Below are 57671 nucleotides of genomic sequence, written 5' to 3'. Positions count from 1 at the left end.
GCGCGGTTTCAAAACGATCCCGAAGGCACATTGCTTTATGAAGCAAACCGCAACGATGAACCGATGCTGTGTCTGGGACCGGAAATCGGGGTCTGACGGTCAGTATCCTGCAAGGAAAACCCCGGGTGCACCCGATTGGGCACACCGGAGTTGGGCGCGCCGGAGTTGGGCGCACTGGGCTGTCCCCTGCTCTGGGCCTTCCCCTGTCAGTCCAGCCTATTTGTCGGTCAGAGACCGCTCACCTCGTCAATCGCGCGGGCGATCAGCGGCAGACAATCGGGCGCGGAAAAGCTGTGATCGGCCCCTTTCAGGAACGTCAGCGAGATGTCGGGGCAATCGGCATGATCCAACAACCGCAGTGCAGTGTCGCGGGTGACGGCGGTGTCGTTTGTGCCCTGCATACAGCGCACCGGAAACGGCAAGGCAAGCGGGCTGCGCAACACCAGACGGGTGCGGCCATCTTCGATCAGGCGGCGGGTGATGCGATAGGGATCACCGTATTCTGACGGCACATCGCGATAGCCCTGTTGCATGACTTCGTCGCGTTCGGTTTCGCCAAAGCTGGCCCAGAACCCGTCTTCGGTGAAATCCGGCGCGGCAGCAATGGTGACCATCCCGGCAATATTGCCGAGCCGCTGTGCCATTAAAAGCGAAATCCAACCGCCCATGGACGAGCCAACCAGCACCAGCGGCCCGTCACAGGTGGCGCGGATCACCGCCTCGGCATCCTCGGCCCAATCGCCGATACAGCCGTCTTCAAATGCACCGGAACTGACGCCGTGGCCGGAATAATCGAACCGAAGGAACGCACGTCCTTTTGCCCGGCACCAGTCTTCCAGCCAGACTGCCTTGGTCCCGGCCATGTCGGATTTGAAACCGCCCAGAAACACCACGGTCGGGCCCTGCCCGGCGGCCTTGTGATAGGCGATGTGACGCCCCTGTTCGGTGTCAAGAATGCGGTGCTCGGCCATGAAAACCCCCAAGTTTTCCCGAATATGCAAATGCAACGCGCCGGGCGCAATGGGCGAATGGGGGAATGGGGGAATGTGAAAATTAGGTGACCCTATTGTCACGTGACTGTTTAATCACCTATAATCGATTCCATGGATGCACTTTTCAAAGCCCTCAATGATCCCGCCCGCCGCGCGCTTTTGGATTTCCTGCGTGCCAAGGACGGCCAGTCGCTGTCCGAGCTGGAAGACCAGCTGGAAATGACCCGGTTCGGGGTGATGAAACACCTGAAGGTGCTGGAACAGGCGCATCTGATCATCACCCGCCGCGAAGGTCGGTTCAAATATCACTACCTCAACCCTCTGCCCTTGCAGGACATGGTCGACCGCTGGGTTTCGCCATTTCTGCGGCAACAGACCCGTTCAATTCTTGATCTGAAAACACTGCTCGAACTGGAGACCCGAATGGGGAAACCCGATTTCATGATGCAAACCTTTATCCGCTGCACTCAGGATGCACTCTGGGAGGCACTGACCAAGGCCGATCAAATGGCGGCCTATCATTTTCTGTGCAACGAGGTGCGCGGCGATGTGGCGCCGGGCAACGTGGTGGAATTCATCCGCCCCGATGGCAGCGTGATGCTGCAACAGGTGGCCCAGGCGCTGGACCCCAAAAGCCGGATCGAAATGACGTTCGAGCCGAAATTCATGGGACCGGATGCGCCATCGTCCAGCATGGTTTACCTGATCGAGCCGCAAGGCGGGGAACAGGCCGACATCTGCAAGCTGACCATACAACATTACAATATTGCGCCGGGTCAAGAAGGCTTTGGCGAAGGCTGGGCACGGCTGGCGGCCTCGCTCAAATCCTATCTGGAAACCGGTGTCGCCCTGAAAGGAGTCGCATGATGGAACATTTTCCAACCGAACTGGGCGTTTTAACCTGTTTGATGATCCTCGCGGCGTCGCTTTGGATTCCCTATATCGTTGGGGTGAGCAAATCAGAGATCGCAGGCGATCCGTTTGACCGGCCTTCGGATTTGCGGGCATTTCCGGCCTGGGTCCACCGTGCGCATCGGGCGCATCTGAACCTGCTGGAACAGGCGCTGCCGTTTGCGGTGCTGGTGCTGGTCCTGAATGCGGTCAGCGGGTTCAGCGCGCTGACCTATTGGACCGCCATTGCGTTTTTCTGGCTGCGGGTGGCGCATGCCATCGGCATGATCAGCGGTCTGGCGCGTTCGCCGCTGCGGCCCATAATCTTTGTGTCCGGGTGGCTGTGCATCTTGCTGCTGGCCTATGCGGTGTTTGCCGCGATCTGATTAAAATGCGCTGGTCCGATTTGCCGTCAGATCGGGCTTCGCGCTTGACATAGGGTGGGTTGCGGTTCAAATCGCCCCACCACATACCCGCAACCGGGCGTTCAGTAGGCGCCAAACCGACGAGGAGGCCCAAACATGGCTCAAATCTCCCTTACTTTTCCCGACGGCAATGCACGCAGCTATGAGGCTGGCGTGACCCCTGCGGATGTGGCTGCTGACATTTCAAAATCCCTCGCCAAAAAGGCGATTTCGGCCACCATTGATGGCCAGCACTGGGATATGCAGTGGCCCATCCAGAGCGATGCGCAGATCGCGATCAACACCATGAAGGACGACGCCCCGGCGCTGGAACTGATCCGGCACGATCTGGCGCATATCATGGCGCGCGCGGTGCAGGCGCTTTGGCCGGATGTAAAGGTCACCATCGGGCCGGTGATCGACAATGGCTGGTACTATGACTTTGACCGGGCAGAGCCGTTCACCCCCGAAGATCTGGGCGAGATCGAAAAGAAGATGCGCGAGATCATCAACAAACGTGATCCCGTCCGCACCGAGGTTTGGGACCGCCCCCGCGCGATCAAACATTACGAAGACAACGGCGAACCTTATAAGGTCGAACTGATCGACGCCATTCCGGGCGACGAGCCGCTGCGGATGTATTGGCATGGCGAGTGGCAGGATCTCTGCCGGGGTCCGCATTTGCAGCACACCGGGCAGGTTCCGGCAGATGGCTTCAAGCTGATGAGCGTGGCCGGTGCCTATTGGCGCGGCGACAGCAAACGGCAGATGTTGCAGCGGATCTACGGCGTCGGCTTCCAGAACAAGGAAGACCTGCGCAAATACCTCAACTTCCTCGAAGAGGCCGAAAAGCGCGATCACCGCAAACTGGGCCGCGAGATGGACCTGTTTCACATGCAGGAAGAAGCGCCGGGTCAGGTGTTCTGGCATCCCAACGGCTGGACCATCTATACCCAGCTTCAGGATTACATGCGCCGCAAACAGCGCGCGGGTGGATACAAAGAGATCAACACCCCGCAGGTCGTCGACCGCAAATTGTGGGAGGCTTCGGGCCACTGGGACAAATACCAGCACCACATGTTTGTGGTTGAAGTCGACGAAAGCCGCGATGGCGAAAACGATGATGCCGCGGTCAAGGACAAGGGCCAGACACGTATCAATGCGTTGAAACCGATGAACTGCCCCTGCCACGTGCAGGTGTTCAATCAGGGTCTCAAATCCTATCGCGATCTGCCGCTGCGGTTGGCGGAATTCGGTTCTTGCGCGCGGTTTGAACCGTCGGGCGCGCTGCATGGCATCATGCGGGTGCGCGGCTTTACCCAGGACGATGCGCATATCTTCTGTACCGAAGAGCAGATTCAGGAAGAATGCGCCCGCTTCATCGACTTCCTTGCCAATGTGTATGAAGAGCTGGGCTTTGCCGAGTTCGAGATCAAATTCGCCACCCGCCCGGAAAAACGGGTCGGCACCGAAGAGAGCTGGGACTATGTCGAGAACGCGTTGGAAAACGCGATCAAGGCCGTGGGGCGTGACTATACGCTGGAGCCGGGCGATGGCGCGTTTTACGGACCGAAGCTCGACTTCTATCTGACCGATGCAATTGGCCGGGTCTGGCAATGCGGCACCTTTCAGGTTGACCCGAATCTGCCCGAACGGCTGGGTGCCAGCTATATTGCCGCCGATGGCGACAAACACCGCCCCTATATGCTGCACCGCGCCACATTGGGCAGCTTTGAGCGGTTCATCGGCATTCTGATCGAAAACTGGGAAGGCAAGTTGCCGTTCTGGCTCGCGCCGCGTCAGGTTGTTGTCGCCTCGATCATTTCGGACGCAGACGATTATGTGCACGAGGTCGTGGCGGCCCTGCGGGCCAAAGGCGTGCGCGCCGAAGCCGACATTCGCAATGAAAAGATCAACTACAAGGTCCGCGAGCATTCGCTGGGCAAGGTGCCGGTGATCCTGGCGGTTGGTGCACGCGAAGTAGAAGAGCGGACATTGACCGTGCGGCGGCTGGGACAGAAGCAAACCACTGTAACATCTCTGGCCGATGTCGTGAACGAATTGGGCCTGGCGGCCACCCCGCCGGACCAATTGTAACATTCCAGCGCTGGAACCATGCGGGGCGTCACAATTGCCGGGGCGCCCCGTTTTGATTCTAAACACTTTTTTCATGTTTCTCGCAGGTGCAGCATCACGCAGCCCTGACAGGTGATTACGCATCCGTGACCCACGGCGCTGTGAAGTGCTTATTGACGTTTCCACGGCATAATCTTGGACAGCCACCGCAGGGATGGCTTGGACCAAACACTTGAGACACATGACAAAAAGGGATGTACCTATGTCGAATATCATGAAAACCGTTGCCGTTGCCGGTGCCGTTGCTGCCGCTCTTGCCGCTCAGGCCTCCACAGCCACCGCACAAGCGCAGGAAAAATGCTTCGGTGTTTCCATGGCAGGCGCCAATGATTGCGCCGCCGGCCCCGGCACAACCTGCGCCGGCACATCCACCGTTGATTACCAAGGCAACGCATGGACGCTGGTAGATGCCGGCACCTGTGCCGAAATCGAACTGCCTGCAATGGCAGACGGTTCCGAACGCATGGGCTCGCTCGAAGCTCTGGACCGCGACCTGCCGCAAGGCTGATGCAACATAAGGCTGGGCAGGTTGCTCAGCCTTACGCTAGGCTTGGGGTGGGCAGATCTGCCCACCCTTTTTTTTGAATTGGGGACGCGCCATGCCTGATGCCAGCCATCACTTTCCTGATCTGCCAGCCGCACCCGGAGTTGGCTATAAACCACAGCATTATTCGGACATTCTGACAAACGCCGCGCCAGTGGAATGGCTGGAGGTGCATGCAGAAAACTACATGGGGGATGGTGGCAGACCCCTGGCGCAATTGCGCGCCCTGTCAGAGAGATTTGCCATGTCGGTACATGGCGTCGGCCTGTCAATTGGTGGCGAGGGGCCGTTGGATGCCGACCATCTCGCCCGGCTGAAACACCTGTGCGACTGGCTGCAACCAGCGCGGTTTTCCGAACATCTGGCCTGGTCGACGCATGAGAGCCATTTTCTGAACGACCTGCTGCCCCTGCCCTATACCGATGCCACGCTGACGCGGATTTGCGATCATATTGATCAGGTCCAGACCGTGGTCGGACGGCAAATGCTGCTGGAAAACCCGTCGTCATATCTGGCCTTTGCCGAAAGTACCTGGGAAGAACCGGCGTTTCTGAACGAAGTGGCCCATCGCACCGGCTGTGGTCTGCTTCTGGATGTGAACAATGTGTTTGTCTCGGCGACCAACCTGGGTTTTTCCCCCCAGAGCTATATTGATGCCTATCCGCTGGACCGGGTCGGGGAAATTCATCTGGGCGGACATGACGAGGATGAGGACGACCACGGCGCGCCGCTGTTGATCGACAGCCACGGACGCGAAGTGGTGGATCCGGTCTGGGCCTTGCTGGATTACACGCTGGAGCGCGCCGGACCGCGCCCCCTGTTGGTGGAATGGGACAATGACGTGCCGGAGTGGGATGTGCTGCGGGCAGAAGCCTGCCGCGCCGCAACCGCGCTGGCCCGCCTGTCGGCACAGGTGCCGGCATGACAACCCAGGCCGACTTTCGCGCCGCTTTGCTGGATGGCAGCGCCGAGATCCCGACCGGATTGCAAGACGGCGCAGGCCGCCCCGCCGGGCGACGCTATGACGTCTATCGCAACAATATCGCAACCTCTCTGGGTGATGCTTTGCTGACCGGGTTCCCGGCCGTGGCGAAACTTTTGGGAGAGGTGAATTTCAAGAATCTGGCCGCAATGTACCTGCGCGCCGCGCCGCCCGACAGCGCGCGGATGATGTATTTCGGCCATGGCTTCGGGGATTTTCTGCAAGGTTTCGCACCCTTGGCAAAATATCCCTATCTGGGCGATGTGGCGCGACTGGAATTTGGCCTCCGCGAAAGCTATCACGCGGCAGATCATGTGCCGCTGGCGGCAGAGGCGCTGGCAATTGCCCCAGAGGAATTGATGGCCGCGCGGCTGGGGCTGGCCCCGTCGCTGCGCCTGTTGCGCTCGTCCTATCCGGTGGTGTCGCTTTGGGCCTATAACATGCGGCCCGGCGCGCCAAAACCGCAAGGCGTGGCCGAGGATGCGCTGATCCTGCGGGCAGAGTTTGACCCGGAACCACATGTTCTGGCGCCGGGTGGCGCAGATTTCATCACGGCGTTGCAGGCGAACGCCACGCTTGGCACCGCATATGAGGCCGCCCTGGCCCAAGATCCGGGCTTTGACCTATCGCCGCTATTGGGCCTTCTTCTGGGGGCCAATGCATTGACATACTTGAAGAAAGACACGAAATGACCGCACTTGTGAATCTGCATGACATGATTTTTGACGCAATTGAACGCGGCCTTTCCGGGCTGTTGCCTTTGCTGGCGCGGTTTGTGTTTGCCGCTGTATTGCTGCTGTATTTCTGGAATTCCGGGGTGACGAAACTGGGCGACGGGTTGTTCGGCTTTTTGGTGCCGTCAACCGGGGCCTATGCCCAGATTTTCCCCAAGGCGTTTGAAGCTGTCGGTTACGATTCCAGTCAACTGGGCGTGTTTCACTGGCTGGTTGTTGTCGCGGGCACCTGGGCCGAATTCATCCTGCCGTTGATGATTGTGCTGGGTCTGGCGACACGGTTGGCGGCGCTGGGAATGATCGGATTTATCGCCGTGCAAAGCTTGACCGATCTCTATGGCCACGGCGGCATCGAACATGCCGCAACACTTGGTGCGTGGTTTGACCGGATGCCGGATGGCGTGATCCTGGATCAGCGGGCGTTTTGGGTGTTCTTGCTTGTGGTGCTGGTGGTCAAAGGGGCCGGCGCGCTGTCGCTTGACCGGGTGCTGAGCCGGACGGTCCTGGGGCGGGTCGAGGATTAATCGCGCCCCAGCACACGTTTGACGACCGTATCCACATCGGTGCTGAGCGGGATCTTCTGGCTCAGCACATCTGTAATCAAATGCCATTCGGCGGCCGCCGCATCATCACAGGCCATCAAGACCCCCTGTACCCCGGTGCAGCGCACGGCAATCAACAGATAATGAAACAGCAGCGCGCCAGCAGCGTCATGCCGGATCAGATCAAGACACATCAGGGTTTCGACCGCCTGCGCAGAGAGGCAGGTTTCCTCTGACAATTCCCGCAGGGCGGCTGCATGCACGGTTTCACCGGCCTCGACATGGCCGCCGGGAAACCCCCAGAGACCCGCATCGGGCTTGTCCGCGCCCCGACGGACCAGAAGGACACGATCCCCCTCGATCACCACCGCCAAGGCGCCGACGCGCGGGTAGATTGTGGTGGAATTGTCAGAAATGCGCCTTTTCCTCATCCGGTTTGCCCGCAGCCAGCGCCAGAACGCCACCAAGGCCGGTAAAGGCGATCGGGAACATCGTGCCAACGTTGAAGCCATAAGCAACATACATCAGCCCACAGGCCAGCAACATGGCGATGCCGCCCCAAAGCGCCCGCGCCTTGGCCATCGCGCCACCGGCAATCGCCAACAGCGGCGACAGCACCGCAGCCGCGCGAATCAATTCGATATTGCCGACCTGTTCGGCCAATCCGTCGATCTCGCCAAACCGGTTCACCGCCTCGGTATAGCCATAACTGAAAAACCCGACGATCATCGCGATCACGCCGCCAATCACCCCAAGGGTCAGTGCTGCATTGCGCATTGTGGCTCCTTTATTGATTGCCTGACAGTCAGGTAAGGGTTGCGGGGCAGAGTTCCAAGGCGGGAATTATTCCCGCCTTTCCCCGCCTATTTCACCAACGCGGCCTGCACATCTGCGCCCCAGCCAAGATAGAGCGTCGCACCATCCTCGATCAGCGGGCGTTTCATCAGGGTTGGATGCGCAATCAAAAGCTCACGCGGGGGTGTTTCGCGGGCCTTTGCCGACAGATTGCGCCAGGTGGTGGAACGCGTGTTGATCATTTTTTCGCCAAAGATTTCCAACGCCCGGTCCAGAACATCCCCCGGCACACCCTCGGCGCGAACATCGACAAACGTGGCATTTTCCAAAGTTTTCAGCGCCTTGCGGCAGGTGTCACAGGTCTTGAGACCGAAGAGTCGCATGTTTTTCCCTCAAAATCAGCACTGCATAAAATATCACCCATCCGCCCGAGGACCAGCGCCTTGTCCTTGATTTTTTACAAAGCCGTGCAATCCTTTTTGTCGTGACCCCGATGATCAGCCGAAATGACGCGCTGAGAGGCGGATAAACAACCAATATCCGGGGGGCTGGCAGCACCCCCAAAGCGAATTTGAAGGAGACGCGGACATGCCAACAGGCACCGTGAAGTGGTTCAACACCACAAAAGGATACGGGTTTATTGAACCCAATGGCGGCGGCAAAGATGTCTTTGTGCATATTTCGGCGGTCCAGCAATCTGGCCTGACCGGATTGGCCGACAATCAAAAGGTGGAGTTTGAGCTGGAAGAAGGCCGTGATGGCCGCCAGATGGCATCGAATCTGACACCGCTCTGACCTCCTGTTTCAATGGCGGGCGTATTGAACAAGGTCCGGGGAGCAGCTCCTCGGCCCTTGCGGGCGTCCTCGCCTTTTCCTGCGGGTGTTATTGTGCCTGAAGCCTGTTTGCCTCGCTTCGGGCCAGTGCAATCAGGTCAGTCATATAGGGTTTTTCGGCGTCATCCTTGCGGATGGCGGCATATAACCTGCGCGTCAGACCCTGCTGTGTCAGCGGGCGGGTGACATAGTCGGAATTGTATTTGACCTCGCGCACCACCCAATCCGGCAGCACCGCAACGCCGCGATTTGATGCCACCAAAAGCAGAATGACGGCGGTCAGCTCGGCCTGACGCACCGCTGCCGGTTCCACGCGGGCGGGGATCAGAAGCTGGCTGAACACATCCAGTCGACTGCGTTCCACCGGATAGGTAATCAGGGTCTGACCGCGAAAATCCTCGGCGTCGACATAGGGTTTCTGCGCCAGGGGGTGATCCTTGGACGCGACAAAAACCGGTGCATAGTCAAAGAGTTCGGCGAATTCGACATGCGCCAGGCTTTCCGGGTCGGACGAGACCACGAGATCGACCTCTTCTTTTTGCAGCGCGGGCAGCGCGTCAAAGGCGAGCCCCGGGCGAATGTCGACATCGACATCTGGCCAGGACTTTCGAAAGGCCTCGAGCACCGGAAAAAGCCATTCAAAACAGGCATGGCATTCAATCGCGATATGCAGGCGCCCGGATTTGCCATCACGCAAGCCGCTGAATTCCGCTTGCAGGGTCTCGATCTCTGGCAGAATCTTCTCCGCAGCCCGCAAGAGGCGCATGCCGGCGGCAGATAATTTCATCGGCTTTGAACGGCGGACAAACAGCTCGACCCCGGCCTGATCCTCCAAGCCCTTGATCTGGTGAGACAAAGCGGATTGCGTGATATTCAGCTGGTCGGCTGCCTTGGCCAGACCGCCCGCTTCGTGTATCGCCCTGATCGTGCGCAGGTGTCGAAATTCGATATGCATATCCGCCAATCCTGTTGCCCAACTCATAACCTTGATGAGATTTATGAGTTTGTCTCACATGGGCACATCTGCGACAAGGTGGAAACTTTGACAGGAATCGCCATCATGACCGTCCCCGCCGTCTCTTTTGAATTTTTCCCGCCACGCGATCTGGCAGGGTCATTCCGGCTGTGGGACACAGTACAGGTGTTGGCGCCGCTTGATCCGCGCTTTGTTTCGGTGACCTATGGTGCCGGTGGCACAACCCGAGAATTGACCCGTGATGCGGTCGCAACCTTGCATAAATCCAGCGGGTTGAAAGTGGCGGCGCATTTGACATGTGTGAACGCCAGCCGGGAAGAAACGCTGGGCATTGCGGGTGAATTCGCCAAGGCCGGGGTCAATGACATCGTGGCGCTGCGTGGCGATCCGCCCAAAGGCGCAGATGGGTTTACCGCCCATGAAGCGGGTTTTCGCGATTCATGTGAGTTGATTTCAGCGCTGGCCGACAGCGGTGATTTCACCATTCGCGTCGGCGCCTACCCCGACAAACACCCCGAAGCCGCGGATGAAGCGGCGGATGTGGAATGGTTGAAGCGCAAGATCGATGCCGGTGCCGATGAGGCGCTCACGCAGTTCTTTTTTGAGGCCGAAACATTTCTGCGCTTCCGTGACCGTTGCGCCAAGGCGGGGATCACCGCGCCGATCACACCGGGCATTCTGCCGATCGAGAACTGGAAGGGCACACGGAATTTCGCCCGCCGCTGCGGCACGCCGATCCCCGCCTGGGTGGAAGAAGCCTTTGCCACGGCGGAGCGCGACAATCGTCAGGATTTGCTGGCAACCACGCTTTGCACAGAGATGTGCGATACGCTGATTGGGGAAGGTGTGGACGCCCTGCATTTCTACACCTTGAACAAGCCAGAATTGACCCGCGATGTGTGTTTTGCACTGGGTGTGACGCCAAAGGGAACGTTGGAAAACGTCGCCTGATCTGGCGCGATTGAGAGGCAAAATTGACGGCAGAAAGGAGGGGGCCAGCCCCCTCGGCCTGTGGCCTCACCCCCGGGATATTTTGACCAGGAGAAAGGTCGAAGTGGGGTGCTTTGAGATTTTTCGGATCGAATAGCAAAGGACCGGGCGCGATGCCCGGTCCTTTTTCTTTATATGTTTAGTGCTTTTTCTTTTTCGGCGGCATCAGGTCGGTGATTGTGCCTTCGAACATTTCCGCCGCAAAGTTCACTGTTTCGCTCAGCGTTGGGTGCGGGTGGATGGTATGGCCAAGGTCGACCGCATCCGCGCCCATTTCGATGGCCAAGGCCACTTCGGCGATCAGATCACCGGCATTGGTGCCGACGATCAGCCCGCCGATGATCCGGTCGTCTTCGGGATCAAACAGCAGTTTGGTCATGCCTTCGGAGCGGCCATTTGACAGCGCCTTGCCGGAGGCTGCCCAGGGGAAAACGCCCTTTTCGAACTTGATGCCCTTGGCTTTGGCTTCGGTTTCGGTGATGCCGGCCCAGGCAACTTCGGGGTCGGTATAAGCCACCGAGGGGATCAGCCGTGCGTCGAAATGGCGATTGTGGCCTGCGGCCACTTCGGCGGCAACCTTGCCTTCGTGGACGGCCTTGTGCGCCAGCATCGGCTGGCCCACCACATCGCCGATGGCGAAGATATGCGGCACGCCGGTCTTTTGCTGGCTGTCGACGGCGATAAAGCCGCGGTCATCCACCGCCACACCGGCCTTTTCGGCGTCGATCAGTTTGCCGTTGGGTTTGCGGCCCACGGCAACCAGAATCTTGTCGAATGTGTCGGTGCTGGTTTCGCCTTTGTCATCCTCGAAGGTGACCTTGAGACCCTTTTTCTGGGCCTCCACGGCGGTCACTTTGGTCTTGAGGAGGATGTTTTCGTAACGGCCCTTGATACGGGTCATCAGCGGTTTAACGATGTCCTTGTCCGCGCCGGGGATGATCTGATCCATGAACTCGACGACGGTGATCTTTGATCCCAAGGCGTCGTAGACACAGGCCATTTCAAGGCCGATGATCCCACCGCCCAGAACCAGCATGCGTTTTGGCACATCCGCCAGTTCAAGCGCACCGGTGGAATCGATAATGCGGTCGTCTTCCGGGATGAAGGGCAAGTTGACCGGTTCCGAGCCTGCCGCAATCACGCATTGGTCGAAGGACACGGTTTTCACGCCATCCTCGCCGGTGACCTCGATCATGTTGGGACCGGTGAATTTGCCGTAACCTTGCACCACTTCGACCTTGCGGCCCTTGGACAGACCTTTGAGACCGCCGGTCAGCTGATTGACAACGCTTTCCTTGAAGCTGCGCAGCTCGTCCAGGTTGATCTTTGGCTTCGCGAATGTGACGCCATGGGCGGACATTTCTTCGGCTTCGGTGATCACTTTGGCGACGTGCAGCAGGGCCTTTGACGGAATGCAGCCGATGTTCAGGCAGACACCGCCAAGATAGGGGTCTTTTTCGATCAGCACGACCTTCTTGCCAAGGTCAGCCGCACGGAACGCGGCGGTGTAACCACCGGGGCCGGATCCAAGAACAACCACCTCGGCGTGAACGTCGCCCGGGCCAGAGGCGGTGCCAGTGGCGGCAACCGTCTGTGGGGCCGCAGCGGCGGGTGCGGCGGCGGGGGTGTCTGTGGCCCCCGCGTCTGCCCCGGCCGCTTCCAGCACCATGATGACCGAACCTTCGCCGACCTTGTCACCTTCGGAAACCTTGATTTCCTTGATCACACCGGCCGCTGGCGATGGCACTTCCATCGTTGCTTTGTCGGATTCCAATTCGATCAGCGCATCTTCCTCGGCCACGGTGTCGCCCACCGCAACCAGGATCGACACAACGGGGACCGCATCGAAATCACCAATATCGGGTACTTTGATCTCCATGATGTCTCTCCTTACCACATCAACTTGCGCATATCGCCGAGCAGCGTCTTGAGCGTCACGGTGAACCGTGCGGCAAGCGCGCCATCGACGGCACGGTGGTCATAAGACAGCGAAAGTGGCTGCATCAGGCGCGGCACGAATTCTTCGCCGTTCCAGACCGGTGCCATTTTCGACCGTGTCAGACCAAGGATGGCCACCTCGGGTGCGTTGACGATCGGTGTGAACGATGTGCCCCCGATGCCGCCAAGCGACGAAATGGTAAAGGTCGCGCCCTGCATATCCTTGGATTTCAGCTCGCCTTCACGGGCGGCTTTGGACAGGCTCATCAGTTCCTTGGAGATGTCGACCAGACCCTTGCGATCCGCATCCTTGATCACCGGCACCATCAGACCATTGGGCGTGTCTGCCGCAAAGCCGATGTTGTAGAAATCCTTCTTGATCAGCTTGTCGCCATCGGGGTGGATCGACGAATTGAACTCCCAGTGGGTTTTCAACGCCGAGACCGATGCCTTGATCACGAAAGAAAGCAATGTCACGCGATAGCCGTTTTCCTTGGCGTGCGTGTCCATTTCCTTGCGGTATTTGTCCAGATCGGTGATGTCCGCTTCGTCGTTGTGGGTGACATGCGGGATGTTCAGCCAGGACCGGTGCAGCGCAGGGCCCGAGATCTTTTTGATCCGGGGCATTTCCACGTCTTCGACAGGGCCGAACTTCGAGAAATCGACCACAGGAATGGGCGGGATGCCCATGCCGCCCGATGCGCCACCACCAGCGGCGGCAGGGGCCGCAGCGGTCGAGGACTTCAGGAAAGCGGTGATGTCTTCGCGCAGGATGCGGCCCTTGCGGCCCGATCCGTTGACCTTGGACAGATCAATTTCCAACTGCCGGGCGAAGGCCCGTACAGAAGGCGAGGCATGTGCCTTGCCGAAACCGGCGTCGGTCACTGCGGCCGGTGTTGGGGCCGGTGTTGGGGCCGCCGCTGCTGGCGCAGGTGCGGCGGCCGGGGCTGCCGCTTTGGGGGCCTCTGCCGGGGCGGCGGGGGCCGCTGCGGCGCCCTCGCCTTCGAGCAACATGATCAGCGTGCCCTTGGACACGTTGTCACCTTCTGCCACCTTGATTTCCTTCACCACACCAGCGGCGGGCGAAGGCACTTCCATGGTTGCCTTGTCGCTTTCAAGTTCAAGCAGCGGATCTTCTTCGGCCACGGTGTCGCCGACACTGACCAAAATCGACACGACCGGCACATTGTCAAAATCGCCAATGTCGGGAACGTTTACTTCGATTGCCATTATGGATTCTCCTCGTATCCGCCGCGCTTAGACCAGCCGCGGGTTCGGCTTGCCGCCGTCGATTTCGTATTTGGTGAGCGCCTTTTGCAGATCCGCCTTGGAGATCGCACCTTCACGGTGCAGATCGACCATGGCCGCAGCGGCGATGTGATTTGCATCCACCTCGAAGAAGCGGCGCAGGTTCACCCGGCTGTCGGACCGGCCAAAGCCATCGGTGCCCAGCACCGAAAAGCGGTTCGGCACGGCAGCGCGGATTTGCTCTGCGTAGTTCTTCATATAGTCGGTGGCGACAATGATCGGGCCTTTGGCCTGTTTCAATTGTTCGGTCACAAACGGCACCTGTTCGGCCTCTAGCGGGTTCAAACGGTTGTAGCGGGCGCAATCCTGCACGTCGCGGGCCAATTCGTTGAAGCTGGTCGCCGACCAGATGTCAGAGGTCACACCGAAGTCTTCCTTCAGCATTTCCGCCGCTTTCAACGCCTGCACAAGGATCGTGCCGGACCCCATCAGGTTGACGTGTTTCTTGCCCGGTTTCTCGGTCTTGGAGAAGCGGTAAAGACCCTTGATGATGTCGGCCTCTACACCCATCGGCATATCAGGATGGCTGTAGTTTTCGTTCATCAGGGTCAGGTAGAAATAGACGTCTTCCTGATCTTCGTACATCCGTTTCAGACCGTGCTGCACGATCACCGCTACCTCGAACTGGAAGGTCGGGTCATAGCTGATGCAGTTCGGGATTGTGCTGGCAAGGATATGGCTGTGGCCATCTTCATGCTGCAAACCTTCGCCGTTCAGCGTGGTGCGCCCCGCAGTGCCGCCCAGCATGAAACCACGTGCGCGCGAATCGCCCGCCGCCCAAGCCAGATCGCCGATGCGTTGGAACCCGAACATCGAATAGTAGATGAAGAACGGGATCATCGGCACGCCGTGGTTGGAATAAGACGTTGCCGCCGCAATCCAATCGGCCATGGCGCCGGCCTCGTTGATGCCTTCCTGAAGCACCTGACCGGATTCGGATTCCTTGTAATAAGACATCTGATCGCGGTCTTGCGGCGTGTATTGCTGGCCCAGCGGGTTGTAGATACCAACCGAACGGAACAGACCCTCCATCCCGAACGTGCGGCTTTCATCCGGCACGATCGGCACCACGTTTTTGCCGATTTTCTTGTCCCGCAGAAGCGTGGTCAGGATACGGACAAAGGCCATGGTGGTGGAAATTTCACGCTCGCCAGTGCCGGTAAGCTGCCCCTTGAAGGCGTCGAGCGAGGGGATTTCCAGCGAAGGTGAATCGGTGAAACGCTTCGGGAACTCGCCACCCAGCGCCTTGCGCCGGTCTGCCAGATAGGCCTTTTGCGAGTTGTTGAGCGCCACAAACGGGGCTTTGGCCACATCTTCGTCCGACACCGGGATCTGGAAACGATCACGGAAGGCACGCAGCTGTTCCTCGTTCATCTTCTTCTGCTGGTGGGTGGTGTTCTGGCCTTCGCCAGCGCTGCCCATGCCGTGACCTTTGACCGTTTTGATCAAGAGACAGGTTGGCTGGCCCTTGGTGTCAGAGGCTTTCTTGAAGGCGGTATAGACCTTTTCGGGGTCATGGCCCCCACGGCGCAGCGCCCAGATCTGGTCGTCGGACCAGTCTTCGACCAGCGCGGCGGTTTCCGGGTATTTGCCAAAGAAATGCTCGCGGATATACGCACCGTTCTTGGATTTGAACGTCTGATAGTCGCCGTCGACGGTTTCTTCCATCAACTGACGCAGCTTGCCCGATGTGTCGCGCTCCAGCAGGTCATCCCAGCCTTTGCCCCAGAGCAGCTTGATCACGTTCCAGCCCGCGCCACGGAACCCACCTTCGAGTTCCTGAACAATCTTGCCATTACCGCGCACAGGGCCATCAAGGCGTTGCAGGTTGCAGTTGACGACAAAGATCAGATTGTCGAGCTTTTCGCGTGCAGCAAGATCAATCGCGCCACGGCTTTCCGGCTCGTCCATCTCGCCATCGCCAAGGAAGCACCAGACCTTGCGGTCGGCCATGTCGATGTGGCCGCGGTTGTGCATGTATTTCATGAACCGCGCTTGATAGATCGCCATAAGCGGTCCCAGACCCATCGAAACGGTGGGGAACTGCCAGTAATCAGGCATCAGCCAAGGGTGCGGGTAAGACGACAAACCGTTGCCGTTGACCTCAGAGCGGAAATTTTCCAGCTGCTCTTCGGTGATGCGACCTTCCATGAAGGACCGCGCATAGATCCCGGGGATCACGTGCCCCTGAAAGAACACCAGATCGCCGCCGTGGATCGCGGATTTGCTGCGCCAGAAGTGGTTCAGACCAATGTCATACATCGCCGCCGAAGAGGCGAAGCTGGCAATGTGACCGCCATATTCGCTGCTGACCTTGTTGCGGCGCACGACGGTGGCCATGGCGTTCCAGCGGTTGATGGTGCGGATGCGCCACTCCATTTCCAGATCGCCCGGGAATTCATACTGGTCATCGACCGGAATGGTATTCTGGTACGGCGTGGTTGCCGAAAATGGCAATGTGGCACCGGCTGCGCGCGCGCTCTGCACCGCTTTATCAAGCAGGTAATGCGCGCGGTTCGCACCGTCGCGTTCGATCACATCCTCAATGGCGTCCTGCCATTCGCGGGATTCGACCGGATCAATATCGGAGGGCTGGTCTGTCATGTATCCTCTTCCCTTACTGCGCGCCGTGCCGCGCCATTGTTTAACCTTAAACCATCCCGCATGACATCCATAATCCGACGTCGATTTACGGGCCCGTTCTTGGCCTTCGTTTGTTGAGGTGGATCTAGCATACCAGGGTTCCGCTACGTAGACCGGCAAACGCATATCGTTCATGCGCCAGACGCATAGCGGTTAGTTGAACATTAAACTAAATATGATTCGTGCCAGGCCCCCTCCTCTGTTGATGAGAGCGTAACATTGTTGCGAACTAAGACAAAAGGCCGCAGTTACCGCTATCTCCGTAAAGTCGCCTGAACCGAATTTGTCATCGAGAAGGGGCTTTGTCTGGCGGGTGTTTCATGACAAACTGATCACCAGCCTGATGCGCAGACAAACCGGCCTTTCAGCTCCGCGAAACAGGGGATACCATGTTGAAAACATTACTTTGTTCCCTCACCTTCTTGACCTTGATCACCGCCCCTGTGGCGGCGCTGACCCGGGCGGAAATCCGCGATCGGGTGTTTGTTTCGGCCCAGCGCGCCCAGGCGTCCTCTGCCGGCGAAGCTCTGGCCAAGGCCGCCGGACGTATCGCCGCCGGCAGCGCAGGTCTGCAGGCGCTGTTGCGGGAACAACAGGATATTTCCGCCGCCATCACCAAACAACGCGCCAGCCTGGCGGAATATGCGGCCCAACCCGGCGCAGACGCGGAAACCGCCGTCGACCAGTTGCGGGCAAAAATCGAAGCCGGACGCAAGCGGTTGCAATCACTGGACAGCCAACTGACCGCCGAATTCCCGGAATTTCGCGAATTGACCAATCCCGCCCCGCTGGCGATTGCCGAGCTTCAGGCATTGTTGCGCCCGGACGAGGCGCTGGTCATGACATTGACCGAAGCCACATACACCTACACCTGGGCAATTTCCGACAGCGCCAGCGCCTGGACCCGTGCCGAAATCGGCCGTGAGGCGGTTGCCGGGCTGGTCCAGACCCTGCGCGGGCAATTGCGGGTCGAGGTCGACAACCGCGCCGGGCTGTCGCTGAACAAAGACAAGCGAACCGCCCGGGTTGACGGGTTTGATCGCGGTGCAGCGCATGAAATCTACCGCCAGACGCTGGCGCCGCTGGAACAGGTGATTGCCGACAAGGCCCATTTGATGGTGGTCTTTGATGGCCCGCTGACGTCCCTTCCGCCCGCTGTTCTGGTGACCCGCCCGCCGACCGGCGAAGATACCGCGCCCCAGGCGCTGCGCGAGACCGACTGGCTCTTGCGACGTCACGCGCTGACCACCCTGCCCAACGTTTCGGCGTTGCGCTCGCTGCGGCAAGTCAGCCATGCAAGACAACAGCGGGCCGACGCGCCGTCCTTTGTGGGATTTGGCGATCCTCTGCTCGGGTATCGGTTGGTGGCAGACGCGACAGAGGCGCAGAACGATGCCGACAGGATTGTCACCCGGGGCATCTATGAAGATGTGCGCAAGGTCGCCGATCTGGCCCCGCTGCCCAATACCGCGCGCGAATTGCGACGGTTGGCGGCAACGATGGGCGCGCCGGACGACAGTGTTTTCCTTGCCCGCGCCGCCACCGAAACCGCCGTCAAATCGCTGGACATGAGCGGCGCAAATGTGGTGGCCTTTGCCACCCATGGATTGTTGGCCGACGGCCTGCCCGGCCTTAGTGAACCGGCGCTGGTGTTCACCCCGCCGGTGACGCCATCCTCACAGGACGACGCGCTGTTGACCGCATCAGAGGCGGCGCAACTCAAACTCTCTGCCGATTTGGTGATCCTGTCGGCCTGTGACACCGCCGGATCGGATGGCACGCCGGGGGCCGAAGGGCTTTCGGGTTTGGCGCGGGCCTTCATCTATGCGGGCGCGCGGGCCATCCTTGTGTCGCATTGGCCGGTTGATGATTATGCCGCTTCGGTCCTGACCACCGGCATGCTGGACCGGATGTATGCGCCCGATGCCCGCGGCCGGGCCGTGGCGCTACAGCAGTCAACGTTGGACATCCTCGATGACACCAGCGAAGATCGCTTTGCCCATCCGCGCATCTGGGCGCCGTTTGTGGTGGTTGGCGAGGGCGGCCTCGACGGCTGATCGCGGTTTGCGCATGGGGTGCCAGCCCCAGTACAGCACATCGCAGGCAACGACACAGCGGCATTATTCCGGCAGTGACTACATCAGATCCTAGCCAATCGCCGCCTCTGTCGCGGCGCGCAGGCGAAAGGTTCCCGCCACATCGGTCGCGGTCAGGGCGTTGTCCGCAGCCCATTGGAAATAGAGATCATTGGCCAGCGTCACATCGCCAAGCCCGCGCATCACCCGCCAGGCGGATGAATAGCGCGTCAGGAAATCCGCCCGGATCGCACGCTAATCGCTGCTGTCCAACAAGGTGACAACCCGCGACAGACGATACAACGCCAGACCGTGATAGGCATGCAGCCCCGGATCATCGCGGCTGTCTGTCACTGCGGCGCGCAAGATCAGCTCGGCCTGTTCCAGATCGCCCTGCCGATCCAATGCAGCGCCCAGCCCACCAGCCCCGCGCGACCGAACAACAGAAGCATCACCGCCAAACCAGATCCCGCGCCCAAGGCCCACCCGAATGTGCGTTTGGGCCCGGCGCGGTTCATTGCGGATCAGGCGGCAATGTTTGGGCGTAATCCCAACCGATCAGCGCCTCCCAATCGGCGCGAAGACGAAATCCGTCGGGGTCCACCCCCTCTGCCCCGGAAGACGCCCGGATCGAGGCCAGCCATTCGACATAGATGTCATTGCTGTACATCATATCCAACAGCCCCTCTCCGGTCGCATCATTCCAGTAATTCGCAATCGCGCGCGACCAGTAGAGGCTGGATTGCTGCAACCGCCAGTCCAGATCGGAATCCTCCATCACCAATGCGGCGCGATCCAGCGTTGCAAGAATTTCCGAAAGTTCGGCGTAATTGGCCAAAGAATCCGCCTTGATCCGCAGCAATCCCACCTGATCCATCGGTGTGAAACGCGCAAAAACCTCTGGGTCATCCAATACGGTATCCAGAAAGGCCACGACCTTGTGGTCGTTGTTTGTCCGATCCTTGAGCGCAAGCGCGGTATTTTGATAGATCTCGCCAATCAGATCCAGCCGGGCGGTGCGCGGATCAATCGCCTTCAACGCTTCTTGCGCGATGGAATGCGCTTCGTCGACACGGCCCAATTCGCGCAACATGCGGGATTGCCGCGCCAGCAGAAAGGAATTCACATCCTCGCGGAAATAGGGGGATGCCCGCAGCGTCGCGGCAGTTTCGCGCAGCCAATGCAAGGATTCCTCGCGATTGCCACGCCAGCCATGCGCATTGGCCAGCCCGAATTGCGTCGCGGCCAGCATCGAATGATCGCGCGGCACAGAGCCGCCGATGCTGGCGACCAAGGTGCCCAATTCGACCATGGCCTCATCCGAAAAAATGCCCTTGCGCGAATTCAGCACCTTGACCAGCCGCAGATAATCCCGCGCCAGGGTCATGGTGGGATAGGTCTTGAGCGCGCTCAACGTATCCGCCAACAAAGCTTCGTTCAGGGCCTCGTCCATATTGCCAAAGGACATTTCCATGATGACCGTGGCGGCATAGATGTCCCAGATCCCGGTTGTCCGCGTGCGGCCATATTCGGCGAACCAAATCTCCAGGATCGCCTGCATTTCGGCGTAATGGCTCAACCGGAAATGTTTGAACGCCAACAGCGCATGATAAAGGCTGCGTTCCCCATCCGTCATGTTCGGCAACCGCGCCCGCATCCGGTCCAGCGCGCCCTGTGCGGTTTCCGGTTCATGGCCCGTGCCCCAGACCTTGGCGATCACTTCGATCTGATCAAAAATCAGCGCATTGGCCGCAACGCCACCGCCGTTGGTGGTGCGCGCGGTGCGCCGGGCCCGGTCAAGCAGCGTCAGGCTTTCGTGGTATTTGCCGATCACCGCCAGATAGAGCGCCCGGTTCAATTGGTATTCGATGGTTTCGGAACGGCCCTCGTCCTCGAACCGCGCCAGCACCGCATCCAGCGCCAGATAATTGCCTTCGAAGAACAGGCGCAGCACATCGGCGCCGTCAGGGGCAAGGTCAAACTGGACCGCATCAATCGCCCCCAGTTCCGAGGCAAAGGCAAAATCCTTCATGCCGGGATGATCGAGGTCGATGTATTTGCGCACCCCCCGGGCCACCCAGTGGTTGGCACGATCAACGCTGCGCACCTCGGCATAAGCCTCGCGATAGAGCCGCTGCGCATCATCAATATCTTCGAGGAATTTGGCAATATGCGCCTGCTGCGTCAGGAACCGCGCGATATAGACAGGCTCTGCACCGGTTTGGCGGGCCAGCGCGATTTCATCCTCAAAGAACTGATACCCCTCTTGCGGGTCGCGACCATAGCGCAGCACCTGACCGAGATACAGAATGTTTTCATTCAGATCGGTGCCGGTGATGCCGACGTCACGGTAATAATCATATTCCTGTTGCAGATAGCCAAGCGCAGTGTCCCATTCACCGGATTCCGCCATCAAGACGCCCAGATAGCCCCGGAACCCCGCCACGCGACGCAGGTCGATATCTTCGGCGGCGGCGGTGGCCGCCACCAGATTGCGGGTGCGGCGGATGGCACGTGGCATGTCGCCCTGCCGTCTCTTGTCATTCACAATATCGCGGTAATTGAGGATCAGCGCCTCTTCCAGGGACACCAGCCAGTCGCTGCTCCATTCATTAAGAAAGGCCGAAGTGATCTCATCCCGGTCGTCGCGGTCAAGATCGGTCACAGCCATGCCAAGATGGTAAAACGCCAGACCATGAATCCCGGCCAGTTCCGGTCTGCCACGGCTTTCGGCGACGGCATTGCGCAGGATGATCTCTGCCTCTGGCAGCCGGACCTGCATCCGCAGCGCCGCCCCCTGCAACGCGCTGGCCGCGATACGATAGGGATGATCGGGAAATCCGTCTGACGACAACCCGGTGGCAACCGAAGCGGAAAACCGCAGCACCTCGGACCAATCGCGTTGTTCATAATTGTAATAGGCCAAACCGAGGTTCGGGTAATGTTTGGAAAGGCCGGGGTAGTCATGTTCGTAGGTGATTTGATTAACCCGGTCGAGAATTTCATAGGCCGCAGTCATGTCGCCCTGTTGCGCCAGCTTGATGCCCTTGTCGACATCGGCCAGCACCTCGTTCGGGGTCGGCAGCCCCGGTTCCGGCGGCACATCCCCGGCATCATTTGCATCCTGCGCCGCCAAAGGTGCCGCCAGCAGCATCAGGATGACACATCCCCGCCGCAGCCCCGTCATCGCCCCACGGCACATGCCCGTGACACCGCCCATGACACCGCCCGCCGCGCGCGGCGAAACACCGGCGCAAAAAAGCCGGGCCAGAACGATGCTGGCCCGGCAAAGGATATGCGTAAGGCGCCCCATGTCGTCTTAGTTGGCGCTGATGGTCTGGTTCAGCCAAGGCACGAATTTCGAAGCCTTGGTATAAACCGAGAAATAAGCGTCTTCGGCGCAGGTGGTCGATCCATTGCCCACCAGACCCCAGCTGACAACACCGGCCTGAATATAGCTGCCGTCGTCCAATGGCACGACCAGCGGACCGCCGGAGTCGCCCTGGCAAGAGGTCTTGCCACCTTCGAAAGTACCGGAACACAGCATGTTAGGCGACAGCGGCAGCGGCGCACGCGCCAGCATTTCCTGCCAGACTTCATCGGTTTGCGATTGATCCAGCTGGAACACATTTGCAGCCTCGACCAGACGCGGCGCGGCAAAGTTGGCGCGGGCCTCCATCATCGCGTTGTTACAGGCTTCGCGCGACAGGATCTGAATTTCCGCCTGCATCATCACGTCGGTGCGTTTGGCACCATTCACCAGACCCCAACCGGTCACGATGGTCGGGATACCCTGTTGGTCGATGACCTCGCCAAATTCGGAATCCGGGACATTGATCGTCTGGTAAGACACGGTTGGTGTGCTCGCCAGTTTGATCAACGCAATATCGTTGTTGAACAGACGCGGGTCATATTCCGGGTGACGGAACACCCCGGCAACGGCCACGCGTTCCCCCGCGCCATCGGCAATGGTGTTGGTGCCGACCAGAATGTCGAACTGGCTGGGATCAAGCAGGAAATTACCGCCGTTGCCATCGGGCATGAACACGCAATGCGCCGCGGTCAGCACCCAGTTGTCGAGCACCATCGAGCCGCCACAGAATTGGGCGTCGGGGGTTGTTGGCTGGCCTGCCACCATCAGCGCAACCTGCCAGGGCCATGCGCCGTCGCCGGCCACTTCGCCGCCGACCACACGGTCGCCTGCGGCCTCGGCTGCGGCCATCTGTTCGTCCAGCATTGTGCTTTTGGCATCAGAAGAGGCAAAGGCAAATGGGTTGGCCTTGTTCGGGTCGGCCATCATCCCGTCTTCGCTGTTGTCCTGAGCCATGGCGGTGCTGCTCAGGGTCATCAACCCTGTCAAAGCAGCAGCCAGAAAGGTTTTGGTGTGGGTCATAGCAATCAATCCTATGTTTATTGAGTATGGAATATGGTTCGAACGGGCAGAGCCCCGTGCTGTTGTTGTGTTGTTGTTGGTTAATCGGGCTCCAGTTTGATGGAAAACCGCGTCACTTCCAAGGCCGACATGGCGCCGGGCAATGTCAGGTTGCGGGTCGCAGCATCCGGCAGGGACGCCTGCAAAAGCCAGGACACGCTGCCAGAGGCCTCTTTCGGGATGGCGCGGGTCGGGGCGGGATCGGCCAGGGCGGTCAGCACCGTGCGCGGCGACATGTCCTTGGCCGGGACCGCAAGCACCAGAATTTCCTCTACCCCGTTTCGGGCGGGTTCAGGGTTCTGGACCAACAGGCCGACCTCGATCTCTTCGTCAAAACCGACGCGGTTCGACAGGCCCTGTTCCGGCCAGATCGCGGTGATGCGATTGTCGGCATCAATATAAAGTACGGTCACATCCCGGGGCGTGTTGGACGGATTATGCACGCTGAGCCAAAGCTGATCGCAATGGGTGACCACCACGGTTTTCGACACAGGGCGTTCGTCCTGCACCGCGCCGGTGTCGCAGGCGGCATCCGGGTCGGTGACGGCGATGTGGCTCAGCCGGTATTTCGGACCAAAGCCCGAAAGCGACAGCCCGGTGCGCCCGGACGAGACCTGGGACACCGCCGCGCGCAACCTCAAAGTGCGCGCGGCACGATCCAGGAAATCATGAAGGTTCGCCGGGTCGCTGGCGCGCGGCGCGCTGTCGGCCCCTGCCCCGTCGACAACCCCGTCGCGCCCGGCCAGTGCAAGCGCACCCCCCGTCAGCACAAGGGTGAATTCCGCCGGGCCGGCCTCGCTCCACTGTACGCCATCGGGCGCGGCGGCGGCGCGCAGGCGGGCAATCTCGGCCAGAAAGGCGCTATAGTCGGCGCCGTCGGCCACAATCGGCCCGGCAATGCGCAGCGGATCCGGGCGGCCCGGCGTTTTCAACCGGGCAAATCCCCGCCCCGGCACGCGGGTTGCGCTGGTAAGAGTGGCGGATGTCGGCGTGACACCGGTCACCGTCACCTCGGCCAAAAGCGTGCCGCCGGGGCTGTCGAGGACCTCGTAAACCGCGCCGTTCTGGACCCCTTGAAGACTGCCGGATTGCAACTTTCCACCTGTCAGGCGGATCGCGGCGGGCACCGGTTCGGTTTGCCCCAACACCGCGCTGGCCAGCAATGTGCCTTCGGCATCCGGTGTTTGGGTGGCCGGGGAATTGGCATTCATTTCCGCCATCGCATTTTGCAGCACATCGCCCCAGGTCAGCGCCGCGCCGCTTTCCAATGCGCCAGCCACGGTGCGGGTAAAATCACCGTACCAATTGGCGTCATCAGCCGGGTCGCCCATCGGGTATTCAAACGCCCGCTGGTTGGATTGTGCCGCATAAAGAAAGACAAAATCGCCGGTCAGCGGTGCCGCCGGTGGCAGCGTCTCTGTGACCTCTGGCAGATCCGCGGGCAGACCGTCGGGCAGGTTCAGCAGCGCCGGCGCAATGTAACGCGCGACCGGCGCGGCGGGATCATCGGGCAAAGCGCGAAAACCGGTTTCGGAATGACAGGCATCCAGCATCGCCACCAGTTGCGCACCGGTATCAAGAATGGCCTGCATCTTTGTCGTCAGCTCATCATCGACAATGGCGTTTTCCACCATGCCCGCCGCACCGGACCAGCCGCGCGCATCCACGGGCAGAAAAATCTCGTCAAAACCACCCTGTTCATCCCCGTTGGCGTCGGGCATCTGGGTGCCGTGACCGGAAAAATAGAACACGGCATGGGTGGCATCCGTCGCGGTGGACGCCAGAGCGTCCAGCCCGGACAGGATCGCATCACGGGTTGGCAGGCCGGCATTGGCCACGCCTTCGGGCAATTGCGCCGAAGGGTCGGCCAGCACGGTAATATCCGCCGCATGTGCACCGCGCGCAATCAGCGCCCGCGCCATCAGCCCGACGTCATTGGCCGGACCGCGCAGATCAGCGTCCAGATATTGATAGTCCGAGACCCCAACCAGAAGCGCGCGGATCTCGGCGTTGGCCGGGGCCGCAAGCCCACAGGTCAGGGCAAGAAAGGATATATGCAGGATGCTTCGTGTCATGACGTTAATCTTGTCCGATTTCGCCGTCCCATCAAGCCTCTCTGCCACACTGACCGCATTTGTCATTCTTTCCGCAAGGGGGCGATACGGCGCGGACCGGGACCGGGGCCGCGCGCCAACAGCGGATCGGTTTCGACATAGCCGGCCGCGCGCAGGAACCCCTGAACCTGAGCATTTGCTCGCGTAGACAGACGGCCAGCCTGGATCGATTTGTCCACCTGATCCACCTTCAGGCGCAGTCGTGTGGGAATTTCGTCCAGCTCACTGCGCATCTCGCCCGGCAACCCCCGGAACGAAACCTGCCCGACAAAGAATTTCACATCCCGGCAATCCCAGCCCTTGGAACTTCCGCGCAGCCGCCGCACCTCTGCCGCGCCAAGGCTGCAACGATAGCTCACCAGATCACGTTCCCAATCAGAGATTTGCAGCCGCATCGCATCATAGCCGGTGCGCGACGCCGCCCCCATGGAGGCATTTGCAATCGACATCGCAAGCTGCACCCCGCCCGGCCCGCGCAGCCGCGATGTCCACCCCAGATCGCGCCGCGTCCCGGCATCCGCCACCAGAAACAGCGCGCGTTTCATCTTGACCGCTTCGGCGGGCGTCAGCGGCGCATAGGGGTTTTCGGCGCGGGCGCGTTCCACCGCCAAACCGGTGGTGCCGAAATTATCGGTGATGCCACCGTCCAGCAGCTTCAGGTATTTCACATCCTTGCCGGTGGCATAACTTTCCAACGCCTCGGCATGGGCGACCATGGCCGCCGTGGCCTCGGGGTTGTGACGCGCAGCGGTCAGCCAGTCGGGTTCGGTGTAATCACATTTGCCGGAATGCGCCTCAAGCACGATGGGCGAAAACACCAGCGGAAAGGCCGCCGACGCCGCAACCGCATCCGACAGCGGAAATTTCGACAGATCGGAACAGAGCGCATCAAAGGTTTCGGGGCTGAACAGAAAGGTGACCTTGTTGGCGACATCGGTGGCGTTGATCCAGGTCTTGATATGGGACCGCCGCGCCATATCGCCGAATGTTGCACCCTGAAAAAGCACCTCGTCCAGATACCGACCAAAAGTGCGCCGCCCATTGGCCCCGCCGGACAATCCCCGCACCAGCGTCATCGGGTTGAGCGGCGAATTGGCCATGTATTTTTCGGCATTGGTGATCAGATATTTCTCGCGATAGCCATCGACCGCGGGCGGCCCGTACAGACCGAAATGCGCCGCCGTCACCGACCCACCGGACACGCCGGTGACCAGACGCACATCAGACAGCACGCCATAGGGGTTCTGATCGGACCGCGACAATGCGCGCAATTCCTCTAGCACGCCATGCGCAAAGGCCGAGGCCCGCATGCCGCCACCGGAAAACGCCAGCCCGACATAGACCTCGCCCTCCGCAGACGGATCAATGCCGACAAACGGTGGATTCCCCCCATCCGCACCCCCAGCAACCAAGGCCAGGTTCAGCGGTTTATTCAATGCAGCGCAGCTGGCCAGAGCAAGCTTCAAGCCCACCATCAAACCAAGCGCTGCAACCCCCCTTCGAAGCATGAAATTCGCTCACGAATCAATTAATTGCCCGTCAAGCTTAGGGAATGCGATGGTAATGGCAAAACCTTTCGGTTTGCGCGGCAGATCCAGCTTGGCACCATGGCGGGCAGCGATCGCCTGAACCAGGGCCAGACCAAGGCCATGACCGGCCTTGTCACGATCGCGTTCGGCCCGTGTGAAACGTTCGAAAAGATCATCCTGAAGATCGGCCGGCACGCCGGGGCCGGTGTCCGACACTTCCAGAATGTGAAAACCCCTAATGTCGCGAGCGGTCAGGGTGATGGTGTCGCCGGGGTTGCAGAACTTGATCGCATTATCGAGCAGATTGGACATCAACTGGGCCAACAGCGACCTGTCGCCCAGCATGTGCAGACCCGGCTCTGCGCCGAACCGGCAGGTCAATCCGGCTTCTTCCGCCACCGGTTCATAAAGATCAAACACCTCTGCCGCGACTTCGCCAAGGTCCAGCGGCACCAGACCGGGGCGCTGCCCCTGTTCGGCCAAAGCGCCGGAAATATCCAGAAGTGCGTCGAAAATGCGGATCGTTCCGCGCAGTTCGCCGCGGATATCGGCCACCAGCTCTGGCTGGCCCTCCAACTTGTCCAGCTTCTGCTGAATGCGGTTCAGCGGCGTGCGCAGCTCATGCGCGATGGCATCGGACAACCGGTTGGTCGCGGCGTTGAGGTTCTGAATACGGTCCAGCATCGAATGCATGTGGTCTTCGAGCGCGCCGAATTCATCCGGGCTGCGCACACCGGGCAGTCGCGCCGCAAGATCGCCCCCCGCCACCCGGTCGGCCAGATCATTGACCGCATCAATCCGGCGCAGCACCAACCGCGAGACAAACCCACCCGTTACAGCCGCCATCCCGACCAGCGCCAGGGCCATCCACAGGATCGTGCCGCGCATCTGCGACAGGGTATCAGAGGTCAGCGTATTGGCCCGCGCCACCAGCAGCGGAAAGCCCCCCGGCAGCACCCGCGCCACACCATTGTATTCCACCCCACCGGCAGGAAGCGTGAAGGTGCGCGGCGCATCTTCGCTGACGCCGCCGGCCATCGCGGGCAGATCCCGGGGCCAATCCGCGAGGTTCCCGGCCAGGGTGGTGCCGTCGCGATCCTGCAACAGATACAGCGCCTGACCCTGTGATGTCTGGGCGGCGCGATCGACAATTGCCTGACGCAGCGCCGGAATGCGGCGCTGGTCGTATAATTCGGCAAAACTGTCGATGTCGGATTTCAACAGCGCATCTTGCTGCCGTTCCAGCGCAAGCGACGCAGTACGGTATTGCACCGCCATCGCCAAAAGCGCCATGAACAGGACAAGACCGGCAATCGCCAGTGTCAGCCGCAGGCTGGCAGAGCGCGCCAAACGCATCGGCTTCATGCATGCCCCCGGTTCGGATCAAAGATATAGCCTTCGCCGCGCGCGGTATGGATCACCGGGCGGCCCGCCGCCGTGTCCAATTTGCGGCGTAACCGGCCAACATGCACATCCACCACATTGGTTTGCGGGTCGAAATGCAGGTTCCAGACATGTTCCAGCAGCTGCATCCGTGTCACCACCTGCCCGGCGTTGCGCGCAAAATAGGTGATCAATTCGAACTCTTTCGGGCTGACAGCAACATGGTCGTTTTTGACATGCACGGTGCGGGCCTTCATCCGAATTTCCAGATCGCCAAAGGCAATCAGGTCATTGTCCAACACCGTCATTTCCTGCCGCCGTAACAAGGCCCGCAATCGCGCGCGCAGCTCTTCGGGATCGAATGGTTTGGCAAGATAGTCGTCGGCGCCTTTTTCCAGGCCCTCGATCTTGTTCGCAGCGCGGCCCAGCGCCGACACCACAAGGATCAGCGCCGTCGACCCGCCCGCGCGGATCTTGGCAATCGCGTCCACACCGTCACCGCCGGGCAGCATCCGGTCAAAGATGATGACGGCAAAATCGGCCAGCCCGGCGGCCTTTACCCCATCGCCATAGCTGCGCATCACGATGGCCTCGCAGCCCAGATCCGCCACGGCATCCGACATGGCGCGCGCGGCGGCGGCATCGTCTTCGACGATCAGAATACGGCGGGGTTTCTCGGCCAGTTGATCTTGGTCGTTGTCCAGAGTCATAACCTCATGTGTCATCGTTGTCTCCTGATCAAAGTGTAATCACAACGGGGTCAAGCACAACCGCCCCGCCGATGGGGCGCATCCCCTGTTCATTTGAAAACGGATCAAAGACCACATGCCGGGTCTGACCGCCTGCCCCCCGCACAAGAAGGACAACAGGCCCCTCAATCTCTGGCCACACAAAACCTGCGTCGCCCACCGGCACACCGTCGATTGCCAGAATTTCATCGCCCACCGACAATCCCGCCAGATAGGCCGGGCTGGTCGGGGCCAGTTCGCTGACCCGGCGACCGCGCAGGATAACCCCCAGATCCTTCAGCGATGTACAGCGTTTGCCCGGCACCGGCGCGACATGGTTCAACAAGGCGGCGGTCGGCGCGCCCAACACATAGCTGCCAGAGGAAATCAGGCTGTCGCCTTCGATGATGAATTTCAGCGTCACAAGGAATTTATCCTGCCCCCGCATCAGGGTGACATCGGATTGCGACCCCGTGCGGTCGTCGATGAACAGGGCGAAATCGCCCTCGCGCTGGATCGCCCGGCCATCAATGGCCAGAATGATGTCACCGGCGCGAATACCGGCTGTGTCCGCCGCACTGCCCGGCACGACATAATCCACCAACAGCCCCATGCGATCCGCGATCCCCAGCGCTTCGGCAATCATGCCGTCGACCGGACGCAGGCGCAGGCCAATCACCGGAACATCCTGCAAGACGCCGTCGAACGTGGCCTCCAGCAGCGCGGCCGGCAACGCATAAGACAGGCCGGCGTAGAACCGCGAATTGCGCACCAGCTCGGCGTTGATCCCCAGCAGATTGCCATCACAATCCACCAGCGCCCCCCCGGATGACCCGACATTGATCGCCGCATCATGCTGAATCAGATACACCGGAACAGCCGGATCAATCTGACGCCCCTTGGCGGATATGATGCCGCCGGTCAGGGTTTGATCGGCCTCGAACGGCGCACCAATGGCAAAGACCGGTTCGCCCAGCGCCAGTTCCGTCCTGCGCAGGGCCAGCCCCCGGCCAAGGATGGCCTCGGCCAGTTTGACAAAGGCCACATCGCGCGCAGCATCCAGGATGACAACCTCGGCAATCACTTCCAAGCCAAAGGCATTGCGCAGCCGCACCCGGCGCCGCTCGCCAACCACATGCGCGGCGGTGACGGCAAAACGGCCATCGTTCCACAACACCGCCGAGCCAAGAAACCGCCGGTCACGATCCGCCCCCGCCACCACCAATGTGGCCGCCATCGCGCGTTTCAATCCCGCCTGATCCGGGCGGCACAATGCCGTCGCCCCCGCCGGTATCGTCAGGGCCAACAACGACAAGAACGGCAGGATATATCGCATCTGCCGGGTGAGTTTCAGGGTCTGCATCAAATGCTCCTCTGGGGAAATCTTGGTGCAGTGAAGGTAAGTGTGCCAATGTCGCAAGGCACATGAAAAGACCTGTTAAGTGCAGCAATGCCACAAGAAACCCTTTGAAAATGGGGGCCGCGCCCGCAATATCCCCCACAAGATATTTCGCAGAGGAGGCATTTCGATGTTCCGTTACCTGACTGCCGCAACGGTTGCTTGTGGCTTTTTATCCGCGCCCGCCCTGGCCGAACGCAGCACCGCGCAAATCGCGGCCTTGTCGGCGGAGTTGTTTCTGGCCGGGATCGAAGCCGAAGATCCGCTGTTGCTGTTGGCGGCGGCCAAACTGCGCAAATCGGTCCCCCTGAGCAAGGTCGCGCGCCAACCGGCCAAGGACATGCCACCGCCTGAGGGGCTTGACGATGTCGCGCCCATGGGCTGGCAGGACATCCTTGATACCGCAATTGCCATGGCCCCCGCCGACACCATCCTTGTTGGTCTGGCCGAGGACATCCGTGCAGAAAAAGACAAAGGCGTGTCCAGTGGCCAAGTCTATTCCATCACCTCGATCCGCAATGGCGGCACCGACACCTATCCGGCGATGACCTATCGCGGCGGCGAATATGCCGACGTCTATGTCGAAGGCACAGGCGCCGCCGATCTCAACCTCTTTGTCTATGATGCACAACAGCGGCTGGTCTGTTCTGACACCGACATTTCCGCGATCGCCCATTGCGGCTGGACCCCGGCGCAAGAGGCGGCCTTTACCATCGTGGTGCGCAATCGCGGGCGTGCCCATTCCGGCTATTCCCTGATTACCAACTGAGGAGATGGTGATGAAACGGACCGCAAGCGCGCTGGCCATTCTGGCCCTTCTTACACCGGCAACCGCATTAGCGCGCGAGGCACATGCGCTGTTGATCGGGGCCTCCACCTATCCGGCGCTGGACAAACGGTTCTGGCTAAAGGGGCCGGCCAATGATGTGGATCTGGTGGCGCAATATCTGGCCAGCAATCCCGCCCTGCCGTTCGACCCCAACAACATCACCGTACTGGCCGATGGCCGCGCAGGCGCCCAAGCTCCGACACTGGCCGCAATCCGCGCCGAATTTGCAGAGCTGACCGCCGAAGTCGCGGCCGGCGATTTTGTCTATCTGCATTTTTCCGGCCATGGTTCGCAAACCCCGGCGGCGGATCCGTCAACCGAACTTGACGGCCTGGACGAGATATTCCTGCCGGTGGATGTGGGCCCGTGGAACGACACCATAGGCCAGGTCGAAAACGCATTGGTCGACGATGAAATCGGCGCGATGATCGACGGGTTGCGCGCCCGCGGTGCCGATGTCTGGGTGGTGTTTGACAGCTGCCATTCCGGCACGGCAACACGCGCCGCGCCCAACGACGAAGAAGTCTACATGCGCCAGCTGCCCGCCGGTGCCCTGCATATTCCGGCCGATGTCATGGCCGCCGCCGAGGTCCAGTCGCGCAGCCTTCCCAACCAAGCCGCCCCCGACCCCAGGGACCGCGACGCGCCGCCGGTTGTCTCAACCACACCCGACGGCGACAAGATGGGCAACCTGGTGGCCTTCTTTGCGGCCCAGACCAATGAAACAACCCCGGAAAAGAACATGCCCAAAGGCCAGGCCGACCGCCGCCTGCAAGGTGTGTTCACCTATACGCTGTTCGAAACCCTGGCCGAACGCCCCGGCATCACCTACCGCCAACTGGCCCAGGAAGTGCTGCGCAAATACGGCACGCAGAACTTGGCCCGCACGACACCCCTGTTCGAAGGCAACCTGGATCTGCCGGTCTTTGGCCGCACCATGGGCGACCGTATCCTACAATGGGGGGCGACGCGTGACGGCGATGCCTTGCGTCTTGCCGCCGGGCAATTGCACGGGCTGCACAATGGCACCGAATTGATCCTGCTGGCCTCTCCCGCCGACAATGACGATCAGGCCTTGGCGCGGTTCACCGTGACCTCCTCTGACACGTTTTCTGCCAAGGCCGCTGGCGTTTTCGATCTCGACGCCCTGCCCCCCGGCGCAGTGCTGCGCAAGGTTGGCACAGTTCTTGACCTGTCGTTGAACGTCGCCCTGCCTGCACCGGGATCGGCCCCCGCCGCCGCGCTGGACGCCGCGCTGGCGATCATCCGCGAGGCCGGCCTGACCGGGCCGCGCATCCGGTTTGTCCCCGCCGGCGACCCGCAGGCCGATGTGCGCCTCGCGGTTTTCGCCGACAGCCCCCGGCCCGATGCGCTCTGGTTCATGACCGCCCCCGGCATTGTGGATATCGGCGAATTGGCCAATGTCCCATCGGTATCCACCGGTGACAAAACCGCGGGTGAACTGGCGGATGTCGTCGCCACAAATCTGCTGATCATGTCGCGCGCACTGAACCTGATGAAGGTCGGGGCCGCAACCGCCGGGGCCACAGCGGTCGAGGTCGAGGCCGACCTGGTGCGCGGCCGATTCGATACCAGCAGCGAAAGCGTTGCCCCCGACAGTCGACAGCCGCTCAGCGGGGCCCAGGTTCCGCGTATGGTGCCGAATGACACCATCGGCTTGCACATCAGCAATACCACCAAAGGCCCGGTGGATTTCAACATTCTCTACATTGGCTCGGATTATTCGATCAGCTTCATGGACAATGGCCGGATGCAACCCGGCGACACCCTGGACGAAGATTACATCCTGATCACCGACTCCAGCTTCGGACGAGAGCGGGTGATCGTGGTCTTTTCCCCCGCCGAACCGCATTCCGAGGTCGAAGACCTGTCCTTCCTCGAACAGGCGGCAATCGAACGCACCCGCACCGCCGCGATCACACATAAAAGCGGGTTGAACTCATTGCTGGACGAAGCCGGATTTGGCGACACCACCCGCGCCGCAATCTCCCTGTCGCGCAAAAAGAAAACCCCGGACCCGGTGCCCTTGTTTCTGCAATTCGAACTGGAAACCGTCAGACCCTGACAGATACGCCCCCAAAGGGCCTTTCATCTGACCCAAAATATCCCGGGGGTGAGGCCAAAGGCCGAGGGGGCTGGCCCCCTGTCTTTTCTGGCCTTTCCCCGCCTTTTGCCGGGTCAGCCGATGCTCATCGCCAGCACACGGCTGATCTCGGTCAGCGACCGCCCCGACTCTGCCGCCCATTGATCAAACGCCTGCTGCACAGACCGCATCGCCGATTTCGAGGTCGGCGTCTTGTCCACCACACCTTCGGCGACCAGCCGCGCCACCACATCGCGCGACAGGACAAAGCCGTCGCGGCCCATGAACCGCATGCTGTATTGCCCGGTCGACGCCCCCAGCCGCGAGCCGCGTTTTTTCAGCATGTCGAGCAGGCCGATGTAATCGGAATTTGGCCAGGCGCCCAGAACATGGCCAACACCGCCCTCCTGACGCAACTCCAGAAGAAAGGCCGCGTTGTCGCGCACCGACTGGATCTTGGCACCATGGCGCACGATCCGCGTATCCGTCAGCAAGGCGTCGAATGTCGCGTCATCCATCAGCGCATTGCGCCCGACATCAAATCCGTCAAACGCCTGTTCGAATCCCGGCCATTTGGTTTCGATCACCGTCCAGCTCAACCCGGTGCGAAAGATATTGCGCGACATCTCTGCCAACCAGCGATATTCGGGAATCACCGCCAGTTCCTCTGGTGATTTGGGTTTCGCCAAATGGGCCTCTAGCGCCTCTGCACCGCCCTTGCGTGCGGCGGACAGTGCAAAGATCTGATCGAAACTGCGCATGGCTCAGCCCAACACGTCGCGCCAGCTGTGTTCCGGCTGAAACCCCAACAGGTCTTTGGCCTTGGCGTTTGAATACATGCTGTCATGGCCGGACATCGCACGTTTGACCGGCACATCCGCATAAAATTGCGCCCGTACCTCTTCGTTTGTCAGGCCGGTGGACAGGTCATCATTGGCGACGTTGAACACCTCATATCCCAATCCATCGGTCTTCAGGCACCGTTCCACCATCTGCCCCAGATCACGCACGTCGATATAGCCAAAGATATTGCGCCGCCGCAGGGCCGGATCGGCGACAAAGGCCGGGAAAGCGCGTTGGTATTCATCAGGAGTGATCACATTGTTGATCCGCAGCCCGTAGATGTCGATGCCAGAGCGGGCCTGAAACGACCGGCCGCAGGCCTCGTTACAGACCTTGGACATGGCATAGCTGTCATGCGGCAAGGTCGGGTGTTCTTCATCGACCGGGATATAGTCCGGCAATTTTTCGCCCTGGGCAAAACAAATGCCATAAGCAGTTTCGGAGGAGGCAAAAATCACCTTGGGAATGCCCAATTTCACGGCTGCCTCCAGCACGTTGTAGGTCGACAGCGTATTGACGCGGAACGTTTCGCTATCGGGTTTGATCAGGATGCGGGCCAAAGCCGCGAAATGCACCACCGCATCGAATTGCGGCTTTTCCGGCAGGTCCAGCTCATCAAACCAGGAGTACCCCGACAGCGCATTGAACACCTGACCGCTGTCGGTCAGATCGATGCTTTGATTGTCGGGGATCTGGGGCGCATTCAGATCAAGGTTCAACACCCGATGGCCGCGGCTGCGCAACCAGGGCACGATATGGCTGCCTGCTTTTCCGGTGCCGCCTGTGAATGCAATACGCATGGTATCCTCCCTTAAATGTGCAAGGCCATAATGCGTTTCAGGCCCCGGGTTGCAAGGCATGGGTTGAAAGGCGTGGGTCGCAGAGCATGAGTTGCGAGGCATGGCAGGCAAGACGCGTTCCGCGGTTGCCTTGGCGGGATCTGGTGGCTGGTCCGCAATGCCCGCGTGCGTGGTCGCGCCACCGGATGGGGGGCCAGCCCCCAAGGCCCCCAGGGATATTTGTGCCAAGAAGAATGGCAAAGCGCCTGCACATTGCACTTCACGTGACCGGGACTTGATCCACACCCTTTCCCCGCCCTGCGCGCTCTGGCATAGTGGCGGGCAATCAAGACCAACAAAGAGCAGCGAAATGGCCGACGATCTTTTGGGTGTAGCCTCCGACTCTGACTATGATGCCAGCCATATCGAGGTGCTCGAAGGGTTGGAGCCGGTGCGCAAGCGTCCCGGCATGTATATCGGCGGCACGGATGAACGTGCGCTGCACCATCTGGTGGCCGAGGTTCTGGACAATTCGATGGACGAGGCCGTGGCCGGCCACGCCACGCGTATCGAGGTGGAATTGCACGAAGATTTTGCCATCACCGTGCGCGATAATGGCCGGGGCATTCCCATCGACCCCCACCCCAAATTCCCCGGAAAATCCGCGCTTGAGGTGATCCTGTGCACCTTGCACGCCGGTGGCAAGTTTTCCGGCGATGCCTATGAGACGTCGGGCGGGTTGCATGGCGTCGGTGCATCTGTGGTCAATGCGCTGTCGGATTCGATGGTGGTTCAGGTCGCGCGCAACAAAGAGCTGTTTGAACAGCGGTTTTCGCGCGGCATCCCGCTGGGTGGGGTCGAAAAGATTGGTGCCGCCCCCAACCGGCGCGGCACTACCGTGACCTTTCATGCGGATGAGCAGATTTTCGGCAAGCACCGGTTCAAACCCGCACGTCTGTTGAAGATGGTGCGATCGAAGGCATATCTGTTTTCCGGTGTCGAGATCCGTTGGAAATCCGGCATAGACGACGGGGAAACCCCGACCGAGGCGACGTTTCATTTTCCCGGCGGGTTGTCGGATTATCTGACAGAAACGCTGGGCACGGCGTCGACCTATGCCGACAAACCCTTTGCGGGTACGGTCGATTTCCGTGAAAAATTCGGCGCGCCGGGCAAGGTGGAATGGGCGATCAACTGGACGCCATCGCGCGACGGATTTATCCAAAGCTATTGTAACACCGTCCCCACACCCGAGGGCGGCACCCATGAAGGTGGGTTTTGGGCCGCGATCCTTAAGGGCATTCGCGCCTATGGCGAATTGTCCAACAACAAGAAAGCGGCGCAGATCACGCGCGATGATTTGGTGACCGGGGGCTGCGCGCTGGTCAGCTGTTTCATCCGGGAGCCGGAATTTGTTGGCCAGACCAAGGACCGGCTGGCCACGACCGAGGCGGCGAAACTGGTCGAAGGATCGGTGCGCGACCATTTCGACAACTGGCTGGCGGCGGATACCAAATCGGCGGGCGCGATCCTTGATTTCCTTGTGCTACGGGCCGAGGAACGGCTGAAACGGCGTCAGGAAAAGGAAACCGCGCGCAAATCGGCGACCAAGAAGCTGCGCCTGCCCGGCAAATTGGTGGATTGTTCCAATTCCAACCGTGACGGCACCGAATTGTTCATCGTCGAAGGCGACAGCGCCGGCGGGTCGGCCAAGATGGCCCGGGATCGCAAGACGCAGGCGCTTTTGCCGCTGCGGGGCAAGATCCTGAACGTGCTGGGGGCGGCGTCGTCCAAACTTGGCTCCAACGCCGAAATCAACGACCTGTCACAGGCGCTGGGGGTGGGGCTGGGATCGCGGTTCAATATCGACGATCTGCGCTATGAAAAGATCATCATCATGACCGATGCGGATGTCGATGGCGCGCATATCGCGGCGCTGTTGATGACCTTCTTCTTTACCCAGATGCGCCCAATGATTGATTCCGGGCATCTCTATCTGGCCTGTCCGCCGCTGTTCCGGCTGACGCAGGGGGCGAAGCGGGTTTATTGCCTTGATGAGGCCGAACGCGAGATGTGGATGGAAAAGGGCCTGGGCGGCAAAGGCAAGATCGACGTGTCGCGGTTCAAAGGTCTGGGTGAGATGGACGCCAAGGATCTGAAAGACACCACGATGAATCCCCTGACCCGGAAATTGATTCGGGTGTCGATTGATGAGGATGAACCGGGCGAAACCGGCGATCTGGTGGAACGGCTGATGGGCAAGAAGCCGGAGAAACGGTTTGAGTATATCCAGGCGAATGCGAAGTTTGTTGAGGAGCTGGATGTTTGAGGGACTATTTTATTCCAAGTAGCCGTAGCAAATCATGTTCAGCAATGAATTCAGGTTTGTTTTCTCGCTCCCGAAGCTGGAGTGCTTTCACAATTTTCGTGCCTTTATGTGTGTAAACCCAATCTCTCGATGCTTCACTGGCGATCACCACAAAGTTTGTCCTCTTGCCTACCGATTTTTTGATAATCGCACCGCGTGCCGAAAGTTCTTCTTCGATCAATTTCCTAGGGCTTATTGAAAAATTTCCTGTCAGAACCATGATAGCATCTTGCAGGATCCCATCGTCGTCACCCAAAGCAAGTGTATCCAGAACAGGTGTACCGCCAAGGCTGGAAATACCTGTATCGCAATAAGCATCACCGACAAGTCGTGTAATTTCACGACATATATCTGCGGACTCTTGTGCATCGACAATGCCATCGTCCAGTGCCTCGATATAGGTTCTAACTACCGACCTCGCATAGACATCTTGCAATATGCATGAATTCTGTTGAGCGTATTTCACAAGCGCTTCGGCTTCTTCTATTTTAATTAAATCGTCACACGCGATTCCTGCACAGAAACCAAGAAATCTGTTGACGGAGCTCTTTTCACAATTAGCGTCTATATTTAGTGCTCGATAGTAAACCGCGTCTTTCAAAAACTCATGCTCAAGCAAATCAGCATCGAAATCTTCCAGAATTTCGTTGGCATCGCAGTCACTGACGTTACGAACGAACTCTTTGCACTGGCGGATAAGCGGTTCCAACTCGCCAACCTCGATACCTCCGCTAGAAACAATTCCTTCCAAAAACCCTGTAAAATAACAGAAGAATTTCTTGGCGTTTCCTGCTTCATGAATCTTCCCAAGTGTTTTGCCACCAACCTCTAAATTAGACATAACAATTTCCTCACAATGTGAACCAGACGATTGAACCAACACTGGCATAGATTATCAATGCTATTGAAGCATCTTGATGGAAGCCCGCAATCTTTTCGGAGTTAAGTCACCGTGAATTTGCACAGGCGCTGGCATCTCGAACTTTGCTTGCAAAGGACTGTTGGCAGGCGTTAACCGCGCAACCGCTGGAAGACCGGGGGCCTTGGTTCCGGGCTGGGGCGGGGTGCATGACCGGCCGCATCAAACCCCTTGTAAGTGAGCGAGAGCAGGCATATTTTATGCCTGCAGGCTCCGAGATGATGAGTCTTGTCCCTGCCGCCTCCCACGGATCATCGCCCCGGCCAAACGGGCAACCCTGATCGCCTGACGATGCGACTGCTCTGTGCGATGTCCGCATGGGGAACGTGATCGGAGATCAACATGACCAAACAGAAACACCACGGCAACCGCGAAGCCAAGAAACCGAAGCAGGAGAAGCCCAAGGTTCTGGCGACCGCGAATTCCAACTTGGGCAAACCGCTGAATATCGGCGGCAAAAAGACCAAATAGGCGGATCTCATGCGTTTCGGCGGGCGTTTGGCGCCGTGACTGTGATTGAAGATCTTGCATTTTCATGCAGTTGGCGCTGTTCACCCCGCGCCGCCCGCCACCGCATGTGAGGGTTGGCACGCCTGCCCCGCCGGGTTTGCCCGATTGCACATCCTGACCCGGCCATGCCGGTCAGGGTGTCGCGAGTGGCCTGTTCCAAGGTTTTTGCGAACCAGGACCCTTGCAGGCACCCCAATCCGAGCCAGGGGTACGACGCCCCGAAACAAACCACTCTTCGACCGTTTGAATGTAGCCGACGTGCGGCGGTGCAGCAAAAGTGCATCTGGCTATTCCACCTATCCGAAGGGATAGATGACGTAACGTAAATTTAAGATGAAGGGCCCGCCACTCAGCCGCATTAAGTGAGCGACACGCCAAAGCAGCCAAAATCCGGGCATAGAAAAACCCCCGCCGGGTGGGCCGACGAGGGTTTGGCGGACACCGAAGCGTCTGCGTTGTTTTTTGGATCGGATCCTCTGGCCGCATGGTCGCCCCACTGGGGGGCGTCCCGCGCCGTAGATCCCGAAAGCTGGCTTATGCCTCGGCGGCTTGCGCTTTCACGATCTCTTTTTTGACTTTCAGCGCATTGTCCGAAAGTTCAACATCCTTGGCTTTGGCAAGGAACTTGTCCAGGCCACCACGATGGTCGACCGAACGCAGAGCCGATGCAGAGATCCGCAGCTTGACGCCACGGCCCAGCGTTTCGGATTGCAGGGTCACATCATTCAGGTTCGGCAGAAACCGACGACGGGTTCTGTTTTTGGCGTGGCTGACGTTGTTGCCAGTCATCGGGCCTTTTCCGGTCAATTCGCAGCGGCGCGACATGTCATCTTCCTCATGGTTCTCAAGCAGGACAACGAGCATTTGCCCGGGCGCGCCCCACAAAAATCAAGGGCACCGCGTTGCAGTGCCCGGAAATTGGTTTTCAGGCTATTAAGCCCCAAGCCGGGAATCGTCAAGAGCCTGTTGCATAGGCTTTACATTCCCGTGCCCGGATGTTCAATCCGCCTGATGCAAAAGCATCGATGCGCGGTCTTCTGCATGACGGGCCAGCGGCAAACGCCCGAATTTTTCCGCTTGTTTTGCCAGATGTTGCCAGTACTTCACGCTTTTGCGACGGGAATTGCGGTGCAACATGACGACGCGGCGCACCGGCACCACCGGTTTGACCAATTGCGCCTGTAGTTTGGCGAATTTTCCGCCCTCGCCCAGCACCCCGGTTGCGGGATGGCCGCCGCCGGCCAACCGTGCAAGGCGCATGGCGGGAAATGCGGTCTGGATCAGGGCGGCATTGCGGATATCCAGCGGGCGAAACGGATCAGCCAGGATCACACCCGCCACTTTTGTGCCGCGCGGGCCAAGATCGCCCGCGTCGAGCGCGAATCCCCCCGCACAATCGCGGTAGCGGCGATCGAACGGCACATGCTCTGGCGCAATGGAATATTGCGGTGACACCGCAATGATCCGCCCCAGTCGCAGCGCCGCAGCAAAGCGAAAGGCCGCATATCCCCCCATCGAGAACCCCATCGCACAGGCCTGATCGAAGCGGGCGGCAAATTCCGTCAGAACGCCCTCCAACGCCGCCGTTTCGCTGTTGATATACCAATCATTCAACCGCGACTGCAGGTGCAGATGGGTCATGCCCTGATTGATGAAACTGCGCACCGGTTTCGGCTCGGCAAAGCTGCCAGGGTCGGCGATCCGCTGGCGGAAGCTGACAAACAGCTTCGGCTGACCGGGATTGAACACGCTGGCGCGGATCAGATCGCCATCAAAGAGCAGGACCGCCGTCATCCGCCCAAATGCCGGGCCACCATATCCTGGGCGGCGCGTGTCGGAGTTGTCTCGCCTGCGGCCACACGGGCCGACAGCATCGCCATCGCATCTTTTGCGGCTGGCGTTTGCAGGCGCGCCAAGAGGGTTTGGCGCACTTCTTCGGAAAACCAGAATTGCGCCTGTTCCGCCCGACGGCCATCGAAATGACCATTCTCGCGCCGCCAGGTCACCAGCGTCTGCATTTCATCCCAGGCTTTTTCCAGCCCCTCCAGATGCAGCGCCGAAACCGTCATGGCCTTTGGGAATCCGGCGGGGTCTTGCGGGCGTTTGCGCAGCAGACGCAATGCGCCGGAATAATCCGCACAGGTCCGGGTTGCGGCGGGCTTCAGATCGCCGTCGGCCTTGTTCACCAGAATCAGATCCGCAATCTCCATGATGCCGCGTTTGACGCCCTGCAATTCATCGCCGCCCGCCGGGGCCAGCAGCAACAGGAACAGATCCGCCATCTCTGATACCACGGTTTCGGACTGGCCGACGCCGACGGTCTCAATCAACACCACGTCGAACCCGGCTGCCTCACACAGCGCCACCGCTTCACGCGTGCGGCGCGCCACACCGCCAAGATGGGTCTGGCTGGGCGAAGGACGGATAAAGGCGTTGCGGTCGCGGGTCAGCTGCTCCATCCGGGTTTTGTCACCCAGAATGGACCCACCCGACCGCGCCGACGAAGGGTCAACCGCCAGAACCGCCACCCGCAGCCCCTGCCCGGTCAACATCAGCCCGAAACTTTCGATAAAGGTGGATTTGCCCACCCCCGGCGTGCCCGACAACCCGATCCGCAGCGCCTGCCGCCCGGATTGACGCAGCCGGTCGATCAATTTGGTCGCCTCTGCACGGTGATCGTCCCGACCGCTTTCAATCAGGGTGATCGCACGGGCCAAGGCCCGCCTGTCACCGTCCAGAACCCGGGTTGCAAGGTCGGAAATGTCCATCTGCTCTGCCATCCTTTTTGGCCGGTTGGGTGTTGACCGGCATCATTCCGCACAGGCCCAGCCGGGGAATGCGCGGGGAATTGCGCGCGGGTCCGGGCGGTCCGGTCAGTTCTGGCATTTTGTGCACGCCACTGGCCAACTAGTCCAGAGCAGCGCGGCCATTCAGAACTGACTTTGGCGGCAAAACCGCAAAACGGACAACAGATGAAACCTTTTTCTCGCACATCCGGGGTGGTCCTGGGGCTGATCCTGTCCCAGGTCATGTCCCTTGCCGGGGCCGCAGAGCCGACCCAGGAAAAGACCCGCTATGATGTCTATTTCTCAGGGCTGAAGGCCGGAGAGGTGCAAACCCGCATGACCCGCGAGGGCGGCCAATATGCCGCTGCGGCCCGGGTCAAATCCTCTGGCCTGATTGCGGCGATCACGGATTTCCGCTTTGACGCAAAGGTGCTGGGGCATGTGCGCAACGGCACGTTTCGCCCCGCGCGGTACGAGGAAAATTCAGACACCGGACGGCGCAAAAGCAACAAGGTCATCACCTATCGTGCCGGCGTGCCGGTGCTGGAGAAAAGCGAAAAACCAGAGCGCCATTGGCTCCCCCCCGCGACACAGGCCGGCACGCTGGACCCGCTGACCGCGATCTGGCAGGTGCTGGCCGACCGGGCGGGCGATGACCTCTGCCGGTTGAATGTCAGTTATTTTGATGGTGAGCGGCGCATTCGCCTGACAACATCGCAGCCCCGCCGCCAGACAGATCTGGTGACCTGTCAGGGGCAGTACATTCGCGAAGGCGGATTTTCCAAAAAGGCGATGAAGGAAGGCAAGACATTTCCCTTTGAGCTGACCTATGAGCCGGGAGATGACCGTCAATGGCGGGTCAAACGCATGGATGTGCAAACTCTGCGTGGACGGGCGGTGCTCATTCGGCGATAAGGCGTTTTGTGACGACACGCCGGACCCCTTTGCCAATTGATGCCGCGCTGCCAGAGCTTCTGGCGGCGGTGGCGGCGCATGGCCGCGCGGTGCTTCAGGCGCCCCCCGGCGCGGGCAAGACGACGCGAGTGCCGCTGGCGCTGCTGGAGGCTGGTCTGGTGACCGGGCGCATCGTGATGCTGGAGCCGCGGCGGCTGGCGGCGCGGGCGGCGGCGGAACGTATGGCCGAAACCCTGGGCGAGGCTGCGGGCGACACGGTTGGATACCGTATTCGCGGCGAGGCCAAGGTGGGCCGGAACACCCGGATCGAGGTGGTGACCGAGGGTATCCTGACCCGGATGATCCAATCAGACGCCGAATTGACCGGCGTGGGCGCGGTGATTTTTGATGAGTTCCACGAACGCAGCCTGAATGCCGATCTGGGGCTGGCGCTGTGTCTGGAAATTGCCGGGGCGCTGCGCGACGACCTGCGGCTGATCGTGATGTCAGCGACGCTGGATGCTGCGCCGGTGGCGGTGTTGATGGGCGATGCGCCGGTTGTTACCTCTGAGGGGCGGTCCTTTCCGGTGGAAACCCGGTGGCTGGACCGGCCGTTGGTGGCCAAACCGGGGGCAAGAGTGCGGCTGGCCGAGGCCACCGCCGATCTGGTGGCTCAGGCGGTCAGCGCGACCGAGGGCGGCGTTTTGGTCTTCCTGCCCGGAGAGGGCGAGATCCGCCGCTGCGAAGGGGTGTTGAAAGCCCGCCTACCGCAAAATTGCAATATTCGCCCGCTGTATGGCGCGCTGCCCTTTGCCGCCCAGCGCGCGGCGATCCAACCGGAAACCAGCGGGCGCAAAGTGGTTCTGGCGACCTCGATCGCCGAGACATCGCTGACAATCGAAGACATTCGCGTGGTGGTGGATGCCGGTCGGGCGCGTCGCGCGCGGTTTGATCCGGGATCGGGCATGTCGCGGCTGGTGACCGAACGGGTCAGCCGGGCCGAGGCCACCCAACGCGCAGGCCGCGGCGGCCGCGTGGCCGAAGGCGTGTCCTATCGGCTCTGGACACGTGGCGAAGAAGGCGCGCTGCCCGCCTTTGCCCCGGCCGAGATCGAGGTGGCCGATCTGGCCGGGCTGGCGCTGGAATTGGCGCTTTGGGGCGGGTCGGTTGAGGACATGCCCCTGCTGACGCCGCCCAACCCTGGGTCCTGGGCCGAAGCGCAGGCGCTGTTGCGGATGCTGGGCGCGTTGGACGCGATGGGCGCAATCACCGCCCATGGCCGGGTGCTGGCCGCCCTGCCCCTGCATCCGCGGTTGGCGCATATGCTGGCGGTGGCCGGGCCTGAGGCCGCGCCGTTGGCGGCGCTGCTGGCCGACCGCGATCCTTTGCGCGGCGCGCCGGTGGATCTGGCGCTGCGGCTGGAGGCCCTGCGCGATCTGCGCGCATTCCGCAACCGACGCCCCTATGAGGTGAACCGCCCGGCGCTTGAGCGGATTGGCCAGGAGGCCAAGCGGCTGCGGCGTGCGGGCTCCGGCAAGACGGCGGGAGGTCCCGGATCGGGGTCCGGGACCGGTGCGGCGCATTCAGCGGCCCAGATGGCGGCTCTTGCCTATCCGGACCGGATCGGGTTGCGCCGCAAGGGCGATGCGCCCCGTTATGTGTTGTCCGGCGGCAAAGGTGCGGTGATGGACGACAGTGATCCGCTGGCGGGGCAACGGTTGATCGTGGTCACCGACACCGATGGCAACCCGCGTGAAGCGCGCATTCGCCAGGCGATAGCGGTTTCCGAGGGCGAGATCCGCGCATTGTTTGAGGATCAGATCGCCTGGGTTGATGTTTGCGAATGGTCGAAACGCGACCGGCGGGTAGTGGCACGCCAGCAAGAGGTGTTTGGCGCCGTGGTGCTGCAGGACCGGATCTGGAAAGACGCGCCCAGTGATGCGGTGGCGCGGGCGATGCTGGACGGGGTGCGGGATCTGGGCCTGCGTCTATCCAAGGGCGCGGCGCGGCTGGTGGCACGGGTGCATGTGGCGCGCGCAGGCGGGATTGACCTGCCGGATATGTCCGAGGCGGCCTTGCTCGCAGGGTTGGAGGATTGGCTTCTGCCCTATTTGACCGGGGTGAAGACGGCGGACCACTGGAAGGCGTTTGACGTGCATGATGCGCTGGTCGCCTCGCTGTCCTGGGATCAGCAAGAGGCGTTGAATCGGGCGGTGCCGGCGGCCTTTACCACGCCTTTGGGGCGGAAAATTCCGATTGACTACGGCGGCGAGCATCCCGAGATCACCCTGCGCTTGCAGGAGATGTTTGGTCAACGGGTCCATCCGACCGTCGCCGGACAGCCCTTGCGGGTGACATTGCTGTCGCCGGCACAACGCCCGGTACAGGTCACAATGGATATTCCCGGATTTTGGGAAACGTCATATGCGGATGTGCGCCGCGACATGCGCGGCCGCTATCCCCGCCATCCCTGGCCCGAAGATCCACGCGAAGCCGATCCAACCCTGCGCGTGAAGCGGCGCGGCACATAGGATCAGGACCCTAGGGGGCGCTGCCCCCGCCCCCCTAAAAGGGGGACTCCCCCGGGATATTTACGGTCAGATGAAACCGTGCAGGCCAGCGCGGGTCTGACAGTCACGCCCCCACGATGCGGCGCACCATGTCCCAGTAGATTTTCTGGACTTCTGTCAGCGACAGCCGCCCGCCAGCCCGATACCAGGTATTGACCCCGGTCAGCATGGCAATCACCGCCATTGTGGCAATCTTGGTGTCCGGCATGGTGAATTGCCCGGTGCCGAGGCCGGCGCGCAAAATGGTTTCCAATTTGTCTTCGTAAGCCCGGCGCAGCGCTTCGATATGGGCAAAGTTATCGGCCTCCAGATTGCGCAATTCCATGTAAGAGATAAAGATCGCTTCGGGGCGTTCGATATTGAACCGAATGTGGAAACGGGTGAAGGATTCCAACTGTGCCAGCGGCGTGTCCGCCGGTGCGGTATCCTCCCAGGCTGCCAGAAGTTCATCCATGTGGTCCCTGAGCAGCGAGAACAATAGGCTCTGTTTGTCGGGGGTGTAGTTATAGAGCGCCCCGGCCTGGACCCCGACCTCGGCCGCGATTTGACGCATTGATACCGCGGCAAAGCCGTTGCGTGCAAAAAGTTTCAGCGCGGCGGATTTGATCCGGGGGCCGGTGATGTCGGAATGGGAACCTTGGGTACGTGCCATATGGGTGTTTAGATCTGAACGGGCGTTCAGATCAATCACCAATCCTTGCCCTTGGCCGCGCCATGCGGCATGACAAGGCATGAAAGAATGGGAGCGACCATGCATCTGATCCGGCTGTGTCTTTGCCTTGTGCCCTTGACCCTGGTCCTGGGGTGCACCCAATTTCCGGCGCTGGACAACAGCGAAGGCCCGGATGTCGCGGCGGCGGCCTATCCCCGATTGCTGAGCATCGAAGAATTGCGCGCCATTCCCGACAGCACCACCACCCTGGAGGTGCAGACCTCTTTGCTGGGGCGTTTGGCGGCACTTCGGGCACGCGCGGCAGGGCTGCAAAGCCCGGTGATTGACCGCGCCACCCGCAGTCGCATGGCGCGAGGCGTGCGCTGACGTCGAATTTGCCAATATGACCGGGCTTGGCGTTGCACCCCGCGCCGGTTGCCGCTACATCGCGGCGAACACAATTGACCCCATTTCTGATCCTTTAGGAGGACCTGCCATGACCGAACCTTTGCGCCTTGGGATTGCCGGGCTGGGCACGGTTGGGGCCGGCGTGGTCAAGATCATCCGGCAGAAATCGCATCTTCTGGCGGTCCGTGGCGGACGCCCGGTTGAAATCAGCGCCGTCTCGGCCCGCACCCGCGACAAGGATCGCGGCGTCAACCTGACGTCTTATGCCTGGGAAGATGATCCCGTGGTTCTTGCCACCCGGGATGATGTCGATGTTTTTGTCGAACTCATGGGCGGCAGTGATGGCCCGGCCAAGGCCGCAACCGAAGCTGCGTTGAAGGCCGGCAAGGATGTTGTCACCGCCAACAAGGCGATGTTGGCCATGCACGGTCAGGCGCTGGCGCAGCTGGCCGAAGACAACGGTGCGGTTCTGCGGTTCGAAGCGGCGGTTGCGGGCGGCATTCCTGTGGTCAAATCCCTGACCGAAGGGCTGGCCGGCAATGAGATCACCCGTGTGTTGGGTGTGATGAACGGCACCTGCAATTACATCCTGACGCGGATGGAAAGCGCCGGTCTGCCCTATGATGTGGTGTTCGAAGAGGCCAATCAGCTGGGCTATCTTGAGGCGGATCCGGAATTGGATGTGGGCGGGATTGACGCCGGGCACAAACTGTCGCTGCTGTCGGCTGTTGCCTTTGGCACCCAGGTGAATTTCGCCGGGGTCGAGCTGGAGGGGATTGGCCGGATCAAGATCGAAGATATTCGGGCCGTTGCCGATATGGGCTATCGCATCAAGCTATTGGGCGTCGCACAGATGACCGGGCGCGGGCTGGAACAGCGTATGTCGCCCTGTCTCGTGCCGGAAACCTCTCCGCTTGGGCAATTGCCGGGCGGCACCAATATGGTGGTGCTCGAAGGTGATCAGGTGGAACAGGTTGTGCTGCGCGGCCCCGGTGCCGGCGAAGGCCCGACCGCCAGCGCGGTGATGGGCGACGTGATGGATATTGCGCGTGGCCTGCGGGTCACGACCTTTGGACAACCGGCCGCCACCCTGACCGAGGCCACCCCGGCAAAGAGCGCAACACCGGCCCCCTATTATCTGCGCATGGCGTTGCAGGACAAACCCGGCGCGCTGGCCAAGGTCGCGGCGGTTCTGGCGGCATCGGGCATTTCCATCGACCAGATGCGCCAATATGGCCATGCTGATGAGGCCGCGCCGGTGCTGATCGTCACCCACAAGACCCAGCGGGCGGCGCTGGACGAAGCGCTTGAGGCGATGCAGACAACCGATGTGGTGGTCGGCGCGCCGGTGGCGTTTCGGATCGAAAATCTCTGAGCCCAATCTCCGGCCCAATCTCTGAGCTTAAGGTCCGGCCGAGAGATCGTGCCAAGTTGTCGGGAACCGGGGATGAACAAACCGGGAATGAACAACTGGGGCAGCATATGCCTCGGAGCACCAGACCTGTGATTTACCGGAGCTTCCCTTGACCGGCGCCTGTCGCAATGGCGTCGTACTGCGGCGCTAGGTCCAGGGTTCCAGCCGGGCGATGATATCGGCGTCAACCGGGCGCAAATCGGCGTTCAGGCCCAAAGGTTCACCGAGGATCTTGATCAGCGATCCATCGCAGAGATCGCCATATCGGTGCCCCATGGAATGGCTGATCGCCACCCGTTTGCCGGGCCGGGGGTTCAGGCCGGGTTTGGTTGCACCCAGCCCGGTCTTGATATGATGTGCGATGTCCCATTCCAGGATCTCGCCCGCATGTCGTGTGGCCACCCAGCAATGACCATCCAGGGTGATGCCGGCACGCTCTTCGGGAAAGAAATAGCCATAGAAATATGCGGCATCATATCCGGCGGCCCGTAGCGCGGCGACAAGATAGGTGTTGATGTCGACACAAGACCCCGGCGTCAGCCCGCAGGACAAATAGGGCACCATATCCATGCCATCGGTAAACCGGTGCTCCGGGTGGGCATAAGAGAACCGGCTCTCGGCCTCGGCGACAAGCGCCTCTATGCCCGCCTGCCCGCGCCCGGCACCCTCTGCGATCCGCCGGCTTTCTGTGGCCAGTTCGGCGGCGGCACGGGTGAATTGGTTTTGTCGCGGGGCGAATGCGGCCTCGGGGTAGAGGGCCCCGCTCGCCGCTGTCTCGACACTATAGCGCACCGTCATCTTCGCGCCGTCCGGCACAGCCAGAGAGGCGGACAATCCCAGCTCCGCATCGCTCAGCACCCGGGTGATGTGACCGCCGATAACGTTCAACTCCACGACCTTGTCATAAGGCGTGCCAATCCCGTTGGGCACAAGCACAGCCGCACAGGACGTGGTGTCGATTTCGACAGTCAGATGTTTCATGATCGACACAACTCTGGCGCAAGGAAAGCAATTGCAGGCCGCAGTATCAGCCCTGTGCAACAGCCAGATGTCAAAGCCAGCCCCGCATGACGCCCCGCCGCAAATGGCCAAGCCCCTTGCGGCCCCTTCCCCGCAAAGGGTAATCACATGGGGACGGTGTTCACACAAAGGATCAAACCTCATGGCCCCCAAGGATTTCAACGACCGTATGCTGTCTCTGGGCCTGGCCCGTGTGGCGGAACAGGCCGCGATTGCCAGTGCCAAACTGATTGGACGTGGTGACGAAAAGGCCGCGGATCAGGCCGCTGTCAACGCCATGCGCGAACAGCTTAACAAGCTGGACATCAAGGGCGTTGTCGTCATCGGCGAAGGTGAACGCGACGAAGCGCCGATGCTGTTTATCGGCGAAGAGGTGGGCACCGGCGAAGGTCCGGGGGTGGACATCGCGCTTGACCCGCTGGAGGGCACAACCCTGACCGCCAAGGACATGCCCAACGCATTGACCGTGATCGCCATGGGACCGCGCGGATCAATGCTGCATGCTCCTGACGTCTATATGGAAAAGCTGGCCATCGGGCCGGGATATTCCGAGGGCCTTGTGACGCTGGACATGCCGCCCGCGACCCGCGTGTCGGCGCTGGCCACCGAAAAGGGCTGCTCACCGGAGGATATCACCGTCTGTATCCTGGAACGGCCCCGCCATCAGGAAATGATCGACGAAGTCCGCTCGACCGGGGCGTCGATCCGTCTGATCACCGATGGCGACGTGGCCGGGGTGATGCATTGCGCAGAGCCGGACAAGACCGGCATCGACATGTACATGGGATCGGGTGGCGCGCCCGAGGGTGTTCTGGCCGCTGCCGCATTGAAATGCATGGGTGGCCAGATCTATGGCAAGCTGTTGTTCCGCAACGACGATGAAAAGGCCCGCGCCACGAAGGCCGGGATCACCGATTTCGACCGGATCTACACCCGCGACGATATGGTGACCGACCATGTGATCTTTGCCGCGACCGGCGTGACCGGCGGGTCCTTGTTGCCGGCGTTGAAACGCGAACCGGGCTGGACCACCTGCGAAACCATCCTGATGCGGTCAAAAACCGGGTCGGTCCGGCGCATGACCTATCGCAATCCGACCCAGTGATGACCCCGACCACCACAGTATCGCCGGCGACCCCGCCGAACAGAACCGCGCTGGTGATGATCGACTTTCAGACCGGGTTTAACGACCCTGTCTGGGGCGCGCGCAACAACCCGGACGCAGAGCAGCAAGCGCGCACCCTGTTGGATGCGGCCCGCAGATCCGGCTGGGCGGTGCATATGGTGCGCCATCTGAGTGTCGATCCGCAAAGCCCGCTGCAAGCCAGCAGCGACGGGGCGAATTTCATACCGGGATTTGCCCCACAAGACACCGATGCCCTGCATGAGAAGTCGGTCAATTCCGCCTTTATCGGCACGTCACTGGAACAGGATCTGCGCAACGCTGGCCTGACGCATCTGGTGATCTGCGGGCTGACAACGCCGCATTGTGTTTCGACTTCGGTGCGGATGGCGGCGAACCTGGGGTTCGTGGTGACACTGGCGCATGACGCCTGCGCCGCTTTTGCCGCCACCGCCGACATGAGCTGGCAGGCGGGCAGCCCGGACATGAGCGCCGATGACAGCCACCGCGCCGCGATCGCACATCTGCACGGCGAATTTGCCACGGCGCGTCGAGTTGCCGAAATCACAGGACAACCGACATGAGCGCCTATCTGGGGGTGACGCAATCGCTGACCGGACGACGCTGGGTTGGTCCGGGGATTGCGGTTGAACGTCAGGCCAGCCTGCTGGAACAATCCGCCACCCTGCCGCCCGCTTTGGCCTTGGTGCTGGCGCGACGTGGCGTCGAGGCTGATCAGGTGACGGCGTTTCTTGATCCCAAATTGCGCGATCTGTTGCCCGATCCGTGCAGCATGCGCGACATGGAACCGGCAGCGGCCCGTATCCTGCGGGCGCTGGAAACCCGCGAAAAAGTGGCGATTTTTGCCGATTACGATGTCGACGGCGGCACATCCGCTGCCTTGCTGATAGATTGGTTCCGGCATTTTGGCCGGCAGGTGACGCTCTATGTCCCCGACCGCATCGACGAAGGCTATGGCCCGAATGAACCCGCCATGGCAGAGCTGGCGCGTGGTCACGACCTGATCATCTGTGTCGATTGCGGCACGCTCAGCCATGCACCAATCGAGGCGGCCAAGGGTGCAGATGTGGTGGTGCTGGATCACCACCTTGGCGGTGAAACGCTGCCCGCTGCGGTGGCCGTGGTCAACCCGAACCGCCAGGACGAAGATGGCGCGCTCGGTCATCTCTGCGCCGCTGGTGTGGTGTTCCTCTGCCTTGTCGAACTGGGGCGGCAATTGCGCGAGATCGGCAAACAGGGGCCTGATCTGATGGCGCTTCTGGATCTTGTCGCCCTGGGGACGGTGGCCGATGTTGCGCCCCTGATCGGTGTGAACCGGGCCTTGGTCCGTCAGGGGCTCAAGGTCATGGGGCATCGTGCGCGCACCGGTCTGGTGGCGCTGTCTGATGTGGCGCGGCTCGATTCTGCGCCGTCGTCGTATCACCTTGGCTATGTGCTGGGACCACGGGTCAATGCCGGCGGGCGGATCGGCCAGGCGGATCTGGGCGCGCGGCTGTTGTCGACCACAAATGAAGCCGAAGCCAAGGCAATGGCAGAGCGGCTTGACCAGCTGAACAGCGAACGGCGCGAGATCGAGGCCGCCGTGCGCGCCGCCGCGCTGGATCAGGCGGAACAGCGCGGGCTGGATGCGCCACTGGTCTGGGCCGCGGGCACTGGCTGGCACCCTGGCGTTGTCGGCATTGTCGCGTCCCGCCTGAAAGAGCTGACCAACCGCCCGGCGATTGTCATCGGTTTTGATGGCGACGACGGCAAGGGATCGGGACGGTCGGTGGCCGGTGTCGACCTTGGCGCATCGATCCAGCGGCTGGCGGCAGAGGGGCTTCTGGTCAAGGGCGGCGGGCACAAGATGGCAGCGGGCCTGAGCCTGACACGCCAGATGCTGGAACCGGCCATGGCGCGGCTGTCGGAATTGCTGGCCAAGCAAGGTGCCGGTGATGGCGGCCCTGCCGACCTGCGCCTGGACGGCACGCTCATGCCCGGCGCGGCCTCACCCGAATTGGTGAACCGCCTTGAAGAGGCCGGGCCCTACGGTGCCTCGGCCCCTGCCCCGCGCTTTGCCTTTCCCGATATGGCGATCCGCTTTGCCAAACGCGCCGGCGACAGCCATCTGCGGCTCAGCTTCTCTGACGGTCTTTCCCCCCCGATCGAGGCCATTGCCTTTGGCGCCTATGACAGCGCGATTGGCACTGCGATCGAAAATCATGGGGGCAAGCGATTCCACCTTGCCGGCAAACTGGACATCAACACCTGGGGCGGACGGCAAAAAGTGCAATTGCGGCTGGATGATGCCGCCGAAGCCACCGGCTGACCACCGCCAAATGGCCCCGTGTCGGGCGCGATTCTTGGGATCAACGGCCATGGCCGCCTAAAAGCATGTCCAACGCCATTGAACCGCAATAAATCCCACCATAACGCAATAAAAATTTTCAAACAAAATCAATATCTTGCGGCTAAATTTCGAAAAAAAACGCTCCAAATCGACTTCTGTCGCAGTTTCTTCAATTTTCCGCTTGCACCTAGCGCCCGCTTTTCTTAGAACCCGGCTCACGCCACAACAGCTGGCCCGTTCGTCTATCGGTTAGGACGCCAGGTTTTCAACCTGGAAAGAGGGGTTCGATTCCCCTACGGGCTGCCACTTTTCCTCATTTTCCTCTGTTTTACTGGACGTTACCTCGTTCAGTGTCCCACGATTTTCGTGGCGTGGGACACTCTTGGCTTCCGCGGCCTCTTTCGCACGCTCTTCCGCACGAAGCGCAGCACGCTCGGCGAGACGCGCGCGATCAACCCGCTTGGTGTAGATGGCGGCGGTCTTCGGGTCGCTGTGCGACAAGTGCGCCATGACTTCGTAGACAGACCCAGACGCCTCGGCGATCTGCTCGGCGCGACGTTTACGGATGCCATGCTGAGACCGGGTGGCGCGCAACTTCGGCATCCCTTCCTTCTCCAGCACCGGATTGCCCTCATCGTCGAGAACTTGCTCGCAGAGACCAGCAGCAATGATCCATTTGCGAACAGCGTTATCGAGGGAGCCAGAGGATGCGAAGGGCGTGCCTTTTTGGGTCAGGAGGTAGGCCGAAGCGTCAACTGGAAGGTTGGCGGCTTCCAGCATGAAATCCCAAGGCAACGGAAGCTGGACCTCCGACGAGCCTTTCTTCGACGGTTGATACTTGATGTATAAACGATCTTTCCGGGTCATCTCGTGTTGCGGTCCAAGAAGGTGCATATCGCCGATGCGGCCCGCAGTCGCTTCCGCGAGCAAGAACCACCGGCGCGCCATCGTGCCCGGACCATGGTATGCAAGGAATTTCTCCGCGTCAGCGTCAGACCAAGGCTCAGCGCCCCCCTTCTCGACGTGATTGCTCTTCACCAAGAAGACTGGGCTGTTGATTGGATAGCCATGATCTGCACCCCAAGTATACGCGGCGCGGAGTGCTTTCAGACACGTATGGGCTGCGCCCGTCCGCACCCCGAAAGAGTCTCGAACATGTGCAAAGGCTTCGCGCGGAAGCGACGCCTTCATCGCGCCCATCCGAATCTTCTTGTTGGGCGAGAGGCATTTGCGAGCCTGCTTCAGGCCGGTAGTGCGGCTCACCAAGGTCCCCGATTTCAGATTCCCAGCCTCAACCTGAACCTTCATCCAATCGATGAACTTCTCGCAGAGTTCGTCGAGGGTGTTCTTCGCTGGCTTTGGCTTCTCGGTAACGATTAGCTTCAGCCCTGCCCGCGCGGCAAGGTAGTGGTCCTCGAAGTCCTGATGATCAGGCCCCACCGGAATGGTGATCTTCTTGGATTTCTGCCCTTCAACGCGAACACGCCAGCGAGGTGTCCCCGCCGGCGTCTTCTCTTCACAAAGGCCCTCATAAGTCTTCTCGATTTTCATAAACCTTCATCCCAGGTTGGGGCGTCGTCGGCATCTGCGTTTTTACCGTGCGCGTTGGTTGCGATCGGGTGCCCAGACGGCGCCCCATTTGAATTGCCTGCCACATCGACCGAAAACGACCCGTCAGGATGGACGCGGACCGCGCCAGGCTGAAAGCCAGCGGCGACGATCGCACCGATGACGTTGGACACTGAGGATCTTGATGGTTGAGCGGCAGGCATAGTCTTCACTTCTTTTGACGGAAGAAGAGTGGGTGGAACGCGATCCAACGAGTCGCCGAAATCTGAAGAAAAATTGCGTGCGAGGCGGATTGCAGACCCAAGCCATTGATCTAAATGGAAACTTTTTTCGGCTCGCTGCGTCGACTTTGGTTAATCGGCGTGTTGGCTTGCGCAGCAGAAGGATTGGAGACCAACACGCCTGCCCATGGTGATCCTTCCATGGACACGGGTCATTCGACCCAAGGCACGGCGCCCCAGGCAGGGGCGCCGTGATGCTCACCGATCCATCAAATTCCCTGCCATGCAGACCGCGTTAGCGGCGCTCAATGACGCGGCAATGAGGTCGTGAAGCAGATCGAGTTCACTAAGTGCTGCTTCCAGTGCCTGGACGCCGGGCTCGCGGAAAATGCTTTCGTAGCCCCCGCGGACATGGTTTTCGTCGCCTTCAAAGTAGACGTGAATCCGGTCCCTCACCTGCCCGCCGAGTTGCTCACTGAGCGTCTTGAGGTCGCGGGCGAAGCTGTCGTCGAAGATGTCGCGACGGGCGATCTTGCCTGCCATCGCCGAGGGGAACGCGCGCTGCGTAGGTGGCAGTTGCGGAATGACGGTCTCGTAAAGCTCATCCGCAACGACATCGGCTTGCATCAGCGCGGCCGTGACAACGCCAGCGAGCAAATCCGGCGTTATCTCGATGCCATCAACCAGGGCGGCGAAGCGGGATAGCGTGCGTGACCCACTCATGCTGCCACTCCAGAGGCCAACGGCTCGCGCGCGTCCTTGCGGTATGCTCCAAGGGCGTTAACGAGGCCATCTGCGAGGATGCAGATCTCTTCGACGACAGGCTCAGCGGGGTCCAACGCAGCGAAACATGCGGCTTCGATCCGATGTGGTTCATGCACGTTCTTGAGCATGAGAAGGTCGACCAAATCGTCGAGCGCGCGCATCGTGCGTGCGGTCGGGCGGCCCTGGTTGGCCAGACCGTCCAGCGCACTCAGAGCGTTGCGGACACCTGGCGACGCGCCCAGCAAAGCTGCGGCGCAGGCGAGCGCATCAGCGTTCTCGCCTGCAAAGGACCGCAGTTCCTGGAGGGCTTTCGACGGTGCGGCAGTGATAGTATCGGTAAAATCGAACATGTTGTCTCCTGGTTTCTCGGAGTGTCCGGCTCAAGACCGGGTCAAGTTCGTTCGATTTCCATTCCTCTCGGGCTGCGGCTCCCCTGGGCACGGCTCTCGCAAAGAGGAGCCGGGACCAGGGTGACGCTGCGCTGTGCATTCTATCGTTTTCCAAGAAATCCCATTGTTGTGCGCCCCGAAGTGGGAGTTGGTGGTAGTTAACAGACCGGGGCGCGACGGTGCGGTGGTCAAGTCCTGAGGCCGTGTGATCCCCTCGACAACCAGCATGCGTTCGTGGTTCGACATCCGCCCGAGGACGTCGATAAATTCGATCATTGCCACAGTGTAGATCTCGGCGACCTCATCGCTGCTGCCCGGGTCCGTGGGCGTCACAGCACCCAAGAACAGGTTCCCACAGTAAAGTTCGATATCCCGGGTGCTGATGCATTGGACGATTGTCAGAAATAGGTTCGCCCGGCACTCATGCTGGCGATCTCTTGCGTTGTCTGTCCCATACGGGCTGGTCACTTGATCGTTTTCCCTAACGGGTGGTCGATCTATCATGGCAAACCTCCTATCGCCAATCTCCTGCCATGAAAGGAGATGGGCGACGGGTGGTTCAGGCATGATACACACCGCGATCATTCGCTTCGACACCCGGCGCTCGCGAAATCGCCGGACATGCTGGGAGAGGTCGAGGAGAGGGCCTGCCCTCTCTTCGCCGGCCGTGGGGAGCGGCGAGCAGTTGGGGGTCGCGGGGGAGGAGTGCGGAACGACGCTCCCCCGCGCCGTCGGAGACGCCAGGGGGTTTCGAGGGGGAGTGGCGAACGACACCCTCGATCCGCCGGAAGGCGCCGGAGTGCAGGGGTGGCGAACGCCCTGCCGCCGTCTGCGCAGGACCGCCCCCCCGGCGTGAGGGGCCGTCGGAGAGCCGGCGCGTAGTGAGCCCCAGAGGGGCGGCTCGCACTACGCATAGTCGGACACTATGCCTTGTGTGCCCACCTTCGGGGCGCGTCGCAGACATTTCCGGAGGTGCACCCTTCTTACCTATTTCCCCGTCGCCTCGAACAAAGGAGATGGCGATGAAAGGTTATCAATTCGCGCGCATGGAGTCGTATTCGGTGCAGGGCGCGCCCGGGAAGAAATTCAGGGAACCCAAGTTCCGAAAGAGCGGCGAGCGAGCCTGGACAGCGCAAGAGGTGCTGGACGAAGCTGAACGGAAACCTTGGGCCTCGTTCCATGTCAATCCGGGCGGGATGCCGCCCCAGATCCTGCCCGGGACCGTCAGCTCATTCGCCGCGGCGCGAGCAGCCCATGAAGAAGCGTCGACGGTCAAGGAGGTCTACGTCCGCAAGGGCAAGAAGGCGAAGCGAAAGCTGCGTTCTGACGCCCGCACGCTTTATTCGTCGGTGGTGTCCCTTCCCACGCTCACGATGGATGCTCTCGCCGATCCCGAACTTCAAGAGGAATGCGTCGCTCTGCTCGCGGCGGCAATGGAGCATGAGAGGAAGACCGTCGAGAAGGCCGGTGGGGTTCTCCTGATGGGCGTCATTCACTGGGACGAGGATCATGTCCATGCGCATTACCTTGCAATCGAGCCCCAGCTGGGTCGGGTTGATACGCTCCACCCCGGCAGAGCTGCCAAGATCGCGTTCAACGAGTCGCACGCGGCAGAGAAGGTGAAGGACCCCAAGGCCGTGGGCCAAGGTGCGAACCGCGCCTACCGCGCAGCGATGAGCAAGTGGCAGGACGATTTCTACGAAGGTGTCTTTGACGGCGCCGGTCTGCTCCGGTTCGGGCCCAAACGATGCCGCATGACGCGCGCCGAGTATCAGAAAGCCCTGGCGGTGAAAGACCGTCAGGCAAAGGATGAGAAGCGGAGGGCAGAATGCGCGGCGACGTTCAACGAGCAGGTCACGGCTATCGAAGGCGAGAAGATCGACCTCCTCCTCCGCGAAACCGAGGCAGCCAGTCTGGCGGCGCAGGGCCAAGCGGGAGTCACCCGTGCCGAAGAGCTTGCTTCCTCGGTCGCGGATAGGGCCGAGGCGCTGGAATGCGGGATGAGTGCCATCGAGGCGCGCCAAATCGACTACCGGCCTGCAACCGAGAAACGTCGGGAGGGGCTCGAGTTCGGACCGAAAGCGCCCGACGCAGAAGAAGACCGGCGCTCGCTCAAGGAGCGGATCATGCCGGCGTTCGATCTCTTGGTCGGCTTCGCCCGCCGGGTCTTTGGTGTCCGCCAGCGCGAGGAGGCCCAGGAAGCGACGGCGGCCGAGCTGCGCTGCCGCGCGGCTGTCGTGGAAGCCACGATGTCACAGTCGCGACAGGTTGTCCCGGAGAGCTTGGCGGCACTGGCAGCTGGAGAGCCTCGCCCCCTGGACGCGGAAGGCTTTCCCGGGGCCTGGTCGATACCGTCCGAGGCAGACGCCGCTGCGCTTCGGAAACGACTGGAAGTCACGACGAATCTGGAGCTCAGAGCTGCATATCAAGCAACTCGCGATGCCATGCTCCTGACCGAAGAAGACGTCGCGCTTCGCGCGGGATACGTCAGAGGTGTGAAGGTGATCGAGATGAATGCTGCGGAACGCGGGTTTGATCTCGAGACCGGTCGACAGGACGTGGAGAACGCCACGGACCCGAAAGTGGCGGCCCTTCACACTGATCAATTTCCGGAGCCGATCAAGGTCCTTCGGGTGTCTCCGGAACACGTCCGCACGAGGACCTGAGCGCCGGAAAGAAAGAGCCGAGGCGGGGGCGCCTCGGCTCTGCCTACTGACCTGCCCCCTGCTGGTCCCTCATTCATAATGAGAGTCTGCAGGTTGAATCTGGGTATTCGGCTTCCGCGTCTG

The 57671-nt window shown here is 60.7% G+C and carries 50 protein-coding genes and 1 tRNA gene (1 of these 51 running past the window's edge); 24 read left to right on the top strand and 27 right to left on the bottom strand.

Translation table 11 applies throughout. From position 1 onward, the window contains the following. Positions 1-96: the 3' end of a hypothetical protein gene (locus tag Q4577_RS15060; RefSeq protein WP_303470458.1), read on the top strand. It extends 312 nt beyond the left edge of the window; only the last 96 of its 408 coding nucleotides appear in the window; its start codon lies beyond the left edge, outside the window; the stop codon is at positions 94-96. Between the two features lie 131 nt (positions 97-227). Here the strand turns inward: Q4577_RS15060 and Q4577_RS15055 are convergent, their stop codons facing one another. After that, positions 228-971 (bottom strand): carboxylesterase, encoded by a 744-nt coding sequence (locus Q4577_RS15055; RefSeq protein ID WP_303470461.1) that lies wholly within the window; start codon positions 969-971, stop codon positions 228-230. A gap of 132 nt (positions 972-1103) precedes the next feature. On the opposite strand from Q4577_RS15055, the gene Q4577_RS15050 reads away from it, so the two are divergent. The 7 genes from Q4577_RS15050 to Q4577_RS15020 all read left to right on the top strand — a co-directional run bounded on the left by Q4577_RS15050 (position 1104) and on the right by Q4577_RS15020 (position 7207). Beyond that, positions 1104-1859 carry a metalloregulator ArsR/SmtB family transcription factor gene (locus Q4577_RS15050; RefSeq protein ID WP_303470463.1) on the top strand — a complete coding sequence of 252 codons (756 nt, stop codon included), beginning with the start codon at positions 1104-1106 and terminating at the stop codon, positions 1857-1859. Then, positions 1859-2269, top strand: coding sequence for an MAPEG family protein (locus Q4577_RS15045; RefSeq protein ID WP_303470466.1), 411 nt, complete (start codon positions 1859-1861; stop codon positions 2267-2269). The genes Q4577_RS15050 and Q4577_RS15045 overlap by 1 nt, the downstream gene beginning before the upstream one ends. Before the next feature lie 135 nt (positions 2270-2404). Further along, entirely contained in the window at positions 2405-4384 is a 1980-nt protein-coding gene (gene thrS / locus Q4577_RS15040) for a threonine--tRNA ligase (RefSeq protein ID WP_303470469.1), read from the top strand. A 241-nt stretch (positions 4385-4625) separates the two neighbouring features. Then, the gene (locus Q4577_RS15035) at positions 4626-4931 is read left to right on the top strand and encodes a DUF2282 domain-containing protein (RefSeq protein ID WP_303470472.1); all 306 of its coding nucleotides are present in this window, start codon (positions 4626-4628) and stop codon (positions 4929-4931) included. A 91-nt stretch (positions 4932-5022) separates the two neighbouring features. Further along, positions 5023-5892: a DUF692 domain-containing protein gene (locus Q4577_RS15030; protein ID WP_303470474.1), complete on the top strand. Its 870-nt coding sequence runs from the start codon at positions 5023-5025 to the stop codon at positions 5890-5892. Next, entirely contained in the window at positions 5889-6641 is a 753-nt protein-coding gene (locus tag Q4577_RS15025; RefSeq protein WP_303470476.1) for a DNA-binding domain-containing protein, read from the top strand. The genes Q4577_RS15030 and Q4577_RS15025 overlap by 4 nt, the downstream gene beginning before the upstream one ends. Next, entirely contained in the window at positions 6638-7207 is a 570-nt protein-coding gene (locus Q4577_RS15020; protein ID WP_244691617.1) for a DoxX family protein, read from the top strand. The genes Q4577_RS15025 and Q4577_RS15020 overlap by 4 nt, the downstream gene beginning before the upstream one ends. On the opposite strand, the gene Q4577_RS15015 is transcribed toward Q4577_RS15020, so the two are convergent. The 3 genes from Q4577_RS15015 to Q4577_RS15005 all read right to left on the bottom strand — a co-directional run bounded on the left by Q4577_RS15015 (position 7204) and on the right by Q4577_RS15005 (position 8403). Then, entirely contained in the window at positions 7204-7656 is a 453-nt protein-coding gene (locus Q4577_RS15015) for an NUDIX hydrolase (RefSeq protein ID WP_303470477.1), read from the bottom strand. The genes Q4577_RS15020 and Q4577_RS15015 overlap by 4 nt on opposite strands. Further along, positions 7634-8002: a hypothetical protein gene (locus tag Q4577_RS15010; protein ID WP_244691613.1), complete on the bottom strand. Its 369-nt coding sequence runs from the start codon at positions 8000-8002 to the stop codon at positions 7634-7636. The genes Q4577_RS15015 and Q4577_RS15010 overlap by 23 nt, the downstream gene beginning before the upstream one ends. A gap of 86 nt (positions 8003-8088) precedes the next feature. Then, positions 8089-8403 carry an ArsC/Spx/MgsR family protein gene (locus Q4577_RS15005; RefSeq protein WP_244691610.1) on the bottom strand — a complete coding sequence of 105 codons (315 nt, stop codon included), beginning with the start codon at positions 8401-8403 and terminating at the stop codon, positions 8089-8091. 205 nt (positions 8404-8608) lie between these two features. Between Q4577_RS15005 and Q4577_RS15000 the strand changes: the two genes are divergently transcribed. Further along, positions 8609-8815 (top strand): cold-shock protein, encoded by a 207-nt coding sequence (locus tag Q4577_RS15000; protein WP_244691608.1) that lies wholly within the window; start codon positions 8609-8611, stop codon positions 8813-8815. An 88-nt stretch (positions 8816-8903) separates the two neighbouring features. Here the strand turns inward: Q4577_RS15000 and Q4577_RS14995 are convergent, their stop codons facing one another. Beyond that, positions 8904-9809 (bottom strand): LysR family transcriptional regulator, encoded by a 906-nt coding sequence (locus Q4577_RS14995; RefSeq protein ID WP_244691606.1) that lies wholly within the window; start codon positions 9807-9809, stop codon positions 8904-8906. A 105-nt stretch (positions 9810-9914) separates the two neighbouring features. On the opposite strand from Q4577_RS14995, the gene metF reads away from it, so the two are divergent. Next, positions 9915-10781: a methylenetetrahydrofolate reductase [NAD(P)H] gene (metF, locus tag Q4577_RS14990; protein ID WP_244691603.1), complete on the top strand. Its 867-nt coding sequence runs from the start codon at positions 9915-9917 to the stop codon at positions 10779-10781. A gap of 178 nt (positions 10782-10959) precedes the next feature. Here the strand turns inward: metF and lpdA are convergent, their stop codons facing one another. From lpdA to aceE, 3 genes are read right to left on the bottom strand one after another with little or no spacing between them, the layout of a single operon-like run. Continuing rightward, positions 10960-12699: a dihydrolipoyl dehydrogenase gene (lpdA, locus tag Q4577_RS14985; RefSeq protein WP_244691601.1), complete on the bottom strand. Its 1740-nt coding sequence runs from the start codon at positions 12697-12699 to the stop codon at positions 10960-10962. 11 nt (positions 12700-12710) lie between these two features. Then, positions 12711-13988 carry a dihydrolipoyllysine-residue acetyltransferase gene (aceF, locus tag Q4577_RS14980; protein WP_303470486.1) on the bottom strand — a complete coding sequence of 426 codons (1278 nt, stop codon included), beginning with the start codon at positions 13986-13988 and terminating at the stop codon, positions 12711-12713. Between the two features lie 27 nt (positions 13989-14015). Further along, on the bottom strand, positions 14016-16670 hold the full coding sequence (gene aceE / locus Q4577_RS14975; RefSeq protein ID WP_303470489.1) for a pyruvate dehydrogenase (acetyl-transferring), homodimeric type: 2655 nt from the start codon (positions 16668-16670) through the stop codon (positions 14016-14018). A gap of 428 nt (positions 16671-17098) precedes the next feature. On the opposite strand from aceE, the gene Q4577_RS14970 reads away from it, so the two are divergent. Continuing rightward, a complete protein-coding gene (locus tag Q4577_RS14970) occupies positions 17099-18766 on the top strand; it encodes a CHAT domain-containing protein (protein ID WP_303470492.1) in 1668 nt (555 codons plus the stop codon). A 90-nt stretch (positions 18767-18856) separates the two neighbouring features. Here the strand turns inward: Q4577_RS14970 and Q4577_RS14965 are convergent, their stop codons facing one another. From Q4577_RS14965 to Q4577_RS14925, 9 genes are all read right to left on the bottom strand, one after another. Further along, positions 18857-18988, bottom strand: a complete 132-nt coding sequence (locus Q4577_RS14965) for a hypothetical protein (RefSeq protein WP_303470494.1) — start codon at positions 18986-18988, stop codon at positions 18857-18859. 51 nt (positions 18989-19039) lie between these two features. Beyond that, positions 19040-19270: a hypothetical protein gene (locus Q4577_RS14960; protein WP_303470496.1), complete on the bottom strand. Its 231-nt coding sequence runs from the start codon at positions 19268-19270 to the stop codon at positions 19040-19042. 28 nt (positions 19271-19298) lie between these two features. Next, positions 19299-22097: a hypothetical protein gene (locus Q4577_RS14955; protein WP_303470498.1), complete on the bottom strand. Its 2799-nt coding sequence runs from the start codon at positions 22095-22097 to the stop codon at positions 19299-19301. A gap of 6 nt (positions 22098-22103) precedes the next feature. Next, positions 22104-23177 carry a serine protease gene (locus Q4577_RS14950; protein WP_244691586.1) on the bottom strand — a complete coding sequence of 358 codons (1074 nt, stop codon included), beginning with the start codon at positions 23175-23177 and terminating at the stop codon, positions 22104-22106. Positions 23178-23257: 80 nt separating this feature from the next. Beyond that, positions 23258-25291 (bottom strand): caspase family protein, encoded by a 2034-nt coding sequence (locus tag Q4577_RS14945; protein ID WP_303470501.1) that lies wholly within the window; start codon positions 25289-25291, stop codon positions 23258-23260. A 62-nt stretch (positions 25292-25353) separates the two neighbouring features. Next, complete coding sequence (locus tag Q4577_RS14940) at positions 25354-26796, bottom strand: patatin-like phospholipase family protein (protein WP_303470502.1); 1443 nt, start codon at positions 26794-26796, stop codon at positions 25354-25356. 51 nt (positions 26797-26847) lie between these two features. Beyond that, complete coding sequence (locus Q4577_RS14935; protein WP_303470504.1) at positions 26848-28224, bottom strand: HAMP domain-containing sensor histidine kinase; 1377 nt, start codon at positions 28222-28224, stop codon at positions 26848-26850. Continuing rightward, positions 28221-28967 (bottom strand): response regulator transcription factor, encoded by a 747-nt coding sequence (locus Q4577_RS14930; protein WP_303470506.1) that lies wholly within the window; start codon positions 28965-28967, stop codon positions 28221-28223. Before Q4577_RS14930 ends, Q4577_RS14935 begins: the two co-directional genes overlap by 4 nt. A 13-nt stretch (positions 28968-28980) precedes the next feature. Then, positions 28981-30333, bottom strand: coding sequence for a trypsin-like peptidase domain-containing protein (locus tag Q4577_RS14925; protein WP_303470508.1), 1353 nt, complete (start codon positions 30331-30333; stop codon positions 28981-28983). Positions 30334-30499: 166 nt separating this feature from the next. Here Q4577_RS14925 and Q4577_RS14920 point away from each other — a divergent pair, with 166 nt between their 5' ends. After that, a complete protein-coding gene (locus tag Q4577_RS14920; protein ID WP_303470510.1) occupies positions 30500-31138 on the top strand; it encodes a hypothetical protein in 639 nt (212 codons plus the stop codon). A gap of 10 nt (positions 31139-31148) precedes the next feature. Next, positions 31149-33284, top strand: coding sequence for a caspase family protein (locus Q4577_RS14915; RefSeq protein WP_303470513.1), 2136 nt, complete (start codon positions 31149-31151; stop codon positions 33282-33284). A 113-nt stretch (positions 33285-33397) separates the two neighbouring features. Here Q4577_RS14915 and Q4577_RS14910 read toward each other — a convergent pair whose 3' ends face one another. Continuing rightward, positions 33398-34063 carry a DNA-3-methyladenine glycosylase I gene (locus tag Q4577_RS14910; RefSeq protein ID WP_303470516.1) on the bottom strand — a complete coding sequence of 222 codons (666 nt, stop codon included), beginning with the start codon at positions 34061-34063 and terminating at the stop codon, positions 33398-33400. A gap of 3 nt (positions 34064-34066) precedes the next feature. Beyond that, positions 34067-34945, bottom strand: a complete 879-nt coding sequence (locus Q4577_RS14905) for an NAD(P)-dependent oxidoreductase (RefSeq protein WP_303470519.1) — start codon at positions 34943-34945, stop codon at positions 34067-34069. Between the two features lie 349 nt (positions 34946-35294). Between Q4577_RS14905 and parE the strand changes: the two genes are divergently transcribed. After that, positions 35295-37253: a DNA topoisomerase IV subunit B gene (gene parE, locus Q4577_RS14900; protein WP_303470522.1), complete on the top strand. Its 1959-nt coding sequence runs from the start codon at positions 35295-35297 to the stop codon at positions 37251-37253. Between the two features lie 4 nt (positions 37254-37257). Here the strand turns inward: parE and Q4577_RS14895 are convergent, their stop codons facing one another. Next, a complete protein-coding gene (locus Q4577_RS14895) occupies positions 37258-38133 on the bottom strand; it encodes a hypothetical protein (RefSeq protein ID WP_303470525.1) in 876 nt (291 codons plus the stop codon). 420 nt (positions 38134-38553) lie between these two features. Between Q4577_RS14895 and Q4577_RS14890 the strand changes: the two genes are divergently transcribed. Next, entirely contained in the window at positions 38554-38682 is a 129-nt protein-coding gene (locus tag Q4577_RS14890) for a hypothetical protein (protein WP_280520737.1), read from the top strand. Between the two features lie 573 nt (positions 38683-39255). On the opposite strand, the gene rpmB is transcribed toward Q4577_RS14890, so the two are convergent. The 3 genes from rpmB to meaB form a co-directional block, all read right to left on the bottom strand. Further along, positions 39256-39546, bottom strand: a complete 291-nt coding sequence (gene rpmB, locus Q4577_RS14885) for a 50S ribosomal protein L28 (RefSeq protein ID WP_244691558.1) — start codon at positions 39544-39546, stop codon at positions 39256-39258. 174 nt (positions 39547-39720) lie between these two features. Continuing rightward, positions 39721-40515 (bottom strand): alpha/beta hydrolase, encoded by a 795-nt coding sequence (locus Q4577_RS14880; RefSeq protein WP_303470530.1) that lies wholly within the window; start codon positions 40513-40515, stop codon positions 39721-39723. Then, a complete protein-coding gene (meaB, locus tag Q4577_RS14875) occupies positions 40512-41501 on the bottom strand; it encodes a methylmalonyl Co-A mutase-associated GTPase MeaB (RefSeq protein WP_303470532.1) in 990 nt (329 codons plus the stop codon). Before meaB ends, Q4577_RS14880 begins: the two co-directional genes overlap by 4 nt. 192 nt (positions 41502-41693) lie before the next feature. Between meaB and Q4577_RS14870 the strand changes: the two genes are divergently transcribed. Together Q4577_RS14870 and hrpB are read left to right on the top strand one after the other, a co-directional pair. Then, on the top strand, positions 41694-42422 hold the full coding sequence (locus Q4577_RS14870; RefSeq protein ID WP_303470536.1) for a DUF3108 domain-containing protein: 729 nt from the start codon (positions 41694-41696) through the stop codon (positions 42420-42422). An 8-nt stretch (positions 42423-42430) separates the two neighbouring features. Further along, complete coding sequence (gene hrpB / locus Q4577_RS14865) at positions 42431-44932, top strand: ATP-dependent helicase HrpB (protein ID WP_303470538.1); 2502 nt, start codon at positions 42431-42433, stop codon at positions 44930-44932. 103 nt (positions 44933-45035) lie between these two features. Here hrpB and Q4577_RS14860 read toward each other — a convergent pair whose 3' ends face one another. Next, the gene (locus Q4577_RS14860) at positions 45036-45623 is read right to left on the bottom strand and encodes a TetR/AcrR family transcriptional regulator (protein WP_303470540.1); all 588 of its coding nucleotides are present in this window, start codon (positions 45621-45623) and stop codon (positions 45036-45038) included. Positions 45624-45710: 87 nt separating this feature from the next. Here Q4577_RS14860 and Q4577_RS14855 point away from each other — a divergent pair, with 87 nt between their 5' ends. Together Q4577_RS14855 and Q4577_RS14850 are read left to right on the top strand one after the other, a co-directional pair. After that, the gene (locus tag Q4577_RS14855) at positions 45711-46010 is read left to right on the top strand and encodes a hypothetical protein (RefSeq protein WP_303470542.1); all 300 of its coding nucleotides are present in this window, start codon (positions 45711-45713) and stop codon (positions 46008-46010) included. A 109-nt stretch (positions 46011-46119) separates the two neighbouring features. Beyond that, entirely contained in the window at positions 46120-47406 is a 1287-nt protein-coding gene (locus Q4577_RS14850; protein ID WP_303470545.1) for a homoserine dehydrogenase, read from the top strand. 186 nt (positions 47407-47592) lie between these two features. Here the strand turns inward: Q4577_RS14850 and Q4577_RS14845 are convergent, their stop codons facing one another. Then, positions 47593-48426 (bottom strand): transglutaminase-like domain-containing protein, encoded by an 834-nt coding sequence (locus Q4577_RS14845; RefSeq protein WP_303470547.1) that lies wholly within the window; start codon positions 48424-48426, stop codon positions 47593-47595. A gap of 181 nt (positions 48427-48607) precedes the next feature. On the opposite strand from Q4577_RS14845, the gene glpX reads away from it, so the two are divergent. The 4 genes from glpX to Q4577_RS14825 all read left to right on the top strand — a co-directional run bounded on the left by glpX (position 48608) and on the right by Q4577_RS14825 (position 52244). Beyond that, entirely contained in the window at positions 48608-49570 is a 963-nt protein-coding gene (glpX, locus tag Q4577_RS14840; RefSeq protein WP_244691551.1) for a class II fructose-bisphosphatase, read from the top strand. Continuing rightward, a complete protein-coding gene (locus Q4577_RS14835) occupies positions 49570-50172 on the top strand; it encodes an isochorismatase family protein (RefSeq protein WP_303470549.1) in 603 nt (200 codons plus the stop codon). Before glpX ends, Q4577_RS14835 begins: the two co-directional genes overlap by 1 nt. Further along, on the top strand, positions 50169-51917 hold the full coding sequence (gene recJ, locus Q4577_RS14830; protein ID WP_303470552.1) for a single-stranded-DNA-specific exonuclease RecJ: 1749 nt from the start codon (positions 50169-50171) through the stop codon (positions 51915-51917). The genes Q4577_RS14835 and recJ overlap by 4 nt, the downstream gene beginning before the upstream one ends. Before the next feature lie 252 nt (positions 51918-52169). Beyond that, positions 52170-52244 (top strand) — tRNA-Glu (locus tag Q4577_RS14825). A 1742-nt stretch (positions 52245-53986) separates the two neighbouring features. Here the strand turns inward: Q4577_RS14825 and Q4577_RS14820 are convergent. Beyond that, complete coding sequence (locus Q4577_RS14820; RefSeq protein ID WP_303470554.1) at positions 53987-54451, bottom strand: hypothetical protein; 465 nt, start codon at positions 54449-54451, stop codon at positions 53987-53989. Then, complete coding sequence (locus tag Q4577_RS14815) at positions 54448-54843, bottom strand: hypothetical protein (RefSeq protein WP_303470556.1); 396 nt, start codon at positions 54841-54843, stop codon at positions 54448-54450. Before Q4577_RS14815 ends, Q4577_RS14820 begins: the two co-directional genes overlap by 4 nt. Before the next feature lie 1061 nt (positions 54844-55904). Between Q4577_RS14815 and Q4577_RS14810 the strand changes: the two genes are divergently transcribed. After that, positions 55905-57548 (top strand): hypothetical protein, encoded by a 1644-nt coding sequence (locus Q4577_RS14810; RefSeq protein WP_303470558.1) that lies wholly within the window; start codon positions 55905-55907, stop codon positions 57546-57548. The last annotated feature ends 123 nt before the right edge of the window (positions 57549-57671 follow it).

Origin of the sequence: Marinovum sp. 2_MG-2023 (assembly GCF_030548265.1) — a bacterium.
In the GTDB taxonomy this organism is placed as follows: Bacteria; Pseudomonadota; Alphaproteobacteria; order Rhodobacterales; family Rhodobacteraceae; genus Marinovum.
Note: the sequence above shows the minus strand (reverse complement) of the source record. Positions and strands in the feature narration are given on the sequence as shown.

Bases quoted from the DNA above. Each gene is read 5' to 3' on its own strand.
- Q4577_RS15055 (WP_303470461.1), bottom strand. From the start codon at position 971: ATGGCCGAGCACCGCATTCTTGACACCGAACAGGGGCGTCACATCGCC.
- Q4577_RS15050 (WP_303470463.1), top strand. From the start codon at position 1,104: ATGGATGCACTTTTCAAAGCCCTCAATGATCCCGCCCGCCGCGCGCTT.
- Q4577_RS15045 (WP_303470466.1), top strand. From the start codon at position 1,859: ATGGAACATTTTCCAACCGAACTGGGCGTTTTAACCTGTTTGATGATC.
- thrS (WP_303470469.1), top strand. From the start codon at position 2,405: ATGGCTCAAATCTCCCTTACTTTTCCCGACGGCAATGCACGCAGCTAT.
- Q4577_RS15035 (WP_303470472.1), top strand. From the start codon at position 4,626: ATGTCGAATATCATGAAAACCGTTGCCGTTGCCGGTGCCGTTGCTGCC.
- Q4577_RS15030 (WP_303470474.1), top strand. From the start codon at position 5,023: ATGCCTGATGCCAGCCATCACTTTCCTGATCTGCCAGCCGCACCCGGA.
- Q4577_RS15025 (WP_303470476.1), top strand. From the start codon at position 5,889: ATGACAACCCAGGCCGACTTTCGCGCCGCTTTGCTGGATGGCAGCGCC.
- Q4577_RS15020 (WP_244691617.1), top strand. From the start codon at position 6,638: ATGACCGCACTTGTGAATCTGCATGACATGATTTTTGACGCAATTGAA.
- Q4577_RS15015 (WP_303470477.1), bottom strand. From the start codon at position 7,656: ATGAGGAAAAGGCGCATTTCTGACAATTCCACCACAATCTACCCGCGC.
- Q4577_RS15010 (WP_244691613.1), bottom strand. From the start codon at position 8,002: ATGCGCAATGCAGCACTGACCCTTGGGGTGATTGGCGGCGTGATCGCG.
- Q4577_RS15005 (WP_244691610.1), bottom strand. From the start codon at position 8,403: ATGCGACTCTTCGGTCTCAAGACCTGTGACACCTGCCGCAAGGCGCTG.
- Q4577_RS15000 (WP_244691608.1), top strand. From the start codon at position 8,609: ATGCCAACAGGCACCGTGAAGTGGTTCAACACCACAAAAGGATACGGG.
- Q4577_RS14995 (WP_244691606.1), bottom strand. From the start codon at position 9,809: ATGCATATCGAATTTCGACACCTGCGCACGATCAGGGCGATACACGAA.
- metF (WP_244691603.1), top strand. From the start codon at position 9,915: ATGACCGTCCCCGCCGTCTCTTTTGAATTTTTCCCGCCACGCGATCTG.
- lpdA (WP_244691601.1), bottom strand. From the start codon at position 12,699: ATGGAGATCAAAGTACCCGATATTGGTGATTTCGATGCGGTCCCCGTT.
- aceF (WP_303470486.1), bottom strand. From the start codon at position 13,988: ATGGCAATCGAAGTAAACGTTCCCGACATTGGCGATTTTGACAATGTG.
- aceE (WP_303470489.1), bottom strand. From the start codon at position 16,670: ATGACAGACCAGCCCTCCGATATTGATCCGGTCGAATCCCGCGAATGG.
- Q4577_RS14970 (WP_303470492.1), top strand. From the start codon at position 17,099: ATGTTGAAAACATTACTTTGTTCCCTCACCTTCTTGACCTTGATCACC.
- Q4577_RS14965 (WP_303470494.1), bottom strand. From the start codon at position 18,988: ATGCGCGGGCTTGGCGATGTGACGCTGGCCAATGATCTCTATTTCCAA.
- Q4577_RS14955 (WP_303470498.1), bottom strand. From the start codon at position 22,097: ATGGGGCGCCTTACGCATATCCTTTGCCGGGCCAGCATCGTTCTGGCC.
- Q4577_RS14950 (WP_244691586.1), bottom strand. From the start codon at position 23,177: ATGACCCACACCAAAACCTTTCTGGCTGCTGCTTTGACAGGGTTGATG.
- Q4577_RS14945 (WP_303470501.1), bottom strand. From the start codon at position 25,291: ATGACACGAAGCATCCTGCATATATCCTTTCTTGCCCTGACCTGTGGG.
- Q4577_RS14935 (WP_303470504.1), bottom strand. From the start codon at position 28,224: ATGAAGCCGATGCGTTTGGCGCGCTCTGCCAGCCTGCGGCTGACACTG.
- Q4577_RS14930 (WP_303470506.1), bottom strand. From the start codon at position 28,967: ATGACACATGAGGTTATGACTCTGGACAACGACCAAGATCAACTGGCC.
- Q4577_RS14925 (WP_303470508.1), bottom strand. From the start codon at position 30,333: ATGCAGACCCTGAAACTCACCCGGCAGATGCGATATATCCTGCCGTTC.
- Q4577_RS14920 (WP_303470510.1), top strand. From the start codon at position 30,500: ATGTTCCGTTACCTGACTGCCGCAACGGTTGCTTGTGGCTTTTTATCC.
- Q4577_RS14915 (WP_303470513.1), top strand. From the start codon at position 31,149: ATGAAACGGACCGCAAGCGCGCTGGCCATTCTGGCCCTTCTTACACCG.
- Q4577_RS14910 (WP_303470516.1), bottom strand. From the start codon at position 34,063: ATGCGCAGTTTCGATCAGATCTTTGCACTGTCCGCCGCACGCAAGGGC.
- Q4577_RS14905 (WP_303470519.1), bottom strand. From the start codon at position 34,945: ATGCGTATTGCATTCACAGGCGGCACCGGAAAAGCAGGCAGCCATATC.
- parE (WP_303470522.1), top strand. From the start codon at position 35,295: ATGGCCGACGATCTTTTGGGTGTAGCCTCCGACTCTGACTATGATGCC.
- Q4577_RS14895 (WP_303470525.1), bottom strand. From the start codon at position 38,133: ATGTCTAATTTAGAGGTTGGTGGCAAAACACTTGGGAAGATTCATGAA.
- Q4577_RS14890 (WP_280520737.1), top strand. From the start codon at position 38,554: ATGACCAAACAGAAACACCACGGCAACCGCGAAGCCAAGAAACCGAAG.
- rpmB (WP_244691558.1), bottom strand. From the start codon at position 39,546: ATGTCGCGCCGCTGCGAATTGACCGGAAAAGGCCCGATGACTGGCAAC.
- Q4577_RS14880 (WP_303470530.1), bottom strand. From the start codon at position 40,515: ATGACGGCGGTCCTGCTCTTTGATGGCGATCTGATCCGCGCCAGCGTG.
- meaB (WP_303470532.1), bottom strand. From the start codon at position 41,501: ATGGCAGAGCAGATGGACATTTCCGACCTTGCAACCCGGGTTCTGGAC.
- Q4577_RS14870 (WP_303470536.1), top strand. From the start codon at position 41,694: ATGAAACCTTTTTCTCGCACATCCGGGGTGGTCCTGGGGCTGATCCTG.
- Q4577_RS14860 (WP_303470540.1), bottom strand. From the start codon at position 45,623: ATGGCACGTACCCAAGGTTCCCATTCCGACATCACCGGCCCCCGGATC.
- Q4577_RS14855 (WP_303470542.1), top strand. From the start codon at position 45,711: ATGGGAGCGACCATGCATCTGATCCGGCTGTGTCTTTGCCTTGTGCCC.
- Q4577_RS14850 (WP_303470545.1), top strand. From the start codon at position 46,120: ATGACCGAACCTTTGCGCCTTGGGATTGCCGGGCTGGGCACGGTTGGG.
- Q4577_RS14845 (WP_303470547.1), bottom strand. From the start codon at position 48,426: ATGAAACATCTGACTGTCGAAATCGACACCACGTCCTGTGCGGCTGTG.
- glpX (WP_244691551.1), top strand. From the start codon at position 48,608: ATGGCCCCCAAGGATTTCAACGACCGTATGCTGTCTCTGGGCCTGGCC.
- Q4577_RS14835 (WP_303470549.1), top strand. From the start codon at position 49,570: ATGACCCCGACCACCACAGTATCGCCGGCGACCCCGCCGAACAGAACC.
- recJ (WP_303470552.1), top strand. From the start codon at position 50,169: ATGAGCGCCTATCTGGGGGTGACGCAATCGCTGACCGGACGACGCTGG.
- Q4577_RS14820 (WP_303470554.1), bottom strand. From the start codon at position 54,451: ATGAGTGGGTCACGCACGCTATCCCGCTTCGCCGCCCTGGTTGATGGC.
- Q4577_RS14815 (WP_303470556.1), bottom strand. From the start codon at position 54,843: ATGTTCGATTTTACCGATACTATCACTGCCGCACCGTCGAAAGCCCTC.
- Q4577_RS14810 (WP_303470558.1), top strand. From the start codon at position 55,905: ATGAAAGGTTATCAATTCGCGCGCATGGAGTCGTATTCGGTGCAGGGC.